General features: G+C 71.8%; 43 protein-coding genes (2 of these 43 cut by a window edge). 15 read left to right on the top strand and 28 right to left on the bottom strand.

The genetic code is table 11. The features are described from left to right. The 3 genes from ACFC1T_RS12785 to ACFC1T_RS12775 form a co-directional block, all read right to left on the bottom strand. Nucleotides 1–1,182: the 5' portion of an FAD/NAD(P)-binding protein gene (locus ACFC1T_RS12785; protein WP_375887235.1), read on the bottom strand. 693 nt of this gene lie to the left of the window's left edge; the window shows 1,182 of its 1,875 coding nt (coding positions 1–1,182); its start codon is at nucleotides 1,180–1,182; its stop codon lies beyond the left edge, outside the window. A 108-nt stretch (nucleotides 1,183–1,290) separates the two neighbouring features. Beyond that, nucleotides 1,291–3,006: a class I adenylate-forming enzyme family protein gene (locus tag ACFC1T_RS12780; protein ID WP_375887232.1), complete on the bottom strand. Its 1,716-nt coding sequence runs from the start codon at nucleotides 3,004–3,006 to the stop codon at nucleotides 1,291–1,293. Then, the gene (locus tag ACFC1T_RS12775; RefSeq protein ID WP_375887229.1) at nucleotides 2,999–4,339 is read right to left on the bottom strand and encodes a KamA family radical SAM protein; all 1,341 of its coding nucleotides are present in this window, start codon (nucleotides 4,337–4,339) and stop codon (nucleotides 2,999–3,001) included. The genes ACFC1T_RS12780 and ACFC1T_RS12775 overlap by 8 nt, the downstream gene beginning before the upstream one ends. A 567-nt stretch (nucleotides 4,340–4,906) precedes the next feature. Here ACFC1T_RS12775 and ACFC1T_RS12770 point away from each other — a divergent pair. From ACFC1T_RS12770 to ACFC1T_RS12760, 3 genes are all read left to right on the top strand, one after another. Beyond that, entirely contained in the window at nucleotides 4,907–6,490 is a 1,584-nt protein-coding gene (locus ACFC1T_RS12770; protein WP_375887226.1) for a class I adenylate-forming enzyme family protein, read from the top strand. A gap of 86 nt (nucleotides 6,491–6,576) precedes the next feature. Beyond that, nucleotides 6,577–7,824 (top strand): 5-aminolevulinate synthase, encoded by a 1,248-nt coding sequence (hemA, locus tag ACFC1T_RS12765; protein WP_375887223.1) that lies wholly within the window; start codon nucleotides 6,577–6,579, stop codon nucleotides 7,822–7,824. Beyond that, nucleotides 7,821–9,377: a long-chain fatty acid--CoA ligase gene (locus ACFC1T_RS12760; RefSeq protein WP_375887220.1), complete on the top strand. Its 1,557-nt coding sequence runs from the start codon at nucleotides 7,821–7,823 to the stop codon at nucleotides 9,375–9,377. The genes hemA and ACFC1T_RS12760 overlap by 4 nt, the downstream gene beginning before the upstream one ends. Here ACFC1T_RS12760 and ACFC1T_RS12755 read toward each other — a convergent pair. The 23 genes from ACFC1T_RS12755 to ACFC1T_RS12645 all read right to left on the bottom strand — a co-directional run bounded on the left by ACFC1T_RS12755 (nucleotide 9,331) and on the right by ACFC1T_RS12645 (nucleotide 34,404). Then, a complete protein-coding gene (locus ACFC1T_RS12755; RefSeq protein WP_375887218.1) occupies nucleotides 9,331–9,990 on the bottom strand; it encodes a LuxR C-terminal-related transcriptional regulator in 660 nt (219 codons plus the stop codon). The genes ACFC1T_RS12760 and ACFC1T_RS12755 overlap by 47 nt on opposite strands. Nucleotides 9,991–10,077: 87 nt before the next feature. After that, the gene (locus ACFC1T_RS12750; RefSeq protein ID WP_375887362.1) at nucleotides 10,078–11,466 is read right to left on the bottom strand and encodes an MFS transporter; all 1,389 of its coding nucleotides are present in this window, start codon (nucleotides 11,464–11,466) and stop codon (nucleotides 10,078–10,080) included. Nucleotides 11,467–11,602: 136 nt separating this feature from the next. Beyond that, a complete protein-coding gene (locus ACFC1T_RS12745) occupies nucleotides 11,603–13,474 on the bottom strand; it encodes an AMP-dependent synthetase/ligase (protein ID WP_375887215.1) in 1,872 nt (623 codons plus the stop codon). Between the two features lie 35 nt (nucleotides 13,475–13,509). Continuing rightward, a complete protein-coding gene (locus ACFC1T_RS12740; RefSeq protein ID WP_375887212.1) occupies nucleotides 13,510–14,862 on the bottom strand; it encodes a cytochrome P450 in 1,353 nt (450 codons plus the stop codon). 45 nt (nucleotides 14,863–14,907) lie between these two features. Next, nucleotides 14,908–15,762, bottom strand: a complete 855-nt coding sequence (locus ACFC1T_RS12735; RefSeq protein ID WP_375887209.1) for a class I SAM-dependent methyltransferase — start codon at nucleotides 15,760–15,762, stop codon at nucleotides 14,908–14,910. Then, entirely contained in the window at nucleotides 15,756–16,586 is an 831-nt protein-coding gene (locus tag ACFC1T_RS12730; protein WP_375887207.1) for an alpha/beta fold hydrolase, read from the bottom strand. Before ACFC1T_RS12730 ends, ACFC1T_RS12735 begins: the two co-directional genes overlap by 7 nt. Beyond that, complete coding sequence (locus ACFC1T_RS12725; RefSeq protein ID WP_375887204.1) at nucleotides 16,583–17,239, bottom strand: LysR substrate-binding domain-containing protein; 657 nt, start codon at nucleotides 17,237–17,239, stop codon at nucleotides 16,583–16,585. The genes ACFC1T_RS12730 and ACFC1T_RS12725 overlap by 4 nt, the downstream gene beginning before the upstream one ends. Continuing rightward, nucleotides 17,232–17,951 carry a DUF6182 family protein gene (locus tag ACFC1T_RS12720; RefSeq protein ID WP_375887202.1) on the bottom strand — a complete coding sequence of 240 codons (720 nt, stop codon included), beginning with the start codon at nucleotides 17,949–17,951 and terminating at the stop codon, nucleotides 17,232–17,234. Before ACFC1T_RS12720 ends, ACFC1T_RS12725 begins: the two co-directional genes overlap by 8 nt. Before the next feature lie 32 nt (nucleotides 17,952–17,983). Then, nucleotides 17,984–19,141 carry a hypothetical protein gene (locus ACFC1T_RS12715; protein ID WP_375887200.1) on the bottom strand — a complete coding sequence of 386 codons (1,158 nt, stop codon included), beginning with the start codon at nucleotides 19,139–19,141 and terminating at the stop codon, nucleotides 17,984–17,986. Then, the gene (locus ACFC1T_RS12710) at nucleotides 19,138–20,583 is read right to left on the bottom strand and encodes an FAD-dependent oxidoreductase (RefSeq protein ID WP_375887197.1); all 1,446 of its coding nucleotides are present in this window, start codon (nucleotides 20,581–20,583) and stop codon (nucleotides 19,138–19,140) included. Before ACFC1T_RS12710 ends, ACFC1T_RS12715 begins: the two co-directional genes overlap by 4 nt. A gap of 1 nt (nucleotide 20,584) precedes the next feature. Beyond that, entirely contained in the window at nucleotides 20,585–21,442 is an 858-nt protein-coding gene (locus ACFC1T_RS12705; protein WP_375887194.1) for a class I SAM-dependent methyltransferase, read from the bottom strand. A 51-nt stretch (nucleotides 21,443–21,493) separates the two neighbouring features. Then, nucleotides 21,494–23,197, bottom strand: coding sequence for a GH3 auxin-responsive promoter family protein (locus ACFC1T_RS12700; protein WP_375887191.1), 1,704 nt, complete (start codon nucleotides 23,195–23,197; stop codon nucleotides 21,494–21,496). After that, complete coding sequence (locus ACFC1T_RS12695; protein ID WP_375887188.1) at nucleotides 23,184–23,714, bottom strand: hypothetical protein; 531 nt, start codon at nucleotides 23,712–23,714, stop codon at nucleotides 23,184–23,186. Before ACFC1T_RS12695 ends, ACFC1T_RS12700 begins: the two co-directional genes overlap by 14 nt. A gap of 131 nt (nucleotides 23,715–23,845) precedes the next feature. Beyond that, a complete protein-coding gene (locus ACFC1T_RS12690; protein ID WP_375887185.1) occupies nucleotides 23,846–25,078 on the bottom strand; it encodes a 3-deoxy-7-phosphoheptulonate synthase in 1,233 nt (410 codons plus the stop codon). Nucleotides 25,079–25,128: 50 nt separating this feature from the next. Continuing rightward, a complete protein-coding gene (locus ACFC1T_RS12685) occupies nucleotides 25,129–25,644 on the bottom strand; it encodes a hypothetical protein (protein ID WP_375887183.1) in 516 nt (171 codons plus the stop codon). Between the two features lie 152 nt (nucleotides 25,645–25,796). Further along, on the bottom strand, nucleotides 25,797–27,017 hold the full coding sequence (locus tag ACFC1T_RS12680; protein WP_375887181.1) for an acyltransferase family protein: 1,221 nt from the start codon (nucleotides 27,015–27,017) through the stop codon (nucleotides 25,797–25,799). 41 nt (nucleotides 27,018–27,058) lie between these two features. Further along, complete coding sequence (locus tag ACFC1T_RS12675; protein WP_375887178.1) at nucleotides 27,059–28,411, bottom strand: aldehyde dehydrogenase family protein; 1,353 nt, start codon at nucleotides 28,409–28,411, stop codon at nucleotides 27,059–27,061. Then, nucleotides 28,412–29,509 carry a phenazine biosynthesis protein gene (locus tag ACFC1T_RS12670; RefSeq protein ID WP_375887176.1) on the bottom strand — a complete coding sequence of 366 codons (1,098 nt, stop codon included), beginning with the start codon at nucleotides 29,507–29,509 and terminating at the stop codon, nucleotides 28,412–28,414. A 28-nt stretch (nucleotides 29,510–29,537) separates the two neighbouring features. Beyond that, a complete protein-coding gene (locus ACFC1T_RS12665; RefSeq protein ID WP_375887173.1) occupies nucleotides 29,538–30,683 on the bottom strand; it encodes an FAD-dependent monooxygenase in 1,146 nt (381 codons plus the stop codon). A gap of 34 nt (nucleotides 30,684–30,717) precedes the next feature. Beyond that, nucleotides 30,718–31,200: a PPOX class F420-dependent oxidoreductase gene (locus ACFC1T_RS12660; protein ID WP_375887171.1), complete on the bottom strand. Its 483-nt coding sequence runs from the start codon at nucleotides 31,198–31,200 to the stop codon at nucleotides 30,718–30,720. Nucleotides 31,201–31,425: 225 nt separating this feature from the next. Next, a complete protein-coding gene (locus ACFC1T_RS12655) occupies nucleotides 31,426–32,670 on the bottom strand; it encodes an MFS transporter (protein WP_375887169.1) in 1,245 nt (414 codons plus the stop codon). Nucleotides 32,671–32,699: 29 nt separating this feature from the next. Beyond that, the gene (locus ACFC1T_RS12650; RefSeq protein ID WP_375887167.1) at nucleotides 32,700–33,524 is read right to left on the bottom strand and encodes an oxidoreductase; all 825 of its coding nucleotides are present in this window, start codon (nucleotides 33,522–33,524) and stop codon (nucleotides 32,700–32,702) included. A 64-nt stretch (nucleotides 33,525–33,588) separates the two neighbouring features. Beyond that, nucleotides 33,589–34,404 carry an alpha/beta fold hydrolase gene (locus ACFC1T_RS12645; RefSeq protein ID WP_375887164.1) on the bottom strand — a complete coding sequence of 272 codons (816 nt, stop codon included), beginning with the start codon at nucleotides 34,402–34,404 and terminating at the stop codon, nucleotides 33,589–33,591. 290 nt (nucleotides 34,405–34,694) lie between these two features. Here ACFC1T_RS12645 and ACFC1T_RS12640 point away from each other — a divergent pair, with 290 nt between their 5' ends. Together ACFC1T_RS12640 and ACFC1T_RS12635 are read left to right on the top strand one after the other, a co-directional pair. Continuing rightward, nucleotides 34,695–38,594: a type I polyketide synthase gene (locus ACFC1T_RS12640; protein WP_375887162.1), complete on the top strand. Its 3,900-nt coding sequence runs from the start codon at nucleotides 34,695–34,697 to the stop codon at nucleotides 38,592–38,594. A 185-nt stretch (nucleotides 38,595–38,779) separates the two neighbouring features. Next, nucleotides 38,780–39,361, top strand: a complete 582-nt coding sequence (locus ACFC1T_RS12635) for a TetR/AcrR family transcriptional regulator (protein ID WP_375887159.1) — start codon at nucleotides 38,780–38,782, stop codon at nucleotides 39,359–39,361. Nucleotides 39,362–39,464: 103 nt separating this feature from the next. Here the strand turns inward: ACFC1T_RS12635 and ACFC1T_RS12630 are convergent, their stop codons facing one another. Next, complete coding sequence (locus ACFC1T_RS12630) at nucleotides 39,465–39,965, bottom strand: PaaI family thioesterase (RefSeq protein WP_375887157.1); 501 nt, start codon at nucleotides 39,963–39,965, stop codon at nucleotides 39,465–39,467. A gap of 297 nt (nucleotides 39,966–40,262) precedes the next feature. Here ACFC1T_RS12630 and ACFC1T_RS12625 point away from each other — a divergent pair, with 297 nt between their 5' ends. The 5 genes from ACFC1T_RS12625 (at nucleotide 40,263) to ACFC1T_RS12605 (ending at nucleotide 45,422) form a co-directional block, all read left to right on the top strand. Further along, nucleotides 40,263–40,889, top strand: a complete 627-nt coding sequence (locus ACFC1T_RS12625) for a TetR/AcrR family transcriptional regulator (RefSeq protein ID WP_375887155.1) — start codon at nucleotides 40,263–40,265, stop codon at nucleotides 40,887–40,889. A gap of 251 nt (nucleotides 40,890–41,140) precedes the next feature. After that, nucleotides 41,141–42,307, top strand: a complete 1,167-nt coding sequence (locus tag ACFC1T_RS12620) for a serine hydrolase domain-containing protein (protein WP_375887153.1) — start codon at nucleotides 41,141–41,143, stop codon at nucleotides 42,305–42,307. Nucleotides 42,308–42,430: 123 nt separating this feature from the next. After that, nucleotides 42,431–43,543, top strand: a complete 1,113-nt coding sequence (locus ACFC1T_RS12615) for a serine hydrolase domain-containing protein (protein WP_375887360.1) — start codon at nucleotides 42,431–42,433, stop codon at nucleotides 43,541–43,543. Nucleotides 43,544–43,705: 162 nt separating this feature from the next. Continuing rightward, a complete protein-coding gene (locus ACFC1T_RS12610; RefSeq protein WP_375887357.1) occupies nucleotides 43,706–43,834 on the top strand; it encodes a LuxR C-terminal-related transcriptional regulator in 129 nt (42 codons plus the stop codon). A gap of 841 nt (nucleotides 43,835–44,675) precedes the next feature. Next, the gene (locus ACFC1T_RS12605) at nucleotides 44,676–45,422 is read left to right on the top strand and encodes a DUF5131 family protein (RefSeq protein ID WP_375887150.1); all 747 of its coding nucleotides are present in this window, start codon (nucleotides 44,676–44,678) and stop codon (nucleotides 45,420–45,422) included. Here the strand turns inward: ACFC1T_RS12605 and tcmP are convergent. Next, complete coding sequence (gene tcmP, locus ACFC1T_RS12600; protein ID WP_375887148.1) at nucleotides 45,412–46,563, bottom strand: three-Cys-motif partner protein TcmP; 1,152 nt, start codon at nucleotides 46,561–46,563, stop codon at nucleotides 45,412–45,414. The two genes, ACFC1T_RS12605 and tcmP, sit on opposite strands and share 11 nt — an antisense overlap. Nucleotides 46,564–46,881: 318 nt before the next feature. Between tcmP and ACFC1T_RS12595 the strand changes: the two genes are divergently transcribed. The 5 genes from ACFC1T_RS12595 to ACFC1T_RS12575 form a co-directional block, all read left to right on the top strand. Beyond that, on the top strand, nucleotides 46,882–49,035 hold the full coding sequence (locus tag ACFC1T_RS12595; RefSeq protein WP_375887146.1) for an N-6 DNA methylase: 2,154 nt from the start codon (nucleotides 46,882–46,884) through the stop codon (nucleotides 49,033–49,035). Nucleotides 49,036–49,114: 79 nt separating this feature from the next. Beyond that, on the top strand, nucleotides 49,115–51,106 hold the full coding sequence (locus ACFC1T_RS12590; RefSeq protein WP_375887143.1) for an N-6 DNA methylase: 1,992 nt from the start codon (nucleotides 49,115–49,117) through the stop codon (nucleotides 51,104–51,106). Further along, a complete protein-coding gene (locus ACFC1T_RS12585) occupies nucleotides 51,103–52,431 on the top strand; it encodes a restriction endonuclease subunit S (protein ID WP_375887140.1) in 1,329 nt (442 codons plus the stop codon). Before ACFC1T_RS12590 ends, ACFC1T_RS12585 begins: the two co-directional genes overlap by 4 nt. Next, the gene (locus tag ACFC1T_RS12580) at nucleotides 52,428–55,619 is read left to right on the top strand and encodes a type I restriction endonuclease subunit R (protein WP_375887138.1); all 3,192 of its coding nucleotides are present in this window, start codon (nucleotides 52,428–52,430) and stop codon (nucleotides 55,617–55,619) included. The genes ACFC1T_RS12585 and ACFC1T_RS12580 overlap by 4 nt, the downstream gene beginning before the upstream one ends. Before the next feature lie 167 nt (nucleotides 55,620–55,786). Further along, nucleotides 55,787–57,671, top strand: partial view of an AIPR family protein gene (locus ACFC1T_RS12575; RefSeq protein WP_375887136.1) — the 5' portion only. 368 nt of this gene lie beyond the right edge of the window; 1,885 of the gene's 2,253 nt are visible here — the first part of the coding sequence; it begins with the start codon at nucleotides 55,787–55,789; its stop codon lies off the right edge, out of view.

Genomic DNA, 57,671 nt, shown 5'->3' with positions numbered 1-57,671 from the left:
CTCCACCAGGTCCTGCCGCAGGTGGCCGAGCAGCCAGTCCTGGAACTCGACCCGGCCGAGGAACTTGCGCTCCCCGTACGGCCGGGCGATCGCGTCCCAGTCCCAGCGGTCGGCCGGCCCGAGGCCGAACCGGCCGAGCAGCTCCTCGTCGTCCGCGCCCGGCAACCGGTCGCCGTACTCCCGCAGGAAGGCGTCGGCCTGCTCGCCGCCGCGCCGCTCGGAGATCAGCGCGTGGTAGTAGACCCCGGTGACCTCGCGGTCGACCAGCGGCCAGATGTGCCGGGTGAACTCGACCTCCGCGCCCAGCCGGCGCTGCTCGCGCAGCACGTTGATCCGTTCCATGGTGCGGGAGCCCGGCCAGTGGCGGCCGAAGGCGCCCTTCTGGTTCTCGCCGCGCGCGTGGTACGGGATGCCGCGCCGGGAGCCGGCGTACATCAACGGCTCCCGGCCGGACGGGCGGTAGCGCAGCCGCTCGCCCTCCCGGACGAAGGTGCCGCCGCGGCCGGCGGTCAGCAGCGTCAGGTAGTCGAAGAAGTTGAGCCCCAGTCCCCGCAGCGCGACCGGCTGGCCGGGGGCGACGAAGTCCAGGTCCGCCTCGGCCGGGTTGGTCGGCGGCAGGTAGCCGAGGCCCTGGGCCCGGGCGTAGCCCTCCAGGCCCAGTTCGCCGGCGCTCGGCGGCATGTCCAGGTGCCCCTGGGCCAGGACGACGCTGTCCAGCAGCAGTCCGCTGCCGTCGTCCAGGGTGACGATCTGCGAACCGTCCTCGGCCTCGGTCAGGCTGACCGCGGTGTTGCGGTGCAGCCGGATCGAGACGTGGTCGGGGGCCGTGCTGATCAGGCGGTCGAGCACCCAGACCAGGTAGTGGCCGTAGAAGGCCCGGGAGGGGTAGGAGTCCGGGCCGAGCTCCGCGGCCTCCTCGCTCACCCACCCCGGGTACTCGAGGGGCTCCAGCTCGATGTCCAGCTTCGCCCACTCATACAGGCTCGGTCCCGGACGTATCGGGCCTTCGCAGGTGACGCTCGGGTCGGTGAACATGGTGACCTGCGACGCCACCGTGTTCATCAGCAGTTCGGTCGGCTGCGTGATGTCCCAGACCCGACCGCCGCTGCCGACGAACGGATCCACCACGTGGATCACGACCGGGTGGCCGCCCTCCGTCGCGTTGACGGTTAACCGTTCCACGACGGAGAGCCCCCGGGGACCGGCGCCGATGACGCCGATCACACGTGTCTGCTTCTCTCCTGACATAGCTCTTCCTGGTAGCCGTGAAGGAGTGGAGGTGGAGCCGGACTACTGCTGGGCGGCATCGGCCGTCAGCGCGGTGGCGTAGCGGGTGCGCAGCTCGCGCTTGAGCACCTTGCCGGTGGGGCCGGTCGGGAAGTCGCCCTCCTGCTCGGCCACGAAGACCGCGGCCAGCTCGGCCAGGCCGGCCGCCGCCATGGCCTTGTTCGCCGCGTCGAGGATCTTGGCCGGGTCGGTGCCGAGCGCGCCCTGCTGGAGCCGGACCACGGCGATCGGCTGCTGGCCGTCACCGAGCGCGCCGGGCACGCCGATGACCGAACAGTCCATCACCAGGTCCTCGCAGTCGGCGATCAGCACCTCCTCCAGCGGGAGGCTGTAGACCGGGCCCGCGGCGGTGTTGATCACGTCGACCGTGCGGTCCAGGTGGTAGAACCGGCCGTCCTCGGTGCGGCGGGCGATGTCGCCGGTCAGCCAGTAGCCGGCCAGCTCGAAGCTGCTGGTCAGCTCCGGGTCGTTCCAGTAACCGGGGGTGCGGGACGGGGTCTTGACCGCGAGGTAGCCGACCGTGCCGTCCGGCACCTCGTTGCCGTCGTCGTCCAGGACGGCGGCGTGCTCGACCACCTCGACCGGCAGGCCGACGCAGCGGTCGTCGCGGGGCGTCTCCGGGGTGGTGACCTGGCCGAACAGCGCCATGCCCATCTCGGAGGAGCCCAGGCCGTCGACGAACCGGGAGCCGGGCAGCACTGCCTGGCCGGCGGCGCCCTCGGGGAGCAGCCAGGGCTGGATCAGGCCGGAGGGGCGCTCACCGAGCCGCACCAGCCGGCGGATGTGGCCGAAGTGCGCCGAGTCGCCGGTGTTGAACCAGGTGTGCACCTTGGCGGCGGCCTCCACCGGGGCCTCGCCGGTGGCGAGTTCGACGAAGGTGCGGGCGAACGAGGCGACCATGGTGGGCTGGAAGGCCTTCATCACCGGCTCCACCGCGGTGCGCCGCCAGTCGCCCATGGTCAGGGTGGGCAGGCCCAGCAGGATCGTGGTGAGCAGGTAGCTGAGACCGCCGGCGTGGGTGTGCGGCATCAGCGACAGCAGCCGGTCGTACGGCTCGGCCGGGAAGCGCACCATGCGCGTCTCCTTGCCGACCCAGAACTGGCGGTGGGCCACCATGGTGGACTTGGGGGTGCCGGTGGTGCCGGAGGAGTGGATCAGCCCCACCACGTCCTCGGCGGCGTGCCGGAACGGGTAGACGTCCGGGAGCGTGCCCGACTCGGGGTCGTGCGCGCGGATCTCCGCGGACGGCACGATGAACCGGGGCCGCGGCTGCCCGGGCTTGTAGGCCGCCGAGATCAGCCGCGGGTCGTCCGCGACCAGGCCGACCACGCCGACGTGGTCCAGGTAGCGCTTGGCCGTCGCGATCGGCATCGCGTCGTTGACCAGCGCCGGGACGGCGCCGAGCGCGGTGAGCGCCAGGAAGTGCAGGATCGGCTGGAGGCCCTCGGCGATGTAGAGCGCGACCGGCTCGCCGGGCCGCACGCCGTTCGCCCAGTACCAGCGGGCGTACTGGTCGCGGATGGCCGCCAGCTCGTTCAGGCTGTACCCGCGCAGCGCGACCTGCCCGCGCTCGTCCGTCCGGTGGCTGTAGACCAGCGGCACGTCGGTGTTCGGGTTGTACTTGAGGGCGTACTCCAGGAAGTTGCCGGCCCCCAGGTCGGGATCGACCAGGAACTTCTGCCGCACCGGGAGCGGCGCGATGGGGCTGAGGTCACTCATGGGAGCTCCTGGTGCTCGGGACGGTTTCCGACACTGCGACGTGGGAGCGCCACCACTCGCGCCCCGCCTCGCCGAGGGTCTGGATCGGGTCGTAGTACTCGTACGACTTGGCGAGCGCGTACGGGTCGTCCTGTTCCAGTGAGGTCACGTAGTTCTTGGACCAGTACGAGATGCCGCGCTCACGGTCGTAGTGCTCGGTCTGGTGCACCCAGCGCTTGCCGACGAACGGCACGTCGCAGACCAGCCGGGGCGTGGCGAAGCCCGGCAGGTACCCCATGACCGCCTGCTGCAACGCCTGGGTCTCCCACAGGGCGAGGCGCCAGTGCTCGGCGTTCGGGATCATGTCGCAGAGGTAGAAGTAGTACGGCATCACCCCGGCGCCGTCGAGCAGCGCGAAGCACAGGTCGAGCAGCGACTCGGGGGTGTCGTTGACCCCGCGCAGCATGACGCCCTGGTTGCGCACGTCGCGCACGCCGAGGTCGAGCATGCTCCGGGCGGCCCGCGCGTTCAGCGGGGTCACCTGCTGCGCGGAGTTGGTGTGGGTGTGCACGGCCAGGCTGACGCCGCGCTCGCGCGCGGTGGCGGCCAGCCGGCCCATGGTGCGCTGGGCGTCGTCGCTGAGCCAGTGCTGCGGCAGGTCCATCAGCGCCTTGGAGGCCAGCCGGATGTCCCGGATGTGGTCCAGCTCCAGCAGCGCCGAGACGAAGGACTCCAGCCGGGGCCACGGCACGTTGGCCACGTCGCCGCCGGAGACCACCACGTCGCGGACGGACGGCGTCCGGCGCAGGTAGTCCAGCATGGCGTCGTGGCGGTCGGCCTGCTTGACCGTGAACTTCAACTTGAGGATCTGCGGCGTCGAGTTGCCGACCAGGTCCATCCGGGTGCAGTGCCCGCAGTACTGGGGGCAGGTGGAGACCAACTCGGCCAGCACCTTGGTCGGGTAACGGTGGGTCAGTCCCTCGACCACCCACATCTCCGCCTCGTGCAGCGAGTCCCGCGAGGCGTAGGGGTGCGAGGGCCACTCCGGGTCCCGGTCGGAGAACACCGGCAGCATGTGCCGGCGCACCGGGTCCGCGTACATGCTCTCGGCGTCCGGTTCGGCGTGCGGCACCATCATGCTGAGCACGTACGGCGGCAGCAGCAGCGACATGGTCGCCCGCTCCGCCTGGTCGCGCTCCACGTCGAGGTAGAACTCCTCGGACAGCAGGTCGCCGTAGGCCGCCCGGAGCTGGCGGACGTTCTTCACGCAGTGCACACGCTGCCACTGCGGATCGTGCCACTCCTGCTCGGTCACCTCGCGCCAACCGGGGATCCTCCGCCAGTCGGGCTCCACCAGGGCTCTGTACCGATATGAGTAAGGCTGTTGCAACACACTTCCCCCGCAACATCGGTGTAGTGGGAAAAACCGGCGCGGTCGTGACATGGGAAGGAGCGGCCCGAAGCCGCCCGTCGGAAATCCCGTCAGGAAAGTGAGTGAAAGTCGCTCGGAGCCGAGGAGATACGGCTCGCTCAATCCCCCGTGTCACGGCACAGCTCGGTGCCTTGCCGGGATTGATCCTGCGCCGTCCGGGAGCGGCGATCAAGCACGATTCCCGAATCGATCCATCAGCCCACCAGATCGTTGCAGGTCAGTGGTTCTGCGCCGCTCCCCCCTCCGTGAGCGACAGCACATACTGTTCACATTCGCCCACTCCCGCCCTCCCGGGGAGCTCCTGACGGGCAGTGCGGCCGCCGCCACCGGGTGGCCTACCCGTTCGGGTACCCCCGTAGTACAGCCCGCCCGGGCGCACCACCGACCTGCCCGAACACGCCTGTTCCGCGCCGTCGGCGACCAGAAGACTCCAGGTGTCAGGTCAACGGCTGGCCGCCGGGTTCGGCGGGGCGGTGAGGAGAGGGCGGCATGGTGACTGCGGGCGGGGCCTGGTGGTCGGACGCGGGCGGCTACGTGCCCGAGGTACTGGAGGCGCTGGCGGCGCACCCCGACAAGGTGGTGCTGCGCTACCCGGGTACGGAACTGACCGCGGCGGACTACCTGCGGGCCGTCACCGGCACCTACCGCACCCTGCGGGCGAACGGCGTCGGGCGCGGCACCGTGGTCGCCGTGCTCACCGCGCCCAACAGCCCGGACATGCTCGGCGTGCGGCACGCCGCCCACCTGGCCGGCGCCGCGGTCTGCTACCTGCGCTCCACCAACCCGGGCACCAGCACGGCCATGCTGCCGCTCGCCGACCAGCTCGGCATCGTGCGGGACACGGGCGCGAGCGTGCTGTACGCCGACCGGACCAGCGCGGCGCGGGCCGCCGAACTGGCCGAGCGCTCCGGCGCGGTCCTGGTCGGCCCCGGACAGGACGGGTCCGCCGGGACGGCGCCCACCGACGACCCCGGGGCCGTCGCCCCGGCGTGCGGGGAGCCCGACGACCTGGCGGTCATCATGTTCACCAGCGGCAGCACCGGTCGCCCCAAGGGGATCCGCAAGTCGCTGCGGTCCTGGGAGGGCACCGTGCGGATCGCGGTCGACACCCCCAGGGAGGCCCCCGAGATCACGGCGCTGTTCAGCACCCCGCTGAGCCACAGCGCCGGACTCCTGGTCGACGGCGCCCTGGCGGTGGGCGGCAGCGTCGTGCTGCTGCCGGAGTTCGACGCGCGGCAAGTGGTGCGCGCCGTCGTCGAGCACCGCGTCACCCGCACCTTCATGGCCACCACCCAGCTGTACCGGCTGCTCGACCACATCGACGACCTGGGCCACCGCGACGCCTGGTCGGCCGGACTGGCCGGCCTGCGGAGCCTGAGCTACAGCGGGACGTCGGCGGCGCCCAGCCGCCTCGCCGCCGCGCACGAGGTGTTCGGCCCGATCCTGCTGCAGCTCTACGGCACCACGGAGAGCGGCCGGATCAGCTACCTCGACCCGGCCGGGCACGCCGACGCCGGCCTGGCCGCCACGGTCGGCCGGGTCTTCCCCGAGGTCGAGCTGGAGGTGTGGGACCCGGACACCGGGGTGCGGCTGGCCGACGGCCAGGTCGGCGAGATCCGGATGCGCTCCCCGCAGCTCATGGACGGCTACCTCGACCCGGCCCTGGACGCCGGCGTGCTGCGCGACGGCTGGTACCGCACCGGCGACATCGGCTACCGCGACGACCGCGGCCACCTCCACCTGCTCGACCGGGTCTCCGACGTGGTCAAGGTCGACGGGGTGAAGATCTACCCGGCCGTGGTCGAACGCGAGTTGCTGACCGTCCCCGGCGTCGCCCTCGCGGCCGTCTACGGAGTGCGCGACGCCGACGGCACCGAGCACCTCCACGCCGCCCTGACCTGCCGCCCCGGCACGCCCGTCGACCCCGAGGCGGTGCGCAAGCACATCAGCGCCGACCTCTCGCCGGCCCTGGCCCCCGAGCTGGTCCTGGTGCTCGACGAACTCCCCATGAACCCGACCGGCAAGCCCGACAAGGCGCGGCTGCGCGAGTACAGCGCCGCCGCCACCGCCTGAGGCACCGCGCCGGCCCGACTCCCGTACCGGTCAACTCCCCTACTGATCAAGCCACTTTCACGTCGTGTCGAACGAGAGGAACTCCCATGCCCCGGCACCTCGACTACTTCACCCAGCAGCTCACCGAGGAGCAGCGCCGCACCCGCACCTTCCTGGAGATCGGCCGCCGCGCCGGCAACTTCCCCAGCGCCATCGCCCGCACCGCGGACGAGGAGAACGAGATCACCGTCTGGTGCAGCAACGACTACCTCGGGATGGGACAGCACCCCTCCGTCCTGGCCGCCGTCCACGACGCCGTGGCCCGGTTCGGCGCCGGCTCCGGCGGCTCCCGCAACATCGGCGGCACCAACCACCGCCACGTGGAGCTGGAGCGCGAACTCGCGGACTGGCACCGCAAGGACGCGGCGCTGCTCTTCGCCTCCGGCTACACCGCCAACGACGGCGCGCTCGCGGTGATCGCGGGCAACCCCAAGGGCACCGTCGTCTTCTCCGACGAGCTGAACCACGCGTCGATGATCGACGGCCTGCGGCGCAGCGGCGCCCAGAAGCGCATCTTCCGCCACAACGACGTCGCGCACCTGGCCGAACTCCTCGCGGCCACCGACCCGGAGGCGCCCAAGCTGATCGTGCTGGAGTCGGTGTACTCCATGTCCGGTGACGTGGCGCCGCTCGCCGAGATCGCCGACCTGGCCGAGCAGTACGGCGCGACCACCTTCCTCGACGAGGTGCACGCCATCGGCATGTACGGCCCCGAGGGCGCGGGCATCGCCGCCCGTGAGGGCATCGCCCACCGGTTCGACGTCATCATGGGCACCCTCGCCAAGGGCCTCGGCACCGCCGGCGGCTACATCGCCGGGCCGCAGGACCTGGTCGACGCGGTGCGCACGATGTCGCGGGCGTTCGTCTTCACCACCTCGCTGCCGCCCGCGACCGCGGCCGGCGCCCTGGCCGCGGTGCGCCACCTGCGCGGCTCCGACGCCGAGCGGGAGAGCCTGGCCCGCAACGCCCAGCTGCTGCACCGGCTGCTCCAGGAGGCCGACGTGCCGTTCCTGTCGCCCGACTCGCACATCGTCTCGGCGCTGGTCGGCGACGACGCCCTGTGCAAGGAGGCCTCGGCGCTCCTCCTGGACCGGCACAAGCTGTACGTCCAGGCCATCAACGCCCCCAGCGTCCGGGCGGGCGAGGAACTCCTGCGGATCGCCCCGTCGGCGACCCACACGGAGGCCGACGTGGAGAAGTTCGCCGAGGCCCTGGCGGGCATCTGGCAGGAGCTGGGGATCGCCACCGCCTCCGACCGCGCGGCCGGGCACACCACCGCGAAGGAGCTTGTGTGACCCGCTCCCTGGCCGCCGTGCTCGCCGATACGGCGGCACGGCGGCCGGACCGTCCGGCCCTGGTCCAGGACGACACCGTCGTCACCTACGGGCAGCTGTGGGACCGGGCCCGCCAGTACGCCGCGGTACTGCGCCACCACGGCGTCGGCCCCGGCGACCGGGTGGTCCTGCTCCTGCCCAACTCCCCCCGCTTCCCGGCCGCGTACTACGGGGTCCTGGCCCTGGGCGCGGTCGTGGTGCCGATGAACGCGCAGTCCCGCACCGCCGAGGTGGAGTTCGTCCTCAAGGACTGCGACGCGCGCGCCCTGGTCTGCGAGGGCACCGTCGTCGGGCAGGGCGGGCCGGCCGCCTCGGCCGCCGGGATCGCGCTGTTCACCGTGGCGGACGACCGCTCCGGCGGGATCGACCTGGACGCCCCCCACCCGGGGCGGCCGGTCGACGGGCACGTGGCGGTCGCCCCGGACGACCTGGCGGCGATCCTCTACACCTCGGGCACCACGGGCCGCCCCAAGGGCGCGATGCTCACCCACCGCAACGTCGTCACCAACATCGAGGTGACCGCCGTCTCCCCGTTCGGGGTCCAGGACGACGACGTGCTCTACGGGTGCCTGCCGCTGTCGCACACCTTCGGGCAGGTCTGCGTCATGGGCACCTGCTTCCTGGCCGGCGCCACCCTCGTCCTGGCGCCCCGGTTCGCCGCCGAGCAGGCCCTCCAGGAGATGGCGCGCCACGGCTGCACCGTCTTCATGGGCGTGCCGACCATGTACCACGCGCTGCTGGAGGCGGTGGCCGCGGGCGCGCCCGCGCACCGGCTGCGGCGCGCCTACAGCGGCGGATCCGCCCTGGCCGTGCCCGTCCTCAACCAGGTGCGGACCGTCCTCGGCTGCGAAGTGTACGAGGGGTACGGCCTGACCGAGACCTCGCCCTGCGTCTCGTACAACCACCCGGGGACGCCGCCGCGGCCCGGCACCGTCGGGCTGCCGGTCACCGGTGTGGAGGTGGCCGTCGCCCGCGCCGACCTGGAGGGCCGCGTCGAACTGCTGCCCGTGGGCGAGGTGGGCGAGGTCGTCGTCCGGGGCCACAACGTGATGGCCGGCTACCTCGGCCTGCCGAAGGCCACCGCCGAGGTGCTGGTGGACGGCTGGTTCCGGTCCGGGGACCTCGGGCGCCTGGCGCCGGACGGCTACCTCACGCTGGTGGACCGGAAGAAGGACGTGATCATCCAGGGCGGCTACAACGTCTACCCGCGCGAGGTCGAGGACGTGCTGCTGCGCCACCCGGGCGTCGAGCAGATCGCGGTGGTGGGTGTCCCCGATCCGGCCCGCGGCGAGCAGGTCTGCGCCGTCGTGGTGCGCCGGGACGGCTTCGGCACCGACCCCGAACTCGTCGACAGCCTGGACGAGTTGGCCCGCCGGGAGTTGACCGGCTACAAGCGGCCGCGCCGGGTGGAGTTCGTCGAGCGAATGCCGCTCGGCCCCAGCGGCAAGGTCCTCAAGCGCGAGCTGGTCACGCTGCTGCTGGCTTCGCCAGCAGGCCGAGTTCCATCGCCCTGACCACGGCGAGGGTGCGGTTGGGGCTGTTGAGCTTGGCGAGGATGTTCCCCATCAGCCGCTTGACGCCGTTCTCCGAGATGCCCAGTGCGCGGGCGGCCTGCTTGTTGCTCAGGCCGCCCGCGACCAGTTCCAGGACCTGGGTCTCCCGCGCCGTCAGCGCGACCGCGGGGCCGGGGTCGGCGGGCACCAGCAGGCGCCGCGCCAGGCTCGCCGACACGTGGAAGCGCCCGGCGGACACGTCGGCGACCGCCTCCCGCAGCAGGCTGAGGTGGAGGGCCGACCGGTCCACGAAGCCGTGCACGTGCGGGGCCCAGGCCGGGGTCATCCGTTCCTCGGGGCCGACCAGGACCACCAGCCGCACGTCGTGGTCGCGCAGCCGCCGGGCCGGCGCCGCGTCCGGGGCCTCCGCCAGCTCGGCCGCGGAGGTGAGCAGGAGGTCCGGCGACAGCTTCGGCGCCGCCTCCGCGGCGTCGGCGACGGTCGGGTAGCTGAAGATGCTCGCGATCGACTCCAGGGAGTGCAGCATCCCTTCGAGCCCGTAGCGGTGGATGTCCTTGCGGACCGCCAGGGCCACGGTGAGGCCCGGCGAGGACGGAAGCGTCGGAAGGTGCATGATCTCCTTCTCCTGTGCGTACGAGGGTGGGGCCTCGGGTCGTGCGAGGGTGGCCGCCCCGGACGGGGCGGCCACCCTCCTTGCTTGTCAGGACCGGTCGGTCAGGACCGGCTCGCCCTCGGGCCGGGGAACGGCCGTCGGGACGCTCTGCGGGACGACGGCCGCGGGGGCCTGCTGCCGCACCAACCAGAGGCCGGTGAACACGGCGCTCACCAGGGTGACGACCCCGGCGGTGAGGAACGCGGTGTTCAGACCGCTGCTGTAGGAGGCGCCGTGCTCCTGGCGCGTGCGCACGATGGCGCCGAGCACCGCGACCCCGAAGACCGCGCCGATCTGCCGCGTGGTGCTGCTGATCCCCGAGGCGAGGCCGCCCTCCTGGACACTGACCGAGGAGATGGCCGCCCCGGTCAGCGGGGACATGGTGAGGCCGAAGCCGACACCGGTGACCGCCAGGCGCCACCACACGTTCAGGTACGGCGTGTCCGTGTGCACGGCGGCCATCGTCACCAGCCCGGCCCCGGCCAGGACCAGGCCCACGGTGACGACGCTGCGGAAGCCGAACCGCGCGGCGATCCGGGCGGCGTACGGGCTGCACACCACCATCGCGAGCGTGCACGGCAGCGTCTCCATCGCCGAGCGCAGCACCGAGTGGCCCTGCACGGTGGCGAAGAACTGGGTGAAGAAGAAGCCCGAGCCCATCAGACCGAAGCCGACCACGATCATCGCCGCGTTGGAGACGGTGAACAGCCGCAGCCGGAACAGGCGCAGCGGCAGCATCGGCCTGGCCGAGCGGGCCTCGACGACCAGGAACAGCACCAGCAGGACGACCGACGCGGCGAAGCAGGACAGGATCAGCGGCGCCGTCCAGCCCTTGTCACCGGCCTCGGTGAGTCCGAAGGCCAATGTGCCGACGACCAGGAGCGCCAGCACCTGGCCGGGCACGTCGAGCGGGGGCGCTTCGGGGTTGCGCCGGTCCGGAAGGATGCGCGCCCCCACGATCAGCGTCACCACGCCGATGGGGATGTTGATCAGGAAGATGGCACGCCAGTCGAAGGCCTGGACCAGCAGGCCGCCGGCCGCGGGCCCGACCGCGAGGCCGATGCCGCTGAACGTGGCCCACTGGCCGATCGCCTTCACCCGGTCCCCCGGTGCGGGGTAGCCGGAGGCGAGCAGCGCGAGGCTGGCGGGGCTGAGCGCCGCGGCCCCGATGCCCTGGAGGATGCGGGCGGCCAGCAGCCAGCCGACCGAGGCGGACAGGCAGCACGCCAGCGAGGCGAGCGTGAACACCGCCATGCCGCCCAGGAAGATGCGCTTGCCGCCGAAGCGGTCCGCGAAGACGCCGCCGGCCAGCAGCAGCATCGCCACCGCGAGCACGTAGGCGTTCACGATCCACTGCAGCCCGGTCAGGGTCGTGTCCAGGCGCTTCTGCATGTCCGGCAGCGCCGCGCTGGTGATGGTGTTGTTGAGGAGGACCATGAACTGCCCGATGCAGGTCACGGCGAGTAGGGCGACCCTGTTGTGGGGACGGATCCCGTCGGACACAGGGGTGGCTCCTTATCGAGAGTCGGGGTTCTGGGACGCGGGGAAGGAAGGGTCGGGGTCGGACGGGTGGTCAGTTGCTCGGGTGCTCGGCCGGTCGGGCGGGGGCGGAGCCGGGTCGGTCCGCGCCGTACATCGACTCGATGGCGTCCGCGTGCAGCTCGGCTATCGCCGTCCGGCGCAGGCTGAGCTTCGGCGTCAGCTCACCGCTCTCCGGCGTCCACGGGCCGGGCAGCAGGCGGTACTTCTTGATCTGTTCGACCCGGGCGAGGACGGCGTTGGCCTCGGCGACGGCCTGGTCGAGGGCGGCCCGGACGGCCGGGTGGCGGGCCGGGTCGGCCAGCTCCGCCGCGTCGACCCCGTTGGCCCGCGCCCAGGTGGGCAGGGCGTCCTCGTCCAGGACGAGCAGCGCGGTGACGTACCGTCGGCGGTCGCCGATGGCGGCGGCCTGGCCGATCAACGGGTGGGCGCGCAGCAGGGATTCCAGTCTGGTCGGGGCGATGTTCTTGCCCCCTGCGGTGATGATCAGCTCCTTCTTGCGGTCGGTGATGGTGACCAGGCCGCGGTCGTCCACGGCGCCGACGTCGCCCGTGGGCAGCCAGCCGTCGGCGTCGGTGGCGGGGTCGAGGCCGCCGTCGGCGCGCAGGTAGCCCGCGCACACCACGGGGCCGCGCAGGAACAGTTCGCCGTCGGCACCGGTCCGGATCTCGATACCGGGTCCCGGACGGCCGACCGCGCCGAGCGCGAAGACCTCCGGCGTACTGACGGTGGCGGCCCCAGTGGTTTCGCTGAGCCCCCACACCTCGTAGACGGAGAGCCCGAGCCCGGCCAGGAACTCGAGCACGGCGGTGGGAATGGGCGCCGCGCCGCTGAGGGCACGGTGACAGTCGTCGAGCCCGATGGCGGCTCGCAGCGGCTGCAGCACGACATCGTCCAACTTTTCATACTGGGAAGCAAGTTCGTTCGGGACCGACCGCCCGGCCGACCGCAGCCGGTACACCTCGACGGCGGTCTCCCGCGCCTCGTCGACGGCCGCGGCCTCCGCGGGCGGCAGCGCCGCGAGCCGGGCGCGCGCCGCGACCGCCAGCTTCTCCCACACCCGCGGCACGCCGAAGAGCGCGTGCGGGCGCACCGCCCGCAGGGCGGAGGCCAGTTGGGCCGGGTCGTCGCAGATGGTGACGTGGCCCGCGGTGCAGATCGGCATGTAGATGCCCAGCACCCGCTCGGCGATGTGCGCCAGCGGCAGGTGGGCGATCGTGCGCGGGTGCGCGGGCACGGGGACGAGGCGGTCCTGCATCATCGACTCGTGGATGACGTTGCGGTGCGAGAGCACCACGCCCTTGGGGTCGCCGGTGGTGCCCGAGGTGTAGACGACGGTCAGGGGCGTGTCGGGCGTCGCGGTGTCGGTCAGCTCGTCGAAGGCGCGCTCGTCGGGCAGTTCGCGGGTCAGCTCGGCGTACGTGACGTACCGCGGGTCACCCGCGGGGACGGCCGCCGGCTCCACCAGCACGACCGCGCGCAGCCCCTGCATCTCCGTCAGCACCGGCTGCCAGCGCCGCAGTTGCTCGGCGCCCTCCAGGACCACGACGGTGGCCGCGCTGTGCCGGGCCACGAAGCGCAGCTGTTCGGTGCTCAGCGTGTCGTAGGGGGTGCAGGCCAGCGCGCCGAGGTGGACGGCGGCCAGGTCGGTGATCCAGTGCTCGGGCCGCTTGGACATCGCGATCAGCACCCGCTCGCCGCGGGACAGGCCGAGCCCGGCCAGGCCGTGGGCGAGCGCGGCGGTCTCGGCGCGCAGCTGCGACCAGGTCCGGGTGGTGGCGTCGGGGCCGGTGCCGCCGGTGAGCGCGGGACGGCCGGGGAAGGCGCGGGCGTTGCGGCGCAGCAGCCGGGTGATCGTCAGGTCCCCGGTGTCGACGGACGGTCGGGGCGGTGTCGCCGATGCCACGGCGGGCTCCTTCGGTTGCGGGGGTCGTTGCGGGGTCACTCGGCACCGCCGCGGCCGCGCGGGCGCACCACCAGGGGGAGGCTGCGCGGGTACGGCAGGGAGCTCGTCGCCATCCGGATCCGGGCGCCGGGCGCGATGCGCAGCTGCCAGCGGGCGGCGAGGGTGGCCAGGGCGACGGTCATCGTGGTCGCGGCGAGGTGCTCCCCGATGCAGCGGTGCGCTCCGACGCCCCAGGGGACGTAGGCGCCGGGCGGCGGGGCCTGCTCGGGGTCGGCCGCGGCGCGCTCCGGGTCGAAGCGGTGCGGGTCCGGGTAGACGGCCGGGTTGCGGTGCACGGCGCGCGGGCTGTAGCCGACCTCCGCGCCGGCCGGGACGAGGGTTCCGGCGAGGACGACGTCGTGCCGGGCGCGCCGGGTGGAGAGCATCGGCGCGTGCAGCCGCAGTGTCTCGTCCACGACCTTGCGGGTGTACGAGAGCTCCCTGACCCGGTCGTAGCCGAGCGGCCGACCGTCCAGGACGCGGGCGGCCTCGTCGTGCAGCCGCTGCTGGACCTCGGGCCGGACGGCCGTCTCGAAGACCGCCCAGGTCAGCGTGGTGCTGGTGGTCTCCAGGCCGGCGAAGACCAGGATCAGGGCCTCGCCGCGGATCTCGTGGTCGGTGAAGGGGCGGCCGGTGTCCGGGTGGGTCGCCTTCAGCAGGATGTCGAGCACGTCGGGCACCGGGCCGGGGTTGGCCCGCCGGTCCCGGATCAGCGCGTCGATGACGGCGTGGAAGCGGCCCATGGCGGCCTGGAAGCGCCGGTTGGCGGGGGTGGGCAGGGTCGTCAGGGCCTCGGGGAAGACGGTCCCGGCGAGCAGCTTGCCCGAGATCAGGCTGAGGGTGTGCCGGATGTCGCGCACCACGGCCGGGGCGAGGTCCGCGCCGAACAGGGAGCGCAGCACCACGGCGGCGACGAAGTCGGAGACCTCCTCGTCCGCCCGGACCGGCGTGCCGGGCCGCCAGGCGCCGAAGCGCCGCTGCGCCTCCTCGACGATGGCCCCGGTGTGGTCGCGCACGCTGGTGCGGCTGAACGCGGGCTGGAGGGTGCGCCGCTGGTGCCGGTGGCCCGCGCCGTCGGAGGCGATCGGCGGGTTCCCGAAGTGCCCGGCCAGGACGTCGAAGAAGCGGCCGCGCTCGAAGGCCGCGGTGTCGACCTGGATGCGGTGCACCAGGGCCGGGTCGTTGGCCAGGTACAGGCCGACGGGCCCGAACCCGACCCGCACCAGCGGGTCCCCGGTCCTGGTGGACTCGAAGAAGGACAGCGGCCGGCGCAGCAGTGCGGGCACGTGGCCCAGGACGGGTACCCGGCCGGGGGCCGGCGGGCAGGGGGCGGTGGTGGTCGCTGGCATGGTGCTACGGGCTCCTCGTCGTTGCCTGGGCGGCGGGTTCCGCGGTCAGTGGGAAGCGCCGGGCACGGTGCCGACGGCGAGCACGTTGCCCTCGCTGACGTAGCCGTCGGGGTCGTCCAGCGGGTGGGCGGGGTCGGCCGGGTCGGCGAACCGCCGCCACCCGTCGTCGAGGCCGAGGGCCAGCGCCTGCCCGGCCAGTTGCGCGCACGCGGCCTTGTAGAAGTCCTGGGCGGCGGGGGCCAGGGGGGCGTGGTGCTCGATCAGGACGGTCCGCCCGCGCACCCCGGTGAGCCCGGCGCTCCTGAGGTGCCGCTGGAGCTCGCGGGTGCGCAGGAGTTGCCGGGCGTAGCCGGGGCGCGCGCCCGCGGCGCGGAAGAAGTCGGTGAACAGGTAGGGGTCGGCGGGCCGGGCGGTGATCAGGTGGGCGTCCAGGTCCTTGACCGCGACGGTGCCGCCGGGGCGGACGACCCGGATCAGCTCCGCGAGCGCCCGGTCGAGTTCGTCGTCGTCGAGGTACTGGACGGTGTTGGCGCACCAGACGGCGTCGAAGCCGTCGTCCGGGAAGGGCAGGTCCAGCAGGTCCGCCGTGCGGACCTCGGTGGGGCAGGGCAGCCGCCAGGCGGCCGCGCGCTCGGCGGCGAGCGCGGCGTTCTCCTCGGCCAGGTCGACGGCCGTGATCCGGCCGCCGGCGCCGACCAGCGCGGCCAGGTGCGGCAGGAAGTCGCCGGGGCCGCAGCCCGCGTCCAGGACGTGCTGTCCGGGGCGCAGGCCGGCCCGGCCGAGCAGGTCCAGATAGGTCTCCTCGCAGGCGCGGAAGTGCGCGTCGACGATGGCGTGGTGGGTGAAGCCGAGGCCGGTCGAGGAGGTGTGGCCCCAGGCCTCGTGGTCCTCGGTCAGCACGCCCGGGCCCCGCTCCGGGCGTCCGCCGTGGCGTCGACCTCGGCCAGCAGGCCGCGGAGGGCGTCGGTGACCGCCTCGGGGGCCTCCAGGGGCTGGAGGTGGCCCGTGCGGGTGAGGGTGATCAGGCGCCCCTGCGGCAGCGCGTCCGCGACGTACCGGGACTCCTCCGGGGCGACCAGGGCGTCCTGCGCGCCGGCGATCACCAGGGCGGGCACCCGGGCCGCCCGCAGGACGTCGGTGGAGTCGGGGCGGGCCGCGATCGCCCGCTGGGCCCAGGCCAGCGCGGCGGGGTCGGCGGCGCGCGCGTCGGCGAGGACCCGGGCGAGCAGGTCGGGGCGCTCGGCGCAGGTGGAGTCGGCGAGCAGCAGCGGGGTGACCCGCTCCACCAGCACGGGCCGGTGGGCCGGGTCCTGGACCAGTTCCGCGAAGCGGAGCCGCTGGGCGGCGTCCTCGGGGTCGTCGGCGGTGGCGCGGGCGGAGAGCAGGGCGAGCCCGGCGACCCGGTCGGGGTGGCGGCGCAGGAACGCCATCGCCGCGTAGCCGCCCATGGACGATCCGGCCAGGACGACCCGGTCCAGGCCGTGCCCGTCGAGCGTGCGGGCCAGGTCGTCGGCGACCACGTCGAGCGAGGGCGGGGCGTCGCCGAGCGGGGCCGATCCGAAACCGCGCTGGTCGACGGCCAGGACGGTGCGCCCCAGGGCGCGCAGGGCGCGCTCCTGGGCCGCCCACATCGAGGCGTGCAGGGAGAGTGCGTGCAGCAGGACGACGGGCGTGCGGGCGCCGGGCCTACGGGTGGCGGGTGTCCGGGGGGCGGTCACGGTCACCGGGAGGCCTCCGCCTCGGCCGTGGTGATGAACTCCCGCACGTGGTCGTGGACCTCGGCGCCGCGGACCCACGCCAGGGTGACCGGGGCGGGCGGCAGGTCGTGGATCGGCACCACCGCGATGCCGGGCGGCGCGAGGTCGGCGAGCGAGACCAGCGAGATGTGCACGGCGTCGCCGGCGGCGACCGTGCGCATCATCTCCGGGACGGTGCGCACCCGGCGCACCCGGCGGATGGGCCGCCCGGCGGGCGTGCGCGCCGGGACCACGTCGTCCCACACGTACGCGGGGAAGTCCCCGGGCGGGGCGAAGGCGTCGTAGTCGGCGAGCTCCTCGATGGAGACCGACGCCCGGCCGGCCAGCGGGTGCCCGGAGCCGACGACCACCGCGCGGGCGTCCTCGGTGAGCACCCGGCTGGTGACCAGGTCGGGTTCGTGGATGCCGAACTTCACGATCATCACGTCGAGTTCGCCCGCCCGGACGCCGCGGAACGGGTCGGCGATGTCGTACTCGACCAGCCGCACGTCGGCCCGCTCACGGCCGGCGAGCCGGACGATGCGGTCCACCACCTCGGTGGAGCCGTGGTAGCCGAACCGGACGGTCGGGGGGTTCCCGGCCGTCGGGATCCGCTCGGGGGTGGGGGTCTGCTCAGGCAACGCGTGCCTCCTCGGTCAGTCCGGCGGCCGCCTTGAGCCGTCCGGGAAGGTGCTTCTCGGTGGTCACGCGCACGGTGACCAGGTGCGCGGGGGCCCCGACGATCCGGGGCACCTGGTGCACCACCAGGTGGTCGCCGGGCGCGATGTGGCCGTCCAGGACGGCTTCCGCCAGCACGTGGTTGACGTGCACCAGGGCCTCCGAGATGGTGCACTCCGCGGTGGCGACGTACAGGTCGCGGCGGGCCCGCGGCCGGCCCGGCGGGTGGGGCCCGCCGGGGATCTCGACCAGGGTGTCCGGCCGGTCCGGCAGCCGGGCGGGCGCGTCGAAGGCCTTGAGCAGCCTGCGCAGCGCGGAGGTCCGGGCGGCGGGCCCGGGCGCGGTCCAGGCCGCGGAGCCGTCGGCGGCGGTGTGCGCGAAGCGGAACCGCTCGCGCAGCTGCTCCGGGTTGCCGGCGAGGAAGACGGTGCGGGTGAAGGAGGTCCGCCAGTCCGCCGCCTGCCGGGGTTCGACGCCGAGGGCGAAGACGCAGGTGTCGCGCACCCACCGGGCCAGGTCGAAGGCCTTGAGCACCACCACGACCGAACTGCCCGTGTCGCCCTCCGCGGTGATGTCGCCGCGGGCGGCGGTCAGGCCGTCGTACGAGGTCAGGTCGTGCCGGGCGGCGAGGTCGGGACGGGCCGCGCGGATCCGCATCGCCTCCTGTTCGCGCAAGCAGTCCTGCGTGGTGGAGGCGGCCCCGGCGCTCACAGGAACACCGCCCGCAGCAGGTCCTCGGCGGGCGCGGCGCGGCGCCTGCCGAGGAGGTGGGAGGTCAGCCGGTAGGGGTTGACGTACACGTGGTCCTTCCGGTGCTGCGCCAGCTGCTCCCGGAGCGCCGCGGCGTCCGCCTCCGGACCGGCCTCCTCCAGCAGGCGTTCGGCCCGCCGGAGGCACTGCGCCAGCAGGTCGGAGCGGAACGACTGCTGCCGGCCGGGGCCGAGCACGGCGATGAAGTACAGCCGCATGCCCAGGCGTACGGCGTCCTCGTGGTGCTCGGCGCGGGCGGCGTCGATCAGCGTCCCGGCGTGCAGCCCCCGCCAGCCGCCCTGCCGCGCGGAGCGGATCCGGCCCTCGATGGGCACCCGGCCGACCGGCACCCGCCGCACGCGCGGGCCGAACTCGCTCAGCACCCGCTCCAACTGCTGGTAGTCGGAGTCGAGTTCGTGGTCGTAGAGGAGCACCAGCTCGTCGAAGTCCGGGGCGAGCGGGATGAGTTCCCGCAGGGCGCAGGCCAGGTAGTTCGGCCGCCCGTCCGCGGTGACCAGCCGGCGCAGCGGCAGTCCGAAGCGGGTGAGGTCCAGGTAGACGGGGCCGCCGACCTCGCGCTGGTCCAGGCACATGCCGAGCGCGGTGAGCCGGTCGAGGACGGCGTCCAGGCCCAGGCCGGGCGGCTGGTGCCGCAGCAGTCCCGGGTCGTGCAGGCCGAGGGCCGCGTAGTGCCCGGACCACAGCTGGAGGACGCGGGTGCCCACCGGGTGCACCCAGCCGCGTTCGACCGCCTCGGCGTACGGGAGCAGGGCCTGCGCGGGGGCGCGCTCGGCCGCGCGGAAGGCGACGTACAGCTCGCCGATCCGCTCCTCGGTGAGGTCGCCGTAGTCGGTGGCGCCCCGGCTGCGGTCGAGGAACTCCCAGAAGCCCAGGGTCTGTTCGGTGGCGTGGTAGGTGGTGTGGCTGTAGCGGTAGGCGACGTCCGCGAGGGGGCGGGTGGCCCGGTACATCACGTCCGTCCACAGCAGCCCCTTGAGGTGGCTCGGCGTGAGCGGCTTGGACGGGGTGATGGTGACGGGCGCGAGGAGCACCCGGGGGCGGTCCGCCGCGTCCGGTCGCGGGCGGGGGCCCGCCACCGGGAGGGTCGTCGTCATGCGCGAGTCCCTTCTGTCGCGGTGACCCGGCGCAGGAGCTCGTCCCGGCCGGGCGGCGGGGTCGGCGCGGGGCCGGCGGGGGCCGCCTGCCGGACCCGGGCCAGGAACTTGTCGTCGGCGAACAGCTCCGCGGGCGTGCGCAGGGTCATCAGCATCCGGGTGAGGCCCCGCCAGACCGTGCCGTCGGTGCGGGCCGCGGCGGCGATCTCCGCGCCGGAGGGCAGCCCGCCGGTGGGCGGCACCGGCACGGCGGGGCGGCCGTCGACGGCGGCCTGCCAGCGGGCGCTGCGCAGCCGGTCGGCCCCGGCGGCCTGCTCGTACCAGGGCAGGAACAGCTCGTGGGTCATCCGGGCGACGGCCAGGCGCTGCGCGGCGTCGACGTCGGGCTGCTCGGCCAGCAGGTCGGCGAGCCGGAAGGCGTGGTCGAGGGCGAGCGACATGCCGCGGCCGAAGAGCGGGTTGGTGATGCAGGCGGCGTCGCCGACCTGGAAGAGGCCCGGGACGGGGACCTGCCGCGGGCCGGCCGCCCCGCGCAGGGTGTTGGGCGGGCTGGAGATGACCCGTACCGGCGAGATCGGGGAGCTGACGCCGTCCTCCAGCCAGGGGGCGAGGCCCGGGGTGGCGCGGGCGGCCGCGGTGAACCCGGTGCGGGTGCGCAGGCCGGCCTGGAGGACGCGGTCGCCCGGCAGGGAGCCGAGGGCGACGGAGAAGGTGCCGTCGTCGCCGGGGTGCAGCACGCCCGCGTAGTGGTCGTAGACGTCCCCGACGCCGTGGCCGCGGTTGAGCGGCCCCGGCAGGGCGCGGCCCCGCAGCCGGTAGAAGCGGGTGTGGCCGACCAGCCCGGACGCGCTGGTGCGGTCGGCGGTCACCGGGATGCCGGCGTCGTGCAGCCAGCGGCGGGACAGCGCCCGGCGCCCGGTCGCGTCCACCACGATGTCGGCGCGCACCCGCTCGCCCGTGCCGGTGACGGCGGCCGCCACGCCCCGGTGCCCGGGGTGGAGTTCGAGGCCGGTGACGGTGGTGTCGTGCCGGACGGTAACGTCGGGCGTGTCGCTGACCGTCCGGTGCAGCAGCAGCTCCAGGGTGGAGCGGCGGCAGCCGAGCGCGACCAGGTCTCCGTCGCCGGGCTCCGGGGCGCTGTCGGCGGCGTCGGCGGGCAGCGCCCGGGTGAGGTCGAGGACCGTCGCGCCCGCGGCCACGGCGTCGGCCAGCAGCCGCGGTGCGCGCTCGCGCAGGACGCGGACGCCGAGCGAGGTGAGGGTGTGCGACTGGAGGCCCTGGGGCGCGGTCGGGCGCCGCCACCCGGAGCCGGGATCCGCGGTGGACCACTGCGGCGGTCCCGGGGCGCGCTCCAGGACCAGCACGCGGTACCCGGTCCCGGACAGGGCGAGCGCGCTCGCCAGCCCTGCGACGCTTCCGCCGACGATCACTGCGGTCGGCATGTCAGCGCCGCCGCCCGTGGACGAAGAAGACCCGCCGCACGTCGCGCTCGCTGCGCGGCGGCACCGGGTCCGGCCAGCGCCCGAAGTCGGCGCCCGCCTCGCCGGGCTGGGTCGCCCGCACGTCGAAGCCGTGCCGGTCGAAGAGCTCCTCCGGCTCGTCCGTGCCGAACAGCCAGGGGCAGCCCCAGCCGCTGAACACGTCGAGCAGGCCGCGCATGTGGGGCAGGGTCAGGGCGGCCGCATTGACGATGTCGGCGGCGATCCGGCTGCCGGGGGCCGAGATCGCGGCCACCCGCTCCAGGACGCGGTGGGCGTCGGGCGCGGGGACGTAGTAGAGGAGCCCTTCGAGCAGCCAGGTGGAGGGGACGGCGGGGTCGTACCCGGCGGCCTCCAGGCGGGCCTCCCAGTCGGGCTCGGTGAGGTCGACGGCGACCGTCCGGTGGTCGGTGCGCGGCTCGGTCGCCCCGAGCCGCTCGGCCTTGTGGGCGAGCACGGCCGGCCGGTCGACCTCGAACCAGCGCACCCGCTCGGGCCAGTCCAGCCGGTAGGCGCGGGAGTCCATGCCGGCCGGGGCCAGCACGATCTGGGTGGTGTCCTGGTCCTCGGCCGCCGCCCGGAGGTAGTCGTCGAAGAACCGGGTGCGGATCGCGTTGTAGTCGGGGGTGCTCGGGATGGTGCGCTCGCGGCCCGGCGGGAAGGTCGCGCGGATCACCTCGGCGAGCAGTTCGGGACCGATGTCCCCGGCGAGGGCGGCGGCGTACGGGTCCTCGTACAGCCGGTCCGGGCGCTTGCTCTCGGCGGCGCGCAGGGCGGCGGTGAGGAGCGCGGTGCGTTCGACAGCGTCCAGTGAAGCGGTCATGTCGGTCCTCCGGTTGGTGGGTGCGCAGGCCCGCGGCGGCTCGTCGCCGGCTCAGGGGGCTGCTGTGCCGTGTCCTTCGGGGCCCTGTCCGGTCAGCCGGGCCCACTCCTGCGGGTCCTGTCTGAACAGCCGGTCCTTGACCTGGGTGGGGCGGATGCCGCTCTCGACCCGGGCCTGCCAGTCACGCAGGAAGGCATCGGGGTCGAGCCGCAGGAGGGTCGGGGCGGCCAGCCGGCCCCGGCCGCGCGCCGTGCGGTAGTCGGCCGACTGCCGCTGGAGGGCCCGGTCGAGGAGGTCGGTGAAGCGCTCGGACTCCTCCGCGCGCCACGGGGTGCGCGGGGCGACGGCGAACTCGTAGCCCGGGGAACGGTGCGGGGCTCCGGCGACCCGGCAGGCGACGTTGCGCAGTTCGAGGCCGGTGGCGTCCAGCGCGCCGTGCAGCGCCCTGGTCACCTGGGCGTCGCGCAGCCGCTCACCGGCGTGGTCGGAGCGGTTCGCCCGGCCGGCGTACTCCAGGCGCGGCACGCCGTCCTGGTGGTCGACGACCCGGACGACGTCGCCCACCGCGTACCGGTAGAGCCCGCCGACGTGGCTGAACACCACGTGGTAGTCGCGGTCCGGCTCCAGTTCGTGCGGCCGGAGGGTGGCGGTGTCGGGGCCGAGGTCCCGGTCGGCGTCGGCGAACTCGTACACCGCGGCGTTCGCCACCAGGCTGCCCGCCCGGCCGTGCCGGTCGAGGGCGACGCCCACCGGGCCCTCGGAGGCGGCCACGGGGGCGGGCAGGGCCACCACGCCGGGGCCGTACTCCTCGCGCAGCCGCGGGAGGTACAGCGAGGCCACCCCGGTGGTCCAGCAGAACAGGGCGCGCATCCGGGGCCAGACGTGGCACGGGCGCACGGTGCCGTGCCGGTCGGCGAGGCGCTCCAGTTCGGCGGCCCGGGCGGGGTCGGGGGCGCGGTGCGGCAGGCCGCCGAGGGTGCCGTCCCGGACCTCCCGGACGATCCGGGGCCACCACAGGTTCAGCTGGTACGGCAGGGCGGCGACCATCGCCGGGTTGATGCCGATGACGCAGCGGACGTCGCTCTCCACCGCGAGGCGCAGCCGCAGGTACATCTTCTCCGCGTGCCGGTCCGCCGCGACGGGCACCGGGAGGGTCGCCCAGGGGGCGCCGGTGCCGGGCTCCGCGGACAGCGGCTCCCCGAAGGCGGTTCCGAAGTCGACCTGGCTGGCGCCGACGTGGGGGCGCCCGGAGGCCGTGGTGGGCGGGGCCGCGACGGGGTCGTGCTTGAGGTTCAGCACCGCCCCGGGGGACTCCAGGACCTCCGGGAAGTGCTCGATGAGCGGCGCCCACGCGGCGTAGTAGAAGGGGAAGAAGGTGGTGCGCATGAAGCGGGGGGTGACCGGGATCTTCTTGTGGGCGCCGGTGCTGCCGCTGCTGGTGAAGAACACGGCGGGGTGGTCGGCGGTCAGGACGTTCCGCTCGCCGGCCGCGGCCCGTTCGATCCACGGTTCGAGGTCGGCGTAGGTCTGCACCGGGACGGCCCCGCGGTACTCGTCGAGGGTGCGGATCCGGGCGAAGTCGTGCCGCTTCCCGTACTCCGTGCCCGCGTTGAACTCCAGCAGGTCGGTCAGCACCTGCCGCTGGCTCCCGGCCGGGTCGGTGAACGCGGCCCGCAGGCCCCGCCGTTCGGCGAACACCCGCTCGCGGTAGCGCCGCAGCCGGACGGGGTCGGACCAGGCCTCAGCAGAACTCATAGGTGACCACCTCCCGGATCGCGGCCGCGGTGAGCTCCGGGCGGTCCAGTTCCTCGATGACGGTGACCGGCAGGTCCTGGATCTCGTCCCGCATGACCTTGGCCAGGTCGCTCTGGTACCGCCGGAAGCCGGCCGGGTCCGGCTGCGGGCCGTAGTGCTCCAGGACGTTGAGGTCGGCGCCCTGCCGGCTGCGCTCCCAGGTCGTCCCGGGCGGCACGTCGAGGTAGACCACCCGGATCGGCCGGGGGAAGGTGCGCCACCAGTCGAGCAGGGGGCTGTCCCCCGCTCCGGCGAGGCGGCACTTCGCCAGCAGCTTGTAGTAGTAGGAGTCGACGACGACGGGGGTCCCGGCGTCGGCGCGCAGCAGTTGGTCGCGCAGGTGGACGACGGCGGTCTGCACGAGCGTGGCGAAGAAGTCCGGGGACCAGACGCCCGGGTGCGGAGCCACGTCCTTGACGACGTTGCGGCGCAGCCGGCCGATGAGCTCGTGCTCGGGGGCGAGGCGGGTGTCGTCCACGGAGAGGAACTGCCACCGGGGCTCGGTCCGGGCGAGTAGGTCGAGGGCCGAGGACTTGCCCGAGTAGTCGGGGCCGAGGAGTACGCAGAAGGGCGGGTGCCCGCCGTCGAAGTCGATGGGAGTCCTCCTCGCTACAGGGCCGACAGGAAGGCGTCGACGGCCAGGGACGCCTGCACCGGGTTGAGCCGGGGGTCGCAGAGGCTGGTGTAGCGCGCCGTCAGGGCCGCCTCGTCCGGCACGTCGGCGCCGACGCACTCGGTGACGTCGTCGGCGGCGGTCTCCAGGTGCAGGCCGCCGGGGCGGATCCCGACGCTGCGCAGGGCGGAGACGAAGCCGCGGATCTCGTCGCAGACGTCGTCCAGGCGCCGGGTCTTGATGCCGTTCGAGGCCTTGTAGGTGTTGCCGTGCATCGGGTCGCAGAGCCAGACGACGGGGTGGCCGGCGTTCTTGACGGCCTGGGCGAGGGCCGGCAGGCGGGTGCGCACGTCGTCCTTGCCGAACCGGGAGATCAGCGTCAGCCGGCCGGGCTCGCGCTCGGGGTCGAGGCGCCCGACCACGTCGAGCAGGTCCTGCACCTCGGCCTTGCCGCTCACCTTGCAGGCCACCGGGTTCATCACGTCGGCCAGCAGGCGCACGTGCGCGCCCTCGCTGTGCCGGGTGCGCTCGCCGATCCACGGGAGGTGGGTGGAGCCCAGGAACCAGCCGCCCGCGGACTCGTCGAACCGCACCAGGGCCGTCTCGTAGTCCATCACCAGGGCTTCGTGGCTGATCCAGGTGCGCCGTCCGATCGCCGGACTGCGGTCGTGCCGCCCCTCGATGGCGTCGGCCACCGTCTTGGCGGCCCGGTAGGCGCGCAGCATGCGCTCGGGGTCGTGTCTGCGGGCCGCCGCGTCCGGGGCCTCGGAGTTGACGATGTGGCCCCGGAAGGCCGGCAGCGGGCGGCCGTCGACGTCCTCGGTGGGCGCGGACCGGGGCTTGGCGAACTGGCCCGCGATCCGGCCGATCCGGACGACCGGGATCCCGGTCGAGACCGCGACGGTGTCGGCGAGGCGCACGAGGGCGCGCTCCTTGCGGACCGCGTGCTCGGCCGTGCACTCCGCGAAGTCCTCCGCGCAGTCGCCGGCCTGGAGCACGTGGGCGTCGCCGGCCGCGACGCCGGCCAGTTCGCGGCGCAGCTGGAGCAGGTCGGGCAGCCGGGTGAGGACGGGACGGCCGGAGAGGTCGGCGCAGACCTCGTCGCGCCGGGCCGGATCGGCCCAGGACGGCTGCTGGGCCGCCCGGTAGAAGCGCCAGCCGGTCTGGTCTCCGGCGTGCGAGTGCGGGGTGCGGGCCGCCTGTTCGGCGGTCGCGAGAGCCTGGGGCATGACAGTTCCTTCGCTGTGGTGAAGCACGATCAGGCGGTGACGGTGCTGGCCTAGTCGTTCGTGAGCTGGACCATGTGCGGGTTGAACTGCTCGTGCACGTAGGCCTGTCCGCCGGCGGCGTAGTGGATGACGTACTCCTTGAAGGCGGAGTCCACCCACTGCTCGGTGAGGCTGTCCCGCCAGCGCATGAGTCCGGTGGACAGCTGTTCGCGGTGCTGGTGCACCTGCTGGTCGCGGAGCTGGAGGCCGATCGGGGTCAGCGCGTCGGGCACGCCCATCCGGCTGCGGGCGGCCCCGTCGAACACCACCCGGTTGATGCTGACCACCTCCTGCTCGGGGGTCACCAGGCAGGAGCGGCGCTCCAGGACGACGGCGGTGTCCGCGAGTCCGAGCGCGGAGCGGATGCCGTCCGGGAGGCGGCCGGCCGGGGTGTCGCCCTGGGCGTCGACCCGGATCGACAGGTCGTGGCCGGTGAGGGCTTGCAGGAGCAGGGTGGTGGAACCGTCGCAGGCCAGCAGCATCCGGGTGCTGGCGCTCAGTTCGGCGGTCGGCTGGAGGGGGCTCATCATCGGTCTCCTGGGCTGTTGTCGGTCTGCCGGAGGGGGGAGCGTCCTGCGGTCGCGCCGGTGCGAGGGGAAGGGAAGGGCGGGGAAGGGAGGGGGTGGCCGCGCCGGGGGGCGTGGCGCGACCACCCCGGTTCAGGGGGGTGGCGCGGACGTCAGTGCGTCCGCACCGCTTCGGCCGGCCGGCCGTCGGGCTCGGCGCTGCCGGCACCGCCGGCACCGCCGGCACCGCCCGCGGCGCCGCTCGGCTGCGCCGGACGGCTGCGCGCGAAGCGCTTCATCAGCGGCTGCTCGACGCCGATGAACAGCAGCCAGGAGAAGAAGACGCTGATCAGCACTTCACTGGCGAGGATCCCGGCCGCGACCGGGGCGCTGTGCGACGCGCTGAGGCCGAAGCGGTCGACGAAGACGTGCACGGTGATGTCGTGGACCAGGTAGAAGGCGAACGAGACCTCACCGAGCCAGACGAAGACCCGCTTGCGCAGGAACGAGGGCCGGCCCGCGATGTCGGTGCTGGCCATCGCGGCGATCAGCAGGGCGACCGGGATCAGCGTCACCGCGCTCATCGCGTACAGCCACGGCACCCACTTCAGCTCGACCACGTAGGCGACGGCGACCAGCGCCAGCGCCGGCAGGACCGGGAACTTGATCCAGCGGCCGGTCATGACGATCCGGGCCATCAGGATGCCCACCGCGAACTCCAGGATCCGGAACGGCGGCAGCTGCCACACGAACCAGTACTGCCACACCGAGGCCTCGAACTTCAGCGGCATGGCCGGGGAGTCCGGCAGGACCGCGTACGCGACGGCGGGGACGGCGACCACGGCGGCGGCCAGGATGCCCACCCACAGCCACAGCCGCTCCGGCCGGATCCGCTGGATCGCCCGGTGCAGCAGCGGGAAGCACAGGTAGAAGACGGCCTCGACGGAGAGCGACCAGGCGGGCGGGTTGATGCTCTGGAAGACCTTGGCGTCCGGGATCCAGGTGTGCAGCAGGAAGAGGTTGGAGATCCCCGCCGTCCAGGTGGCCTTCATGTAGGCGAACAGCGCCAGCGCGATGAAGAAGGTCACCACGTGGTTCGGGTAGATCTTCATGAACCGGCGCCGCCAGAACTGCCGGGGCCTGTCCCCCGGGCGGGCCGACCAGGTCAGCACGAAGCCGCTGAGGACGAAGAAGAACCCGACGCCCAGCCAGCCCGCCTTGCTGACGGCGTGCGTGACGGATACGGCGGTGCCGCCCGTGAACGGCGTGTACGGCGGCAGGGTCGAGTGGAAGAGGAAGACCATGAACGCGGCGAAGAACCGCATGCCGGTCAGGGAGGGCAGCCGTGCGAAGCGCGCGGACGCGGGCACGGGTGTCCCGGTCGGACTGGACATGGTGAAGACTCCCGACGGTGGGGTGGGGGACGGCGGCCGGGTCACCCGGCCGGTGTGACTACGCCCTTGGCGTCCAGCAGGAACTCGGTGTAGTTGCCGTCGTGCGGCATGCCCGGCACCAGCTCCCAGGGGAGGACGGCGCCGTCGGTGATCTTCCGGACGGCCGGGTCGAGCAGCGCCTGTCCGGTGATCGCGGCGTTCTCGGTCAGCAGGTTGAGCACCAGCGAGGGCCGCAGCGGGGCGACGCCGTCGGCCGGGCTCCAGGGGGCGACCACGACGAACGGGAAGGCCAGCTCGGTGCCGACGGCCGGGTGGTCCGCGCGGTCGGCGGCGAGGACCACGGGGCGCGGCAGGAAGGAGCCGTCGCCGAGGTCGACCAGGAAGTCCTCACCGTACAACGGCGTGCTGTGGTCGGTGAGTTCGGTGGCCAGCTTGGCCATCTGCCGGCGCAGCCCGTCGGCGCGCTCGCGCCCGACGACGAGCAGCACGCTCTCCGGGTCGGCGGCGGGCAGCACCGGCAGGTGCGCCAGCCGTCCGGCCAGGGCGGCCGCGGTGTCGTGGACGTCGTTGCTGGTCAGGATGGCCGAGAGGTTGGTGCAGCGGGTGCCGCCGTCGAAGGCCGCGCTGGTGGCCAGGTGGTCCAGCAGGGCGTCGGTCAGCGGCAGGTCGAGCAGGGCCCGGGAGCGCCCCGGGCCGCGGGTGGCGACCCGGGCGCGGTCGCTCCAGTCGCTCACCGCCTGCTCGTTGCCGTAGATGATGCCGCGGTCGGCGGCGTTCAGCAGGAACGAGCCGACGGCGTGCGGGCTGGGCAGCAGGGCCAGCTTCTCCGGCGCCAGCCCGGCCGCCAGCAGGGCGGCGGCCAGCCGGCGCGGGGTGAACGGGTCGCGGCTGCCGGGCCGCACGACGACGCTGTAGCCGTGGTGCAGCGGCTGCACCCAAGTGGCGTGCGGCAGCGGGTGGTTGCTGGCCATCACGGCGGTGAAGAGCCGGCCCGCCGGCGCCCGGTGGACGCGGTGGGTCGGCGTCAGCCGGGCGGCGGGCAGCTCCGCCGCGGTGGTGGCGGGCAGCTCCTCGATCTCGGCGGCCATGTCCGCCAGGCCGCGCCGGACGGTGGTGGAGGCGAGGCCGGTGCCGCGCACGGTGTGGCGCACGTACGCGTCGGCGCTCTCGCCGTCCAGTTCGGCGGTGGCGAACAGCCGCGCGGCCGTGCGGAACACCTCCGGCTCGGGGGGGAGGCCGTCGGCGTCGCGGCGCAGCCGGTTGACGGCGGCCTGGGCGGCGAGCCGGGGGGCGAGGCCGACGTCCGCGAGCGGTTCGCCGTGCACGTCGGTCAGGACGGTGCGGTCGGCGCTCGGCCGGTGCTCACCGGCGACCAGCGGGTCGATGACGAGCACTCAGTACACCCCCTCGACGACGTCGGCGTCCTCGAAGGTCGCCACGCTGGTCACCTCCGCGAGACCGTCGACGCCGCCGTCCGAGGTCGGCCGGACCCGCACGGCGGTGTCCCGTTCGAGCACGTTGGGCAGGAACATCTCCTCGCTGACCAGGTGCAGTCTGACCCGGCCGCGCTCGCCGTAGCCGACCGGCTCGCCGTCCTCGTCCACCAGGTCCAGGCGGGTGGTCTCGGCGAAGGGCTCGAAGACGCAGGCGTGGACGTCCTCGGGCGTCCGGACCCGCTGCGGGGCCACGCCCATCAGGCTGTTCCCGTAGATCCCCACCAGGCGGGCGTCGGGGAAGAAGTCCTCCCGCACCACGCGCAGGCTCTCCGGGCTGAACGAGGTGCCGGCCCAGATGATCGCCCCGACCCGGGAGGCCACCAGTTCGTGCAGCTCCGGCCGGGCGCAGATGGCCTCGATCAGCGGGGGCGTGGTGCTCAGCACCCGCACCGGCTGGCTCAGCAGGACCTCGCGGGCCTGGTCGAGGAGGTGGTCGATGTAGTCGTCGGCCTCCTGCTGCCGGCCGGAGCCGAGCAGGCGCTTGACCCAGCGCGGGTCGAGGTCGACGGTGTAGCACAGGCCGCCGGCGGGCTCGGCGTAGCGGGAGGTGTCGAAGGCCACCACGTGCGGGCCGGTGGGGCCCAGGTGCAGCCAGTCGCCGGTCGCGGGCACGCCGTGCTCGGTCAGCAGCCGCCTGGTCCAGGCGCCCACCCGGGAGCGGTAGTTGCCGTCGACGATCCGCTTGGGGGCGCCGGTGGTGCCGCCGGACTCGTAGACCCGGAAGACCTGGCCCGGTGCGGCGCCCCGGGGTATCAGGTCGGCCGCCGGGACGGTGCGCAGTTCGCGGCTGACGTCGGGGAAGCGGAGCAGGTCGGCCGCGCCGGCGACATCGGTGCGCGGGTCGAAGCCCAGGTCCGCGCGGCGGGCGAGCCAGAACGGCGAGCCGGTGCGGTCGTCGAAGTGCCAGGCCATCAGGGCGCGGACGTGGGCGTCGAAGTCGGCCGCCCCGAGGGGTGGGCGGTGCGGGTCGGGCAGGGGGGCGGGGGTGCTGGTCACGCGTTCGTCCCTTCGGAGCGGTGCGGCGTCAGATCGGCTGGTTGAGCGCGTCGTCCACCTGGTGGGCGACGGCTTCCAGGCCGTTCCGGATGAAGTCGAGCTGCCGGTCCAGGGACGCCTGGTCGGTGGTGTTCATCTCGGACAGGAGGATGTTGCGGGAGGCGTCCTGGGCGATCTTGGCGCGGACGAAGCGGCGGTCCTGGAACTCGGCCAGCAGCTCGCGCAGGTCGCCGTCCCGGCCGAGCGTCTCGCCGAGCACGGCGGCGTCCTCGATGGCCATGGCCGCGCCCTGGGTGCGGTGCGGCGCCATCGCGTGGGCGGCGTCGCCGAGCAGCAGCAGCCCGTCCTGGTACCAGGGCAGCGGGAGGAGCACCTCCTCGATCGGCGCGTACACGATGTCGTCGTCCGGCTTGATGCGGTCGCGCAGTTCGCCGATCAGGCCGGTGTAGCCGGCCAGCCGCTGGGTGAGGTGGCCGTGGAAGTCCTCCCGCGCGTGGCGCGGGTTGCCCGGCTCGGGCGTCACGTGCAGCAGGTACATGACATCCGTATTGAGCGGGAAGAGCCCTGCCTTGGTGCCCATGCCCTGGAAGTACATGTTCCGGGTGACCTCGGGGTGCCGTTCGAGGGCCACCCGCCACACCGAGTAGCCGGTGAACCGGGGCTCGATGCCGAGGGCCGCCTTGCGGAAGGAGGAGCGGATCCCGTCGAACGCGACCACCAGGTCGTAGTGCTCGGTGCTGCCGTCGGTGAGGACGGTCTCGACCCCGCCGTCGGCGGTGGTGCTCATCTTCTCCACCGAGGTGCCGTAGCGGATCACCGTGCCCACGTCGACGCAGGCCTTCTCCAGGATCCGGGCCAGGTCCTTGCGCTGGATGGCGCAGTTGGCGGGCACGCCGTCGACCCCGAGCTTCGACCGCAGCGCGAGCAGCAACCGGGAGGCGGAGTCGTGGAAGTCGACGCGGTCGAAGGTGAAGCCGTGGCCGAGGACCTCGTCGAGCAGGCCGAGCTGCCTCAGGGCCCGCAGCGCGTTGCCCGGGATGTTGATGCCGACGCCGGCGACGAGGTTCTCCGACTGGATCTCGACGACGGTGGTGTCGATGCCCTGCTGTCCGAGTGCGGCTCCGGCGGCGAGACCGCCGATGCCCCCTCCGATGATCAGGATGCGGCGCTTCACTGTGACTCCTCACGCATGGGTGGACGGTTAGCGGTCACTGGTGCTGTTGCTGTTGCTGGGGCTGGGGCAGGCCCGCCACCCAGCGCGCGTGGTCGCGGACGAGCTGCCGGTCGGGGGCGACGAGCAGCAGCACGCGGTCCGAGGCGATGAACTCCTCGGCGAAGGGGCCGCCCAGGTACTTGCGGGACAGCTCGTCGATGTGCTCGCGGGCCTCGGTGCCGAGGACCTCCTCGACCACCCGGCCGCGGATCTCGGCGAAGTTCAGCGGGTCGTCCTGCTGCCAGATGGTGACGGTGGCCCGCGGGTCGCGGCGCAGGTTGCGCACCTTCTGCCGCCCCACCTCGCTGTTGAGGGCGAGGTACTCACCCCGGGTGGAGACCCAGACGACCTGGGTCTGCGGGGTTCCGTCGCGCATCAGGGTGGTCAGGGCGGCGAAGTTGGGTCCGTCCGCGAGGGCGCGGACCTCCGGGGCGAGGCGGTGACCCGTCTCGACTTCCATCTCCTGGTGAGAAGACATGCTGTGTCCTTCCTGCGGGATGGGGTTCCTTCGTTCGGGACGCGCTTCCTTCGTCGGTGCCCGGCCGCCGGTGGTACGGCGGTGGACGGTGCTGGAGGTACTGGAGGTGATGGACGGCGGTGTACGGCGGTACGGCGGTACGGCGGTACGGCGGTACGGCGGTACGGCGGTACGGCGGTACGGCGGTACGGCGGTACGGCCGTGGACGGTGCCGCGCGGCGCGGTTCAGCCCCGCAGCGCGGGGCTGGACTCCTCCGCGTCCGTGGGCGCGGCCACCGGCTGCGGGCGCTTGCGGTTGCGGTTGCGGCGCAGCGCTCCCACGCTGACGACGAGGGCGAGGCCGGCCAGCAGCTCGAAGCCGGCCCCGGCCAGGGGGTTCCAGCGGAGCATGTCCGCGTCGGCGAGCAGTCCGCCGACGGCGGCGGCGGTCATCTGGCCCACGTAGACGGCGCTGTTGTTCAGCGCCAGGAGCATGTCGCCGCGGTCCCCGCCGATGCCCAGGGCCCGGTGCAGCAGCAGCGGGAAGCTGGGCCAGTGCACCAGGCCCCACACGCCGACGGCGAGCGCCGCGACCAGCGGCCACTGGAGGGTCGGGGTGAGCACCACCAGCCAGAGGCCCAGCGCGGTGATGGTGATCGAGAGGCCGACGACCGAGCCGAAGCGGTCGGCCAGCCGGCCCCCGACGAAGACCCCGCCGAAGCTGCCGACGCCGAAGAGCAGCAGGACCCATGACTGCTGGCCGGCCGACAGCCCGGTGACCTGCTCCAGGATGGAGCCGAGGTAGGTGTAGACGGTGAACGTGCCCGCGGTCCACAGCGCCGTCACCAGCAGGTGCGTGGGGGCCTGCGGGATCCGGATCGCGGCCATCCGCTCCCGGACGGTGGCGCCGGGGCCGGTGGGCACGTCCGGCAGGAAGAACTGGATGCCGGCCACGGTCACGGCCGCGAGCACCGCGACCAGGCCGAACGCCCAGCGCCAGGAGGAGAGTTCGCCGATCCAGTTGCCGATCGGCACCCCGAAGGCGATGGCGCTGGTCATGCCCGCGTAGACGATGGCCAGCGCCCGGCCGCGCACCTCGGGCGGGCTGATCCGGGCGGCCACCGCGGAGGCGTTGGCCGAGTACAGGGCGGCGCCCGCGCCGGTGATCACCCGGCTGATCAGCAGCACGGTGAAGTTGGCCGAGACGGCCGACAGGAGGTTGCCGAGTCCGAAGACGAGCATGACCCCGATGAGCAGCGGCTTGCGCCGGAACTTGGCGGTGAGCCCGGCCAGGATCGGCGCTCCCACCGCGTAGGTGGCGGCGAACGCGGTGGACGTCTGGCCCGCGAGTGCCGTCGAGAGGTGCAGGTCCCGCCCCACCGCCGGCAGCAGGCCGGCGACGATGAACAGGTCGGTACCGGTTGCGAACGTTCCCAGCGCGAGCAGCCAGACCCGAGGGTCCACCCGCCCCGCCGAACTCGCCGAGCTCATCGGGGTCCTCCTTCTCCGGAGACGGTTGATCAGATGGCGGTGTCCAGCGCGAGCTCCCGCCAGGTGTCGAGCTCCTTGGCGACGGTCTCGAGCTTGCTCTCGACCCGGGCGACGCAGTCCGCGCCGAGCGGCAGGCGCACCGGGGGCGCGTCCGACGCGGCCACGGTGACGATCGCGCGGGCGGCCTTGACCGGGTCGCCGGGCTGCTGGTGGTTGTTGTCCACCGCCCAGTCGCGGGTCTTGCCGACGGTCTGCGCGTAGTCGTCGATCGGGGTGGTGCTGTGCAGCGAGGAGGCGTCCAGGAAGTCGGTGCGGAAGACCCCGGGCTCGATGATCGTGACGTGGATGCCGAGCGGGGCGAGGTCGGCCCGCAGGGCCTCGCTGAGGCCCTCGACGGCGAACTTGGTGCTGTTGTAGATGCCCCAGCCCGAGCCGGCCGTGAACCCGCCGACGGAGCTGATGTTGAGGATCCGGCCGGACCGCTCCCGGCGCATGTACGGCAGCACCGCCCGGGTGACGGCGAGCAGGCCGAAGACGTTGATGTCGTAGACCGCGCGCGCCTCGGCGTCCGAGGCCTCCTCGACGGCGCCGAGCAGCCCCCGGCCGGCGTTGTTCACCAGGACGTCGATCCGGCCGAAGCGCTCGTACGCGGCCCGCGCGACCTCCTGCGCCTGCTGCTCGTCGGTCACGTCGAGCGGCAGGTACAGCACCTCGCCGCCGGCGTCGCCGAGCGCCGCACGCACGACCTCCGTGTCGCGCGCCGTCGCGACGACCCGGTGACCGCTGGCCAGCGCCTCCCGGGCGATGTGCAGGCCGAGGCCACGGGAGCTGCCGGTGATCAGCCAAACGGACATGAACTTCCTCCAACTATCGGTGTGTTGCGGCGGCCCGACGGGCCGGGACCAGCGGGTGTGGTTCTCAGGTGCCGGTGTGCTGCGCGAGGAACGGGCCGAGCACCGCGGCGAACCCCTCGGGGTCCTCCGCCAGCGCGTTGTGGCCGGTCTCGATCTCCGCGTAGACGGCACCGGGTATGCCCTCGCGCAGCAGCAGCTGCTGGTTGGCTCCGCAGACGCGGTCGTGCACGCTGGCGAACACCAGCGCCGGCGCGACGACGGCGCCGAGCAGCGGACGCAGGTCGACGGTGAGGCCGACCTCGAACTGCCGCGCGGTGCCGGGCTGGAAGTTGTCGGCGATCTGCCGGACGAGCTTCCCGTGCTCCGCCTCGTTCGTCGCTTCCCAGTAGCGGGGGCCGAGGGTGGCCAGCGGGAACATCTGCGGGACCAGCGCGGTGCCCAACTCCGCGTCGGTGCGCAGCAGGTCGAGCGAGTAGCGGAAGTCGGCCGTCATCCGCTCGTCGGTGTACGCCCAGCCGGCGTGCGAGACGACCGAGCGCACCCGCTCGGGGTGCTCGGCCGCGAGGCGCAGCGCCACCACGGCGCCGAGGGAGTGGCCGGCGAGGTGGAAGGTGTCCAGGCCGGCGTGGTCGGCCACCGCCAGCACCTCCGCGACCAGGTCGCCCAGGGTCAGCGGCCCGCCGTGGTCGACCGTGTCACCGGAGCCGGACAGGTCCGGGGTGACGACGGTGAACTTCCCCTTCAGCTCCTCGACCTGCTGGGCCCAGGCGGCTCCTCGGGTTCCGGTGCCGTGCACCAGGACCAGGGCCGGCCCGCTGCCTTCGATGCTGTACGCCACCTCGGCGTCGCCGCCGCTGATCCGTATCCCCGTGCTCGGCATGTCAGGTGCCTCCTCAGGATTGGTCGACTACCGGACAAGATGGGACCACGAGTCGAGGTTGGATGCAAGTATCACTTTTTACTGAAAGCCAAGTAAGCGAGCGATCTGGACCACACCCGGAGGCGCCGCGCGACCGCCCGACGGCGGAGCGGCGCAGGTGAGGGGCCCATTCGGTGGCCAGCGATGCAACTAGGCGGCGCGGGTTCAATCTTGACCTTGCATCAATGATTGAACGACTATCACTTCTGTAGCACCGATGCTTCGCTCGTACATGAAGGCAGGTACGCCCCATGGATCAGCCCGAAGTAGCGTCCGACCGCTCGATCGCCGTCATCGGCCTGGGATGCAGGTTCCCCGGCGCCTCGAACGCCGACGAGTTCTGGGAGCACCTGATCGGCAATGCCGACAGCGTCACGGCGATTCCCGGCGACAGGTACGACGCGGCCGCCCACCACTCCCCCGACCCGGCCACCCCGGGCAAGTCCATCTCCGCGAAGGGCGGGTTCATCGACGACCCCTTCGCCTTCGACCCCGGCTTCTTCGGCATCTCGCCCGCCGAGGCCCGCGCCATCGACCCCCAGCACCGCGTCCTGCTCCAGGTCGTCTGGGAGGCGCTGGAGGACGCCGGCATCCGCCCCTCCGCCCTGGCCGGCAGCCGGACCGGCGTCTTCGTCGGCCAGGCCACCGCCGAGTACGGCGACGAGCACCGGCCGCTGACCGACCAGGACATCTGGCGCACCGTCGGCAGCCAGCTGCGCTCGATGGCCTCCGGGCGCATCTCGTACGCGCTGGACCTGCGCGGCCCCAGCATCGTGCTGGACACCGCCTGCTCCTCCTCCCTGGTCGCGGTGCACATGGCCCGGCAGAGCCTGCTCACCGGGGAGAGCGACCTCGCCGTCGTCGGCGGCGCCAACATCGTCCTCTCCCCCCGGGACGCCGTCGCCTACTCGCAGGCGGGCATGCTCTCGCCGGAGGGGCACTGCGCCTTCGGCGACGCCGACGCCGACGGCTTCGTGCGCAGCGACGGCGTCGGCGTGGTGCTGCTCAAGCGCCTCGCGGACGCCCGGCGCGACGGCGACCCGGTCCTGGCGGTGCTGGCCGGCAGCGCGGTGAACAACGACGGGCGCAGCAGCGGACTGCTGGTCAAGCCCTCCGTCCCGGGCCAGGTCGAGATGGTCCGCGAGGCCTGCCGCAGCGCCGGGATATCCCCGGCCCGCCTCGGCTACGTGGAGGCGCACGGCACCGGCACCGCCGTCGGCGACACGGTGGAACTGTCCGCGCTGGCCGCGGCGGCCGGCCCGGCCCGCGCCCCGGGGCGACCGCTGCGGACCGGCTCGGTGAAGAGCAACATCGGCCACGCCGAGGCGGCCGCCGGCATGGCGGGGCTGATCAAGACCGTCCTGATCGCCCGCCACGGCGTCATCCCGGCCTCGCTCCACCTGAACAGTCCGCACCCGCTGATCGCCGCCCCGGACTCCCCGGTCCGCGTGGTCACCGAGAACGAACCCCTCGGGGACGGCGACGACACCTACCTCGGGGTCAGCTCCTTCGGCCTGTCGGGGACCAACGCCCATGTCGTCCTGAGCCCTTACCCCGCCGAGGCCGCCGCGGCGGACGCCTCTGCCGCTTCGGCCGCTTCGGTCGCCTCGGCCTCCGGTGCGGACGCCGCGACGGACACCGGAGCGGCCACCTCGACGGACGCCGCGACGGACGCCGCGACGGACGGGCGCCCCGAACTGCTGGTGTTCAGCGCCCGCTCGCAGCGGTCCCTGGAACGGCTCGCGACCGCCTACGCCCGCCACCTGCGACCCGGCGGCGCTGGCCACCGGGAGCCCCTGCGCGACGTCTGCGCCGCGGCCGCGCTGCGCCGCGACCACCACCCGTACCGGATGTGGGCGATCGGCGACAGCCACGAGCAGCTCGCCGACCGGCTGGAGGCACTGGCGGCCGGCGAGGAGATCGCCGACGGCGGACGCGGCGAGGCCGGCTTCGGCCCGCAGCGGCGGACGGTGTTCGTCCTGCCCGGGCAGGGCGCGCAGTGGCCGGGCATGGGGCGCCGGCTGCTGGCGGACTTCCCCGCCTTCCGCGAGCGCATGGCCGAGTGCGACGCGGCGGTTCGGGCCGAACTGGGCTGGTCCGTGGTCGAGTTGCTGAACCGCGAGCAGGAGGAGTTCCCCACCGACATCGACGTCGTCCAGCCGGCCCTGTGGGCGATGGAGGTGTCGCTGGCCGCCCTCTGGCAGGACCTCGGTGTCAGCCCGTCCGCGTGCGTCGGGCACAGCATGGGCGAGGCGGCCGCCGCCGTGATCACCGGCGCCCTGTCGGTGCGCGACGCCGCCGCCGTCATCTGCCGCCGCAGCCGGTTGATGGCCCGACTCGGCGGCCGGGGGCGGATGCTGGCCACCGACCTGTCCCCGGACGAGGCCGAGCGGATCGCCGCCCGCTACCCCGACGCGCTGTGCGTCGCGGTGGAGAACTCGCCGCACTCCACCGTCCTCGCCGGGGATCCGGAGCGCCTCGCCAGGCTCGCCGAGGGCCTGACGGAGCGCGGCCGGCTGGCCCGGTTCGTCAACGTCAGCGTGGCCTCCCACTCCCCCGACATGGACCCGCTGCGGTCCGAACTGCTCGACGCCCTCGCCGACCTCGCCCCGCGCGGCACCTCGCTGCCGCTGTACTCCACCGTGCGCGCCGAGCCCGTCCCCGGGACGGCCCTCGACGCCGGGTACTGGATGGACAACCTGCGCCGCCCGGTGCGGTTCGCCGGTGCCGTGGCGCGGCTGGCGAAGCAGGACGAGAGCGTCTTCCTGGAGATCAGCCCGCACCCGCTGCTGACCTCGGCCGTGGAGGAGACCCTGGAGGCGCTCGGCGCCCCGGCCTTCACCGTCGCCTCGCTGCGCCGCAGGGAGCACGAGGGAGCCGAACTCGCCCGCGCGGCCGGCCGTCTGCACGCCGCGGGCGCCGGCCTCGACTTCACCCGGTGGTTCCGGGGCGCGGTCCGCCCCGTGCCGCTGCCCCGCTACCCCTGGGACGACGAGCACCTGCGGGACCCGGCCGCCCTCCCGGCGGCCACCGGCTTCACCTACGAACGGCCGCTGGACATCGAGGCGTTGGGGGTGTCGTTCCGCGGCACGGCCGTCGTCCCGCCGATGCTGTACGTCGACGCCGTGCTGAGCGCGGCGCGCTCCGAACTCGGCGGGCAGCACCGCCTCGTGGACGTCACCCTGACCGGGGAGCTGGTCGACCGCAGACAGGCACTCGGCGCCACCCTGCGGGTCCGGCTGCGGCCCGAGGGCGCCGACCACCTCGCGACCGTCCAGGTCGTCGGCCCGGGATCGGCCGGCGAACCGGCCCTGACCTGCCTGACGGCCCGCGTCACCTCCTCCCCGCCCGGGGGCGGCGCCTCGCCCCGGAGCCTGGACGCGCTGCTGGCGCAGTGCGGCGAGTACCTGCCCGGGCCGGACTTCTACGACGAGGTCCGGGGGTACGGCTACGACGTCCCCGACGAACTCGCGGGCGTCCGCCGGCTCTGGCGGCGCCCGGGCCTCGCGGTGGCCCGGATGCACCTGCCGGCCCCCGGGCACCCCGCGGCCTGGGAGGTGCCGCTGCAGCCGCTGCTCGCCGTGCTGCCCCGCGGCGGGCCGGACGGCACGAGCCACAGCTACCTGGCCGTCGGCATCGACGCCGTGACGGTGCACGGTGACGCGACCGCCCTGGCGAAGCCGGTGTGGAGCTCGGCCGCGCTCCGGCCGGTGGCGGAGGGCACGGCGTCCGGCGACTCCGTCGTCCGCGCGGACGTCGTGCTGCACACGGACGACGGGGACCACGTGCTGGCGGAGCTGCACGGGGTCCAACTCCTGCGGCTGACCGGCACGGTGGCACCGGAGGCCGGGCCCGGGCACGCGCCCGCGACCGCATCGGCAGCTGAGGCCGCCTCCGTCCCCGCCACCGTTCCTGCCCCCGCGCCGGCCGCCGACCGCGAGGCGGCCGTGCTGACGCACGCCGCGGCGCTGCTCGGCACCACCCCCGAACGCATCGACCGCCGACGGCCGTTGCGCGAGCTGGGCCTCGACTCCATCACCGCCGTCCGGCTGCGGCAGCGCATCCGGACCGCCATGGGCATCGACCTGCCCGTGGGGCGCCTGCTCGGTCAGGAAACCATCGATCGGCTACTGGAATCGACTGAGGTTTAAACGAATACTACGCATCAAAGTTAACTTCTGGTATAACTCCGCAGAGGAGGACCGGGCCCGGCCGTACGGGCCGCGCTACAGATGGTTACAAGGTCCACTCCCTTGTCGCTGGAGAACGTATGTATGCTGCTGAACCCCCTCTTGCGCCCGTTGCCACGGGCCGCCGCGAACGCAACAAGCAGCGGATGAGGGAACGAATCTTCTCCGCCGCCCTGAGCCTCTTCGCCGAGAAGGGCTTCGAGCAGACGAAGGTCGACGACATCACGGAGCGCGCCGACGTCGCGCGCGGCACGTTCTTCAACCACTTCCAGCACAAGGAAGAGCTCGTCACCACCTGGAGCAGCCAGCGCCAATCGCGATTCGAGGAGAAGATGCGCCAGAGGACGCCCTCGAACGACGAGCTGTGCGTCGCCCTCGGGCGCTGCATGACGGCACTCGTCGAGATCAACGAGGAGGAGGAGCCGGAGTTCAACCGGGTCATGCTCACCTCGTGGGTGCGGGCGGGCCTGCCGATCACCGAACCGCCGCGCACGGCCGAGGTGTTCGCCGACGTGATCCGGGCCGGACTGGCGGAGGGCAGGATCAGGTCCGGCGTGGACCCGATGCAGGTGGGGTACCTCCTGCGGGACGCCTACCTGGGCGCGCTGTTCCGGTGGTGCCGCGGCGACCTGAAGGACGACGGCCTGGCCGCGGAGCTGCAAAGCATCGTGGACTTCCTGCTGCCCAGCATCGTCCACGACAGCCCCGTCGCCGGCCGCGCGAGGTAGCCGTCTGCGCACGACTCACCGATGGGCCCACCCACGACGCCGAAGGCGCCGCCCGATCGCCGGGCGGCGCCTTCGAAGTCGGTGGATCCGAGGTGACGGACCGTCAGTCCGACGCGCCCGTCCCGCGCGGGGCCACGTCCCGGATCAGGCAGGTCAGCCGCGAGGTGCAGACCCGGCGGCCCTGGTCGTCGGTGATGACGACCTCGTAGGTCGCCGTGCTGCGGCCGCGGTGGACGGGGGTCGCCGTGCCGGTGACCACTCCCTCGCGCATCCCCCGGTGGTGGGTGCAGCTCAGCTCCACCCCGACCGCCACCCGTTCGGGGCCGGCGTGGAGGGTCGCACCGATCGAGCCCACGTGTTCCGCCAGGACGGCCGAGGCGCCGCCGTGCAGCAGGCCGTAGGGCTGGGTGTTGCCCTCGACCGGCATGGTGGCCACCACCCGGTCGGCGGTGGCCTCGACCAGCACGATGCCCATGCGGTTGCCGAGGTGCCCGGAGGCGAACATCGCCTCCAGGTCCACGCCGCCGTCGGCGAAACGGCTGAGGACCTCAGGCGGGATCGCCGCCGTGCGCGGCATGGTCTGCGTCTGGGTCTGCTCACCCATGGGTGCGGCTCCGATCGGCGATGGGGTCGGGAAAGGGTCACTCGTAGGACTGTAGTTTGCCCCATCTGTCCATCGCTGCACTGTGATTGACGTCTCGCCGTCAGAAAGTGTGCGGCGCCGCGGCCCCGACCGACATGAACCTGGCATGTGACTCTAAACTTAAATCCTAGTATAAGTTATGCAAGGGCCGACCCAGCCCTCCGCGGGCTCGTTCGGATGCCGTACCGGTGACCGAGGAGCTCCCCACCCGTGGAGCAGGACCTCAGGAACTGACACCCTCACCCCACAGGAGAACGCATGGCCGACGAAGCCTCCGTCGCACTTGTCCCGACGGGCCGCCGGGAGCGCAACAAGCAGCGGATGAGGGAACGTATCTTCTCGGCCGCCCTGAGCCTCTTCGCCGAGAAGGGGTTCGAGCAGACCACGATCGACGACATCACCGAACGCGCCGACGTCGCCCGGGGCACCTTCTTCAACCACTTCCAGCACAAGGAAGAGCTCATCACCACCTGGAGCAACCGCCGCAGAGAGCGGCTGGAGGACAAGCTCCAGCAGGAGGCGCTCGCGGAAGTGGACGTCAGTAGAGCCCTCGCACGGTGCATGACGGCCCTCGTCGACATCAACGACGAGGAGCCGGCCGAACTCAACCAGGTCATGCTGATGTGCTGGGTCCGGGCAGGCCTGCCGATCACCGAACACCCCTACACCGCCGAGGTGTTCGCGGACGTGATCCGGACCGGCCTCGCCAAGGGCCGGATCCGCCCCGGCACCGACCCCCTCCAGGTCGGCCACCTCCTGCGCGACGCCTACCTCGGCGCCCTGTTCCGACTGCGCCGCGACGACCTCAAGGGTACGGACCTGAGGCTCGAACTCCAGCGCGTCCTGGACACGGTCCTCCCCAGCATCCTCACCGACGCCCACTGATCCGTCCCGGCTGATCCGCCCCCGCTGATCCACCGCCGCCGATCCACCGCCGCCGGCCCACCCCCGCCGATCGCGGCGGGTGGTCCGGTCCCCGCCCCGGGCCAGGAGCACGGTCCTGCCCGGGGGCGCCTCCCGGAGCCGACTCCCGGGTTCGGTCTCGTCCTGGGCGCGGACGAACTCCCCCACCTCTGAATGGTCCTCTTGACCCAGGCCGGAAATCACCGGCACGGTCCGTTCAGAGGGGTTCCTCCGTGTACGAGAACACACCGCACAGCCGCGTCCAGCGCTCCCGCCGACCCGGCCGGCACCGGGCGGCGGCGGTCGTGACCGCCGTGGCCGCCGGTGTCCTGGCGGCCGGCGCACTGGCACCGAACGCGGCCTTCGCGGGCGGCAGGCCGGACACCGTCCAGCAGAGCCTGAACTCGCTGGTCAAGGACGACGGCCTGCCCGCCGCACTCGCCTCCGTCAAGGGCCGCGACGGCCGCACCCGCACCTACACCGCGGGCACCGGCAACCTCGCCACCGGCGCCAAGCCGCCCGTCGACGGCCAGGTGCGCGCCGCCAGCAACACCAAGACCTTCACCGCCGTCGTCGTCCTCCAACTCGTCGCCGAGGGCAAGGTCGGCCTCGACGAGCCCGTCGAGACCTACCTCCCGGGCCTGGTGCGCGGCGACGGCATCGACGGACACACCATCACCGTCCGCCAGCTGCTCCAGCACACCAGCGGCCTGCCCGAGTACGTGGACAAGGGCGCCATCCTCACCAGCCCGAAGCGGTACTACGAACCGCGCGAGCTCCTCGACGCGGCCCTGGCCCAGAAGGCCCACTTCGCCCCGGGCTCCAGCTGGGAGTACTGCAACACCAACTACCTGCTGGCCGGCCTGATCATCCAGAAGGTCACCGGGCGGCCGCTCGGCGAGGAGGTCACCAAGCGCGTCATCGACCGCATCGGCCTGCGCCACACCTACTTCCCCAACCCCGGCGACACCACCGTCCACGAGGCCCACCCCCAGGGCTACAACCGGGAGGCCGACGGCTCGCTCCGCGACTACACGGAGCTGGACCCGTCCTGGGGTTGGGCGGCCGGGGCGATCGTCTCCACCAACACCGACCTCAACTCGTTCTTCTCCGCACTCCTCGGCGGCCGACTCCTGCCCGCGGCCCAGCTCGCCCAGATGCGCACCACCGTCCCCGCCGAACTCCTCGGCCCGGGCGTCCGCTACGGCCTGGGCCTCCAGAGCAAGCCGCTCCCCTGCGGCGGCCTCGTCTGGGGCCACGGCGGCACCATCCCCGGCTACCGGACCTCCGGGGGCGTCACCGACGACGGCCGCGCCTTCAACATCGCGGTGACGGCGATCCCGGGCGACGAGGCCGGGAAGCACATCGAGGCCACGGTCGACGCGGCCCTCTGCCGCTGACCTCGCACACCCGGCAATTCCCCCCTTCGGCAGAGGAGTTCCCCAGTGAACGAGCACATCCAGCACAGCCACGTCCCACCTTCCCGTCGACCCGGCCGACACCGACCCGGCCGGCACCGGACGATCGCGGTCGTGACGGCCGTGGCCGCCGGCGCCCTGGCGGCCGGCGCGCTGGCACCCAGCGCGGCCTTCGCGAGCGGCAAGCCGGACACCGTCCAGCAGAGCCTCAACGCCCTGGTCAAGGACGACGGCCTGCCCGCCGCACTCGCCTCCGTCAAGGGCCGCGACGGCCGCACCCGCACCTACACCGCCGGCACCGGCAACCTCGCCACCGGCGCCAAGCCCCCCGTCGACGGCCAGATCCGCGCCGGCAGCAACACCAAGACCTTCACCGCCGTCGTCGTCCTCCAACTCGTCGCCGAGGGGAAGATCGGCCTCGACGAGCCCGTCGAGACCTACCTCCCGGGCCTGCTGCGCGGCGACGGCATCGACGGACACACCATCACCGTCCGGCAGTTGCTCCAGCACACCAGCGGCCTGCCCGAGTACATGGCCGCCCCGGCCCTCGCGGACTTCATCCCCATCCAGTTCCGCTACTTCGAGCCCCGCGAGCTCCTCGACGGCGCCCTCGCCCAGAAGGCCCACTTCGCTCCGGGCACCAGCTTCGAGTACAACAACACCAACTACCTGGTCGCCGGGCTCCTCGTCCAGAAGGTCACCGGACGACCCGTCGGCGAGGAGATCACCAAGCGCGTCATCGACCGCATCGGCCTGCGCCACACCTACTTCCCCACCCCCGGCGACACCACCGTCCACGAGGCCCACCCCCACGGCTACCTCAGCCTGCCGGACGCGCCCCCGGTCGACTACACCGACATGGACACCTCCATGGCCTGGGCGGCCGGGGCCGTCGTCTCCACCAACACCGACCTCAACACCTTCTTCACCGCCCTCCTCGGCGGCCGCCTCCTCCCCCCGGCCCAACTCGCCCAGATGCGCACCACCGTCCCCGCCGACCCCCTCGGCCCGGGCGTCCGCTACGGCCTCGGCCTCCAGAGCCGCCCCCTCTCCTGCGGCGGCCTGGCCTGGGGCCACGGCGGCACCATCGTCGGCTACCGCTCCCGCGGCGCCGTCACCGACGACGGCCGCGCCGCCAACATCACCGTCACCACCGTCCCCTCCGACGACGCCGCCCACCACATGTCCACCGCCCTGGACACAGCCCTCTGCCACTGACCCACCCCGGCCCAACTCCCCCGGCCGCCCGGTTCACCAGTTGCCGGCGATCGGAGCCCAACCCGGGTTGCCGAAGGTCGCGGTGCCGGCGGTGTCGGTGTCGTCCTTGCTGAGGTAGAAGGTGGCGGTGCTCGGGTCGTAGGCCCCGGGCTCAGCTCCGGCATCACCGACGACGCGGCGGGCCAGCGCCTCGGCCTCTCCTCACGCACCATCGGCCGCCACATGGCCTCGATCATGGAACGCCTGGGCGCCGCCAGCCGCTTCGAAGCCGCCCACAGAGGCTGGCTCTGACCCACCGGACCAACGAGGCAGGCCGCGTGGGAGCCCCGACGGGGGCTCCCGCGCGAACGTCTATGGCGCCCGGGTTCCTCACACTCCCACCCCGATGCCGCGCCCGTTCACCGGACCGCGGGCGGACGGATCACCACCGCCGCCCTACCGAACGCGACGCACTGGGACGAGGCAGTCGTCACGCTCGGCTTCGAACACCTGCGCCGCCACGACCTCCAGCACACCGGAAACGGCAAAAGCCCCGCCGACCTGGACTTCCGTCCAGTCAGCGGGGCTCCGACATCACTGTCGGGACGACAGGATTTGAACCTGCGACCCCTTGACCCCCACAGTCAAGGTGTTCAACTAGTTTCGATAGTCGAGACCTTGAGGCCTCGGCTGTTCTGGTACTCAACCGTACCGATACACAAGCGAGTTGGAGGTTTTCGATAACAGCGGCGCAGCGGACAGCTGACTGGCACGGGCCCTCGACCGCGCTGAATCGGGCAGCGGCTGTCCGAGCACGCTGGGGTTGGCGGCGGTGACCCCGTGGCAGTGCCAGCTATGCCTGCCGTCGGCCGAGGCTTGAACAAGCCCGGCAGAGCCGTCGCCGTCACACGATCACTGCGGGTGAGCCATGGCTGATTCCGTCAGCGCTGCCGGGGCTCCGAACCAGGTGCTGCGCCCAGTGCACCTGACCCCCTTCTGGAGCACTCTGGCGTACGAGCACACCGTTCGATCACGCGAGCACGGGAGTGACTGTCTAGGGCCGCACACTCAAGTCAGCTTTGATTCCGCTAGGTTGAGAAGCCATAGTCGAAAGGGCCTCAGTCAGATGTGGTGGCCCAACAGGAGGCCACTGGTGAGCGATCGCAGCTCCATCGAATGGACGGAGGCGACCTGGAACCCCACCACCGGGTGCGACCGGGTCTCATCCGGATGTGACAACTGCTACGCCCTCGCGCTGGCGAAGCGGTTGAAGGCGATGGGCGCGGAGAAGTACCAGGCGGACGGTGACCCCCGCACGTCCGGGCCGGGTTTCGCTCTCACGCTCCACCGGAACGCCCTGACGGTGCCATACGGCTGGAAGAGCCCGCGGACGGTGTTCGTGAACTCGATGTCGGACTTGTTCCACGCGAAGGTGCGGCTCGACTTCGTGCGCCGGGTCTTCGCGGTGATGGCGGACACCCCCCAGCACACCTACCAGGTACTGACCAAGCGGGCGAGGCGGCTTCAACGCGTCGCCGACCGGCTCGAGTGGCCGGAGAACGTGTGGATGGGCGTGTCCGTGGAGAGCTCGGCCGAGCTCGACCGGGTCGACGACCTCCGCGACGTCCCGGCGGCGGTGCGGTTCCTGTCGTGCGAGCCGCTGCTCGGCCCGTTGGAGGGGCTCAACCTGGACGGCATCCACTGGGTGATCGCCGGCGGCGAGTCGGGCCCCGGGCACCGGCCGATGGACGCGTCCTGGGCCAGGCAGGTGCGCGACGCCTGCCAGAAGGAGAACGTGGCGTTCTTCTTCAAGCAGTGGGGGGGCCGCACTCCCAAGGCTGGCGGGCGGTTGCTGGACGGACGGACCTGGAATCAGATGCCCTTGCCTGTCACGGTCTGACCGGCGGGCGCACCTCCAGCTTGTGGACCGGGGATCCTTTACCGTCACTGGGCGTTCCCCCCGCTCCGTGCAAGTGCTTGACCGCCTGGCGGGCGATGGTCTCGGGCACCTGGCCGTAGTGCTCCCCGAACACCTCCAGCGTGTGGTCGACCAGCTTGAACGGACGGCCGGCCCGCAGCAGTTCGGTGAGGTTCGCGGCCATGGCCGGCACAGCCTCGGCCCGGACGTGGTCAGGATCGGGGCGCTGCAGGGTCGCCATCGCGAACAGCGCGCTGTCCTCGGCCTCCTCCGTCAGTTCGAGCCCCTCCCACCACGTGTCCCGGGCCCGGGCGTGCGCATCACCGAAGGCCCACAGGCCGTGGTTGCTGCGCGTGCCGAACACCAGGTTGTAGACGGCCTTCCGGCCCGGTGCGCTGGTGACGGGCACCGAGACCGTACTCATGCCCGTCCGTTCGCCGAGGCGCCTGCTGTACTCGGCGGCGACCTTGTCGTCGGCGTCCCTGGTGTAGCCGTCGGCGAAGAAGTCCCGCCACCAGCGCCCGCCGCACACCTCGTCCAGGCGCTCGTTGGTCCGCTCGTTCCCCTTCGCAGAGTGGGAGTTCCCTCCGATCCGGCGCACCGCCATCATGCTGAAGTTCAGCAGCAGCTCGGTCGGCGGCCAGGTCTCCTTGCGGCGCCTGGCAAGGACGTCGACGAGGGAGTCGAACGGCAGGGCGAGCCCGCACGGGTCCAGGAACAGGAACAGCGGTCGGCCTGCGGCGACGGCCAACACCTCGTCCATGAGTCCTGTCACGTCACCGTGGAAGGCGCGGGCATCGACGCCCTGCTCGCGGTACTCGGCGACGACGGACTCCAGGTGGGAGAAGGACGGCGCGGACCTTTCCGCGAAGAAGCAGGTCCAGCGAACCAGGTTCTTCGCCTGGTGGTCGGCTGCGATCTTGAGGACGCGTTCGGCCGATCCCGCCGTTCCGTTCTCGTAGCGGCCCTCACCGGCATACCCATCCAGATAGACGACCTCGCCACCGCTCTTCGAGGCGGTCATCCCCCCGAACCGGGGTATGTAGCGACTGAGCAAGGTGTGCTTGAAGATGCTGGGCAGCGCAGGTGCCGACCAGTACTCCCCCGACGTGCCCTTCGACATTCGTCCCCCTCCGCGCCCGGCGTGACCCGACCACTGATCGCTCCAGGGTGGGTGAGGCGCATGCATCGCGTAAAGACCACGTGTCAGCCATCCCGCCACCCCGTGTGCCGCATGGGACACGACGGACACAGTCCCGTGGGCAGGCACCCAGGGACATCGCAGTGGGCGGGGAAGACGCGCTTCACGCTGGGAGGTGCCACTCGCCATCGGAAGCGATTACATGAAAGCATAGACGTGAAAGCATCGTCTAACAACATTCTGAAGTTGACTTGTGCTGTAGGGTGCAACCAGCCGACCATCGGAGCCAGGACCACAGCCATGTCGCAGCCACCCGCACCATCCGCCCAGGTGACAGCCGCCGAGATCTCCCGCATCGCGGGAGTCACGCGCGCTACCGTCAGCAACTGGCGCCGCCGGCACGAGTCCTTCCCGCCGCCCGCGGGCGGCACGGACAGCAGCCCGCTGTACGACCTGGAGAAGATCCGCGCATGGCTCGCCTCTCGCGGACAGCGCACGGCGGCCACGCCCAGCGGGGAGCTGCGCACCACCCTGCGCCTCCGCGAGCGTGCCGGCGCTGGCATGTCCGCCCTGCTCCTGCTGGTCCTGGCGACAGCCCGCCGCTCCGCCGACGACCTCACCGGTCTGTACGCGCTGTCCGATGCCGATCTGGTGAAGCAGGCGAACGACGCGGCGGCCGAGGTCGCGGATGTGGTGCCGGACACGGAACCCATCCGGTTCGCCGACGCCGACACCGCGGTGCTACGGGCCCTGCTGCTCTGTGTCCGCGACGAGGGCGCGCAGACGGCGCTGGGCGTACTCGCGGACAGGGAGCTGGAGGACAGTGCGGTCAGCGGCGCCTACCGGACGCCGGCCCCGCTAGCCGACCTGCTGGCCCGCCTGGTTCCAGGCTCTCCGGCCCGGGTTCTGGACCCCGCCTGCGGCAGCGGCACCCTGTTGTCGGCCGCCGCCACACTCGGCGCGCGCGAGCTGTACGGGCAGGACCGCCTTCCCGTCCAGGCCCGGCGCACTGCGGTCGGCCTGACCCTGACGGCCGCGGAGGGTTCCACCGTCACCGCGCGCACGGGTGACAGCCTGCGCGCCGACGCCTTCCCGGACCTCACCGTCGACGCCGTGCTGTGCAACCCGCCTTACGGCGACCGCGACTGGGGCCACGACGAACTGGCCTACGACCCGCGCTGGGCCTACGGCTTCCCGCCCCGCGCCGAATCCGAACTCGCCTGGGTCCAGCACGCGCTGGCCCACCTCGAACCAGGGGGCCACGCCGTCCTGCTACTCCCGCCGGCCACGGCGTCCCGCTCCTCCGGCCGCCGCATCCGCGCCGAGCTGATCCGCAGCGGCGCGCTACGGGCGGTGGCGGCCCTGCCGCCGGGGGCGGCGATCCCACTGCACATCGGCCTACAGGTGTGGGTACTGCAGCGGCCGGTGCCGGCCTGGCCGACGTACCAGACGGTGCTCTTCGTCGACACCACCGGCGAACCCACGGCTCCGGGGCGAGGCGGAAGCCGTTCCGGTGCGGTGGACTGGACGCGAGTGACCGAGCAGATCCTCTCCGCATGGAAGGCCTACGCTGAGGACCCGAACGCGTTCGAGCCGCAGGCCGGCGTGGCGCGAGCGGTGGGCGTGGTCGACCTGCTCGACGACGTCGTCGACGTGACTCCGGCCCGCCAGGTGCGCGCGTCCCAGGCCGGCATGGAGCCGCATGAACTGGCCGACCAGGCCGTCACGGCGCGGGAGGCACTGACGGGAGCAGCACGGTCGGTCGCCTCCCTGGCCGCCACGGAGCTGTGGGGGCCGGCGGGCGCCTCGGCCCGACAGTGGCGTTCCGCCACGGTGTCCGACCTGGCCCGGGGCGGCGCGCTGAAAGTCCTGCGGACAGCCCCCGCGCCGCCGCGGCAGGCGGACGGCGAGAGCGGCCCGGAGACAGGTGTCGGGGCACCCCGAGCTGCCCTCACCGGTGGCGACATCGCTCGTGGAAGCGGGCCCACCGGGCGGATCGACGACGCTCAGGCCACCGAGCAGGTACCGGAGATCGCCGTCGGCGATGTGCTCGTCCGTGGCCTGATCGGCGGCCGAGGCCCCGTCGCCCGGGTTGCGGGCGAGGACGAGGCGGGCGTGCTGCTCGGTCCGAACGTTCACCTCTTCCGGCCCGACCCTGCGCGGCTCGACTCCTGGTTTCTCCACGGCTTCCTCGGCTCGGAGGCCAACCTGGCCGGCGCCTCCACCGGCAGCTCCACCCTGCACCTCAGCCCGGGCCGGCTGCGAGTCCCCCTGCTGCCGCTGACGGAACAGCGGCGGTACGGGGAGGCGTTCCGGCATGTCACCGCGCTGCGCGAACAGGCCCGAAGAGCTGAGGAGTTGGCCGAGGAGACGGCACGGCTCGTGGCCGACGGCCTCACCGGCGGCCAACTCGTCCCGGGCGAAGCTGAAATCCTCGAACTCCCCCACTCATGATGCGGACGGACGAGGCCCTCGGTCTCCCACGGCGCTCCATGTCATCCGTACCGGCCCTCGAAGGGAAGCGGAAGAAGTCTTGAACAGCAGCAAGCACACGGAGTTGGCGAACCACGCGTGGTCCGTCGCCGACCTCCTGCGGGGGGACTACAAGCAGTCCGACTACGGCAAGGTCATCCTGCCGTTCACGGTGCTGCGGCGACTGGAGTGCGTGCTGGAACCGACCCGCGAAAAGGTCGCGGAGATCGCGGAGCAGTACAAGGGCAGCGACATCGACCCGGACCGCTTCCTGCGCCGGGCCTCGGGCCACGCCTTCTACAACAGGTCCGGCCTCACCCTGAAGAAGATCGCGGCGGACCCGCAGAACGCGGCCAAGAACCTCGCGGTGTACGTCGGGGCATTCTCCGACAACGCCCGCGGCGTGCTGGACCGCTTCGAGTTCGCCCAGCAGATCAAGCGGCTGGACGGTGCGGGACTGCTGTACCAGGTCATCGGCAAGTTCACCGACCTGGACCTGCGGCCCAAGGTCGTGCCCAACCACAACATGGGCTACATCTTCGAGGAGCTGATCCGCCGCTTCTCCGAGCAGTCCAACGAGACGGCCGGTGAACACTTCACCCCGCGCGAGGTCATCCAGCTCATGGTGCGACTGCTGGTCGCCCCGGACGGCGATGCCCTACAGCTTCCGGGCGCGGTGCGCACCGTCCTCGACCCTGCCTGCGGCACCGGCGGCATGCTCTCCGCGATGGACGACCTGATCACGGGCCTCAACCAGGGCGCCACGGTGGAGGTGTACGGCCAGGAGCTCAACCCCGAGTCATGGGCGATCTGCCGTTCCGACCTCATGATCAAGGGGCAGGACCCGGAGAACATCGCCTTCGGCAACTCCTTCTCCGACGACGGGCACGCGCGCAAGACCTTCGACTACATGCTGGCCAACCCGCCGTTCGGCGTGGAGTGGAAGAAGGTCAAGGACGAGGTCGAGGCCGAGCACAAGTCGCTGGGAGAGGCGGGCCGCTTCGGCGCGGGCCTCCCGCGCATCAACGACGGCTCGCTGCTGTTCCTCCAGCACATGATCTCGAAGATGAAGCCGGTGGATGTCAACGGCGGGGGTGGCTCGCGCCTGGCGATCGTCTTCAACGGCTCACCGCTTTTCACGGGAGCGGCCGGCTCGGGTGAGTCGGAGATCCGCCGCTGGATCTTGGAGAACGACTGGCTGGAAGGCATCGTCGCCCTGCCTGACCAGCTCTTCTACAACACCGGGATCTCGACGTACTTCTGGATCCTGACCAACCGCAAGGACCCTGACCACAAGGGCAAGGTTGTCCTGCTGGACGCCCGCGACCAGTGGCAGAAGATGCGCAAGTCGCTGGGCGACAAGCGCAAGGAGCTGAGCACGGACCACATCGCCACGGTGGTCAAGCTTTACGGCGAGGCCCTCGATGCGGCGAAGGACTCCGACCACCCGCTGCACGCCAAGGTCAAGGTCTTCCACAACGAGGACTTCGGCTACCAGCGGATCACGGTGGAACGCCCGCTGAAGCTGCGGTTCGAGGTGACGGAGGAGACGCTGACCGAGCTGGAGGCGTCCAAGGTCATCCAGAAGCTTCCGCAGGCCCCGACCCTGGCGGACGCCTTCAAAACCCTGATGGGCAAGAGCTGGACGACGAAGCAGGACGCCTGGCTCGCCCTGAAGGACGCAGTGGTCCAGGCCGGCGGAACGTGGCCCACGGGGGCACCATTCAACAAGGCGCTGCGCGAGGTGATCGGCGTCCGCGACCCCGAGGGCGAAGTCCAGCTCATCAAGGGCCAGCCCGAGCCGGACGCCGAGCTGCGGGACTACGAGAACGTCCCGCTCGGCGAGGAGGTAGAGGAGTACCTGGCACGGGAGGTCCACCCGCACGTACGGGACGCGTGGATCGACCACAGCAAGACGAAGATCGGCTACGAGATCCCGTTCACGCGCCACTTCTACGTGTACAAGCCGCCGAGGCCGCTGGCGGAGATCGACGCGGAGCTGAAGGCGCTTGAGGCGGAGATTCAGGCGCTGCTGGGAGAGGTTACGGAATGAGCTCTGTGCTGGGCGTTCCCCTCCCCAACTCCTGGTCCTCCGCTCCGCTAAAGCACGTGACATCAGTATTGAGTCGTGGGTCTGCTCCGGACTACGTCGATGTTGGTCCCGTAAGAGCCATCAGTCAGGCCTCAAACCAAGCCAGCGGTCTAGACTGGCCTCGCACTCGCTTCCATGACTTCAGCGGAAACCCGAAGAGCCTCAAGGGCTACCTGCGCCCGAACGATGTGCTCATCAACTCCACGGGCACAGGTACTCTGGGTCGCGTCGGATACTTCACTGATTCGCCGGACGGGCTCCCATGCATGGCGGACAGCCATGTCACGATCGCAAGGGCAAAGCCCGACGAGTTGGATGCTCGGTTCTCCTATTACTGGCTCAGTTCGAAGCCGTTCCAGGAATATGTGTACGCGGCTCTCGTGGTCGGGGCAACAAACCAGATCGAACTCAACCGGGACCGGCTCGGCGACGCGCCAGTTCCCCTGCCGCCGCTGGATGAGCAGCGCCGCATCGGCGAATTCCTCGACGCCGAGATCGCACGCATCGATAAGATGTGCACCACAGTGCGTCGACTGAAGGTCGTGCTTCACGAAAGAAGAGATGCACAGCGGGCATTGATGCTGCGTGGCGCCGATAGAAGCGGCCCACGCATGCCGCATCCGATGCTAGGAGATCTGCCCGCCTCTTGGCAGGTCATTCCATTGAAGCGACTCGTGCCGCGCATTGGCGTAGGCGTCGTGGTAGATCCATCCTCATATTTCACGGAAGATGGCGTCCCATTTTTGAGGGGTTCAAATATTACGGAATCGGGCATCGACCTAGCTGGAGTACGGTTCATGTCCGAAGCCAATAGCCGGACCCTCTGGCGCTCGCGCTTGAACAGCGGCGACGTGGTGGTGATTAGGGCTGGATACCCAGGGCGGGCAGCTGTAGTTCCTGACGGTCTCGACGGCGCCAACTGTGCGTCACTTCTGGTTATCAAGCGCGGAAAACATCTCCTGCCGAAGTACTTGGAGGCATATTTCAATAGTCCGCTCGGAACGGCTTATGTGAACTCTGTACGCTATGGCGCAGCACAAGAACAGATCAATGTCTCACACGTTGTCGACTTCATGGTGCCTGCCCCAGGGCTCGACGAGCAGGAGGACATCATTCAAGGGCTTGAGGCATCAGAGAGCCCCATCCAAGCACTCAAAGAGAAGTTGTCACGCCAAGAGGTTCTCCTTAAAGAGCGCCGCCAGGCGCTCATCACCGCCGCCGTAACCGGCCAGTTCGACGTCACCACCGCCAGCGGCCGCAACGTCACCGAAGGAGTCTCCGCTTGAGCCCCGCGCACGACGAGTCGTCCTTCGGTTCCGCCATCGTCGCCGCCCTCTGCGAGCGCGGCTGGCGCGAGGCGCGCCCCGATGACTACCGGCCCGACCTCGGTCTGGACACCAACGAGTTGTTCACTTTCATCGGCGCCACCCAGCCAGACGAGTGGAACGAACTCCTCACCGTCTACGGCGGCAACCCCAACGAGGCGCAGCGCGGCTTCGCGCAGCGCCTCGACCGGGCCATCGCCGACGACGGGCTGCTCCACGTTCTCCGCAACGGCGTCAAGGACCGCGGAGTCCGTCTCCGTGTCGCCTACTTCAGGCCGAACCTCATCTCAGCCGACTCCGTCCTCGACGGCTACCGGGCCAACCGCCTCACCGTCGTCCGGGAACTCACCTACGCCACCAAGCAGGCCGACTGGGGCCACCGCCTCGACCTGACCCTGTTCCTCAACGGCATCCCCGTCGCCACGGCCGAGCTGAAGAACCCGCTCACCGGTCAGGGCGTCGAGCAGGCCAAGGAGCAGTACCGGACCGACCGCGACCCGACCGAGCTGATCTTCACGCGTCGCGTCATCGCGAACTTTGCGGTCGACCCGGACCTGGCCTTCGTCACCACGCAACTGCGCGGCAAGAGCACCCGGTTCCTGCCGTTCAACACCGGCTCCGACGGCCCCGGCCGGCCCGGTGGGGCCGGGAACCCCTCCCCCACCGCCCACGGCAAGTACGCCACCTCCTATCTCTGGGAAGAGGTCTGGCAGCGGGACAACTGGCTCGACCTCCTCCAGCGTTTCGTCCACCAGCAGAAGCACAAGACGCCCGGCGGCGGCACCACCAAGTCGACGGTCTTCCCGCGATTCCACCAGTGGGACGTGGTCCGCAAGCTCACCGCGCACGCAGCCACCCACGGTGCCGGCCAGAACTACCTGATCATGGCGTCGGCCGGCTCCGGCAAGTCGAACACCATCGGCTGGCTGTCTCACCGCCTGAGTGATCTGCACGCCGGCACCGCCCCGGCCGTCCTCAACCCCGAGGCCGTCGCCGCAGGCCGCCTCAAGCCCGGCGAGCCCGTCTTCGACAAGGTCATCGTCATCACCGACCGCCGCAACCTGGACGCCCAGCTCCGGGAGACGGTCGGCAGCTTCTCGCAGACCGATGGCCTGGTCGTGAAGGTCGACGAGAAGCACGGGGCGAAGAGCGAACAGTTGGCCCGCGCCCTCTCCCGGGACACTGGCAAGATCGTCACGGTCACCCTTCACTCGTTCCCAGCGCTACTCGACTACATCAAACGCAACCCCACCGAGATCAAGGGCACCCGTTTCGCGATCATCGTGGACGAGGCGCACTCCTCACAGTCCGGCGACGCCGCCACCGCCGTGAAGTCCGCCCTCCGCGATCTCGGCCTGGACGCCGACTCGGACGACCAGGGCACCACCAAGGTCACGGTGGAGGCCGTGGAGGAGAAGCTGAAGGCGAAGGCGGTCGAGCGCTCCCAGGCCGCCAACCTCTCCTACTTCGCCTTCACGGCCACCCCCAAGGCCAAGACGCTCGAACTCTTCGGCACGGAAGGCGTGGAGGACGGCAAGGCCGTCTATCGCCCCTTCCATACCTACTCCATGCGCCAGGCCATCGAGGAGGGCTTCATCCTCGACCCCCTGCGCAACTACGTCACCTACAACACCTACTGGAAGCTCGCGAACCTCAACCGGGACGAGAAGGAAGTCGACCCCTCCAAGGCGAACAGCCTGCTGGCCCGTTTCGCGCTCATGCACGAGCACACGGTGTCCCAGCACGCCCAGGTGATCGTCGAACACTTCGTCGCCCACACCCGTGGTCGGCTCGGCGGGCGTGCCAAAGCAATGGTGGTCACGGCATCCCGGCACTCCGCCGTGCAGATGGCCCGCGCCATCCGCAGCTACATCGCCGACCGCGAGTACGACACCAAGTACCCGGACCTCGGTGTCCTGGTCGCCTTCTCCGGTTCCCTCACCATCGACGGTGAGGAGACCACCGAGAGCAAGGAGAACGGAGGTCTGTCGGAGAGCGCGCTCCCCAAGGCGTTCGCCTACACCCGTACCGACGACAAGGCCGCGAAGGCCGGCGGCAGGGGCCAGCAGGAGTACCGGATCCTCGTCGTTGCCGAGAAGTACCAGACCGGCTTCGACCAGCCGCTCCTCACCACGATGTACGTCAACAAGACGCTGACCGGCATCGCCGCCGTGCAGACGCTGTCGCGCCTCAACCGCACCGCCGACCTCAAATCGCAGGCCGACCTGGCCGTCCTGGACTTCGTCAACGAGGCCGAGGACATCCAGGACGCGTTCCGCCCATACTTCGAGGAGGCGCACACCCTGCCCTCCGACCCGAACCTCCTGTACACGGCCCAGAGCCGCGTCATGTCCGCTCCGATCGTCTCGGAGCAGGACATGGACGAGTTCGTCGCCGCGTACTTCGAGGCGCAGGAGAAGGCCGGCGGGTCCCAGGCCAATTGGGAGAAGCTGCACGCCGAGTTGTACCGGCTGCTCTCCCCCGCCGTCACCCGCTTCAGCGCCCTCCTGGAGAGCGGGGAGGAGGACGACGTCGAGGCCGCCGAGGAGTTCCGGGCCAACCTCAACGACTACGTCCGCAAGTACGGGTTCCTCGCACAAATCGTTCCCTACCAGGACGCCGACCTGGAACGGCTGTACCTGTACGGGCGTTACCTGCTCAACCGACTGCCCCGCCTCGCGGACGGTGGCGTCGACATAGGCGAGGTCGATCTCAGCCACCTGCGCGTGGAGAAGACCGGCGAGCACGACAAGTCCCTGCTCCCCGAAGGCCCGGCCGAGCTCAAGGGTTTCGGCGACGGAGCCGGCGGCGGGAAGGACGACGAGAAGTCACTGCTGTCCGAACTGATCGAGAGGTTCAACGCGAAGTTCGGCACGGAGTTCACCGAGGAGGACGTCCTCCCGGCCTTCAACGCGACGAAGAGGGACCCGAAGGTCCGGGCCGCCGCCCTCGTCAACGATGAAGAGAACTTCGGCGTCGTCTTCGACAAGAAGTTCGAGGAGAACATGATGGACCATGTCTCCACGATCGACACGCTCGGGAAGCGGTACTTCGGAGCAGACCGGGACTTCAAGTCCAACCTCGACCGCAGCGCCCGCCGCGCCGCCTGGCGGATGATCCGCCGGGAGGAGGGGCTGGACGACTTCTGACGGGTTGCGGTCCGACATCATCGGTGTCGGACCGCAACCTCGCCTGATGGGCATGGCCGAGTCCACAGGCCATGCCCATCAGGCGATCGGTGGATCACCGCCCTTCGAGAGCATTTCAACGCCGAAGCAGTGGGACCCGGCGCGGCTCCGGAGGCGACGTCCGGGTCGTGAGGCTGCCCGCGCCCAACCCGCCGTGCTCCGAACATCCGCCGACTTCGCCTGCGGGCCGTCATGAAAGACCTAGACTGCGTCAGGAGACGCAGATCACAGCGCTGGGGGAAGTGTTGGAAGAATCAGAACGCAGGGCCGCAACCGCCCCTATCCACATCCACCAGATCCGCACTGCACTTCTGCAGCAGTACAAGGGACTCATCTACGACGAGGACCTGAGAGGGTACGACAAGCAGGGTTACGAACAGCGGTTCCTCTCCCGTGCGTTGACGGCGGCTGCTGTACGCGAAGTGACTGGCTGCGATCACGAGGCCGCTGGCGCTTCCGTCATCGATGGCGAAGACGATCAAGGCATCGACGGCGTAGCAGTCACCGAGGGCACACAGGAAGTCTGGCTCGTTCAAGCCAAGTGGAGTGACGAGGGCAAGGGCAAGCTCGACACCAACGCGGCCCACAAGCTCATCGCTGGTCTCCGCCTCATCGAGCAGCGAAGTTTCGACCGATTCAACGACCGCCTGGAACCGATCGCCGCTCGCGTCAACGCAGCGATGCACGACGCCCGGCTAAAGGTGATTCTGGTGATCGCTGTCATGGGTGTGGGGACCTTTAGCAAGGAAGCCGTCAGCGTTCTCGAAGACGCCCGGAACGAATTCAACGGCCTCGGGCCAGTTCTTGAGTACCGCGTAGTCCACGCTGCGGACCTCCTCCGACAGATCCGTGACGATCTCGCGCCGAAGCCTGTACGAGTGACCGTGCGGATGACGAACTGGCTCCGGCGGAACACTCCACTCACCGCTTACCAGGGCACGGTTCCGGCCAGCAATGTGGCCGAGTGGTACCAGGCACATGAAAGCCGGTTGTACGAGCAGAACTTGCGCCAGTCCCTCGGTACTACGCGAGTCAATTCCGGAATGCTGAGCACTCTGATGAATGAGCCGGAGAACTTCTGGCTCTTCAACAACGGGGTGACGGTGCTGTGCGATCAGCTCGAAGAGGAATGGCCAGGACGCCGCCGGCCGGACGAGCCCGTGCACTTGCATGCCTCGGGAGTCAGCGTCGTGAATGGCGCACAAACGGTCGCGGCGGCACATCGCGCGATGGAAGCGTCCCACCAAGCGGTGGAGGACGCCGAGGTCACGGTCAAGGTGATCGTTGTCGACAAGAACGTGCCGGACCTCGCACGGCGCATCACCGAGACGACCAATACACAGAACCACGTAGAGCAGCGCGACTTCATCGCCTTGGACGAAGTACAGGCGATGATCCGCGAAGACTTCATGCTGTCGCTTCAGAAGTCCTACGTGTTCAAGCGCGGTGAGCCTGACCCAGCGCCGGACGAGGGTTGTTCAGTTGTGCACGCCGCCATTGCCCTGGCTTGTGCGCATCGCAACACCGAGCTCGCCGTACGTGCAAAGCGGGACACAGACCTCCTATGGGAACGCGGCAGCAGAGGCGCCTATCCTCGCCTCTTCGGAGAGCGCCCCAGCGCCTTCCAGATCTGGCGCTCGGTACTGGTGCACCGCGCCGTGGGTACTGCTCTCAACGAAGAACGCAAGCGGTTCCAGAAGCGCGCCGCCGACGTGAGTCAGCGGGGCGACCTACTCATCACCCATCTGGTCTTTCAGCTTCTCGATCAGGATCGCATCGACGATCCGGAATTCGACTGGAACGCGGCACTGCAGGAGGTGCCTGCACTCACCAATCGGGTCCTGTCCTGGTTGATCCACCACATCGACGCCGAGTACGGACCCACCTCGTTCCTGAGTGGGACACTGACTGACGCCGGGCGCTGCAAGCGGCTTGCGGAGCTGGTGCTACGCGACGCCGAACGTGAGGGAGTCATCCCCGACCTGCCGGCGATCTACAAGGCCACCAAGGAGA

It is taken from the genome of Kitasatospora sp. NPDC056076 (genome assembly GCF_042266305.1).
In the GTDB taxonomy this organism is placed as follows: Bacteria; Actinomycetota; Actinomycetes; order Streptomycetales; family Streptomycetaceae; genus Kitasatospora.
The sequence above is the reverse complement of the archived record's forward strand: the minus strand, read 5'-3'. Positions and strand labels throughout refer to the sequence as shown.

Bases quoted from the DNA above. Each gene is read 5' to 3' on its own strand.
- ACFC1T_RS12645 (WP_375887164.1), bottom strand. From the start codon at position 34,404: ATGCCGAGCACGGGGATACGGATCAGCGGCGGCGACGCCGAGGTGGCG.
- ACFC1T_RS12715 (WP_375887200.1), bottom strand. From the start codon at position 19,141: ATGACGACGACCCTCCCGGTGGCGGGCCCCCGCCCGCGACCGGACGCG.
- ACFC1T_RS12780 (WP_375887232.1), bottom strand. From the start codon at position 3,006: ATGAGTGACCTCAGCCCCATCGCGCCGCTCCCGGTGCGGCAGAAGTTC.
- ACFC1T_RS12680 (WP_375887181.1), bottom strand. From the start codon at position 27,017: ATGTCCAGTCCGACCGGGACACCCGTGCCCGCGTCCGCGCGCTTCGCA.
- ACFC1T_RS12690 (WP_375887185.1), bottom strand. From the start codon at position 25,078: ATGCCCCAGGCTCTCGCGACCGCCGAACAGGCGGCCCGCACCCCGCAC.
- ACFC1T_RS12650 (WP_375887167.1), bottom strand. From the start codon at position 33,524: ATGTCCGTTTGGCTGATCACCGGCAGCTCCCGTGGCCTCGGCCTGCAC.
- ACFC1T_RS12700 (WP_375887191.1), bottom strand. From the start codon at position 23,197: ATGAGTTCTGCTGAGGCCTGGTCCGACCCCGTCCGGCTGCGGCGCTAC.
- ACFC1T_RS12640 (WP_375887162.1), top strand. From the start codon at position 34,695: ATGGATCAGCCCGAAGTAGCGTCCGACCGCTCGATCGCCGTCATCGGC.
- ACFC1T_RS12685 (WP_375887183.1), bottom strand. From the start codon at position 25,644: ATGAGCCCCCTCCAGCCGACCGCCGAACTGAGCGCCAGCACCCGGATG.
- ACFC1T_RS12585 (WP_375887140.1), top strand. From the start codon at position 51,103: ATGAGCTCTGTGCTGGGCGTTCCCCTCCCCAACTCCTGGTCCTCCGCT.
- ACFC1T_RS12595 (WP_375887146.1), top strand. From the start codon at position 46,882: ATGTCGCAGCCACCCGCACCATCCGCCCAGGTGACAGCCGCCGAGATC.
- ACFC1T_RS12630 (WP_375887157.1), bottom strand. From the start codon at position 39,965: ATGGGTGAGCAGACCCAGACGCAGACCATGCCGCGCACGGCGGCGATC.
- hemA (WP_375887223.1), top strand. From the start codon at position 6,577: ATGCCCCGGCACCTCGACTACTTCACCCAGCAGCTCACCGAGGAGCAG.
- ACFC1T_RS12660 (WP_375887171.1), bottom strand. From the start codon at position 31,200: ATGTCTTCTCACCAGGAGATGGAAGTCGAGACGGGTCACCGCCTCGCC.
- ACFC1T_RS12635 (WP_375887159.1), top strand. From the start codon at position 38,780: ATGAGGGAACGAATCTTCTCCGCCGCCCTGAGCCTCTTCGCCGAGAAG.
- ACFC1T_RS12710 (WP_375887197.1), bottom strand. From the start codon at position 20,583: ATGCCGACCGCAGTGATCGTCGGCGGAAGCGTCGCAGGGCTGGCGAGC.
- ACFC1T_RS12750 (WP_375887362.1), bottom strand. From the start codon at position 11,466: ATGGTCCTCCTCAACAACACCATCACCAGCGCGGCGCTGCCGGACATG.
- ACFC1T_RS12740 (WP_375887212.1), bottom strand. From the start codon at position 14,862: ATGCCAGCGACCACCACCGCCCCCTGCCCGCCGGCCCCCGGCCGGGTA.
- tcmP (WP_375887148.1), bottom strand. From the start codon at position 46,563: ATGTCGAAGGGCACGTCGGGGGAGTACTGGTCGGCACCTGCGCTGCCC.
- ACFC1T_RS12705 (WP_375887194.1), bottom strand. From the start codon at position 21,442: ATGACCGCTTCACTGGACGCTGTCGAACGCACCGCGCTCCTCACCGCC.
- ACFC1T_RS12770 (WP_375887226.1), top strand. From the start codon at position 4,907: ATGGTGACTGCGGGCGGGGCCTGGTGGTCGGACGCGGGCGGCTACGTG.
- ACFC1T_RS12655 (WP_375887169.1), bottom strand. From the start codon at position 32,670: ATGAGCTCGGCGAGTTCGGCGGGGCGGGTGGACCCTCGGGTCTGGCTG.
- ACFC1T_RS12625 (WP_375887155.1), top strand. From the start codon at position 40,263: ATGGCCGACGAAGCCTCCGTCGCACTTGTCCCGACGGGCCGCCGGGAG.
- ACFC1T_RS12755 (WP_375887218.1), bottom strand. From the start codon at position 9,990: ATGCACCTTCCGACGCTTCCGTCCTCGCCGGGCCTCACCGTGGCCCTG.